The sequence below is a fragment of the Bradyrhizobium ivorense genome (assembly GCF_900696085.1).
Lineage (GTDB): Bacteria > Pseudomonadota > Alphaproteobacteria > Rhizobiales > Xanthobacteraceae > Bradyrhizobium > Bradyrhizobium ivorense.
On the sequence record NZ_CAADFC020000010.1, the window covers coordinates 1 to 57,671 of the forward strand.

Here is a 57,671-nt window from a genome sequence, read left to right on the forward strand (position 1 = left end):
CGTGCCAGATCACCTTCACAAGATCGCTGCGGCGACCGCGGAAGACGAACAGGTGACCGTTGAGCGGGTCTTTGTGCAGCACCTCCTGTACCTGGAGTGCCAACGACGGAAAGCCTCTGCGCATATCGGTGTAGCCTGTTGCGAGCCACACTCGCGCGCCTGTCGGAACCGGGATCATCGGCGCACCAGGGCGTCGAGAACGCGACGCAGCGCGTCTCCATCAACGTCGCCATCGACCCGGATGCGGTGTCCGCTACCAAGGTCGATCTCGATGATGCCCTGGCCCTTCCGTCGACGCGCCGACGCCGTCGTCGATCGTACTTCGGTCACATCCCGCGCCGGCACAGACGGCCCAATCTCGACCGGCACGAACGGCGCCACGCTCGTCTCACCGTGCTCGCAAAGCTCTTTACGCCACCGGAACAGCTGGCTCACATGAAGGCCGGCCATGCGAGCCACCTCGGAAACAGTGGCTCCTGGCTCGAGTGATGCTGCAACTAGCCGTTCCTTCTCATCTCGCGACCACCGCCGCCGCCGCTCTACCGATGTGATCACCTCTGCCCGCGATATCGTCATAGCGCTTCTCCTAGGACTACCCCTAGGACCTGCAGCGCTCGCCTCCGTCAAACAAGGCGGCCGTCAGCGGAGGCGTACGATCGGCCAGAGGGCGGCACTGCTTGCAATTGTCGTCGAAAAGTTGTTTGGTCCTTGGAAGGCGTGCTCGCGGCTATCTTCCGCACCACCTAAATCATGTGACGAAGTTGCGCGTGAGCTTGTGCTCCAGCCAAGCGAAAATACTGTCGTCGGAACTCACGAAGTTTTCAATTTCACCCGAGGGCGTCCGCATAATCCGAGCCATCGTCAACTCCAGATCGATACGTGCTGCCAAGCACTCAGCTTGCAGCTCGATCGCCTCCGACACGCTGACTGTGCCGCATCCGCCGACGACGACGAGCACCGGGCATCTTAACCGTCGCACAAAGTGCGAACGGCGCGCTAGGACGTTCGCCTCGTTCACTGTATTTGCATTGCTTGTTAACCAGCGGATATTTGCTAGCGTTCGCGCCCGCTTCCAAAGCCCCCCATCGCAAACCGCCGCCGCGATGCGCTCATCAGAGGCAGCAAAATCAGTAGCCAGGACAGCCGACAGTCCTTCCCCGTAGACGCCGATCCGCCTGCTATCAACCTCGGGCCGAAGCGACAGGTAGTCCAGGCAAGACGACAAGAATACTTGCGTCTGGTAGTGAGTTGATATGTCCTCGTGGCCGAGAACAAGGACCGAAACGCCTCGACCCATCACCACTGGCAAGAGCCTTCCGAGCATGGTCGAGGCCGATTCTCCCTCCCTGCTCATGCAAATAACTGTTGGACCGGATGAATTGGGACTACCACTGCGCAAGAAGTAGGCCGCGACGTAAGGTTGATCACAGCAAGCTATTTCAACGCGCTCAACCTTCTGATCGGAAGATGATGCGAACCTCTGAAGGACGGCGGCGATCTTGGCCGAAACGTCTTCAGCTTGTGTACCGTCTTGATCCAGCAACCTGCGGGCGACTTCAAGGGCGGTAAGCGCGCAAAGCCAAGCTTCGGCAGCCTCGTCCGCGACGCAATCTCTGATCTTCAGGTCGCCAAGACGATACTGGGAATCGCCGATATCTGTCCATCTTGCGACCCAGTCCTGCCGAGCCGCGGTCGCGTAGATGTCATCGAGATTGTCTAAGAACACTGCAGCGCGTTGCCGTGCGGACGCAAGTTGCCCCATCAAAAACGGCAAAGCAGTGATTTCCATCAATTCCCCCGTTGGTTTAGATCCCGAACTCTTTGCTGAGAGCCGGCCACATAATTAAATCCTCGAACGAAGACATCCTTATCAGCGAGCGTAGCGGATAGTTTTTTTTGCCAACAATAGTGGGGGTTAGGGTCAAAATGCCCTATTTTGGGCGCACGCAATTCTTAAATCCTGCGCCGAAGTATCGCAATGCGCAGCTTTTCACCCATTCGCGCGTGAGCCTGCGCGAGCGAGGCAAGCGCAAGATAATTCAGCCCGTGAACCGCGCGAGCCAGCCCGGATAAATATTGCGACAAGGTGTGCGAGCGAAATTCCGTGGCAGAGCGGAGAACACCTAGGTCCAGGTCTCGGCTGCCTTCGAGATCTGCTCGGCGAGGATTGACAAATTGCGACCTGGAGACCGCGCGGCAGCCTCCCTGCTATCCGGAGGCGCGCAGCCTGTTTGCCAAGGCGCTCACCTTGTCCGATATGACGGTTGCATTGTGCTGCCGGCTAACCTAGCCCGTCCATTAACAGTTTTGCATTGCTCACGGCATCATAGACCGGCAGCCCCGTCCGCTTACGTACCTCCTGAGCCACTACTGGAAATCCAGCGCATTCAAACAGAAGTACCTCGATGTCATCATGCCGCTTGCGTAATAGCGTGATGGCCGTCAACACATCTTCCGCCAGCTGGGAACCGACGTTGTCACTCTTGGTTGCTTTTGACAGGACGCGGTCATTCTCGGGCTCTGCCATAACGACTTGCCAAGTCTTGGATTTCTCAATGCCAGCAATCGCTATGCGATCATGCGATTGGACACCGGCGGATCTTAGAACATCGGTCGTCAGCGGCCTAGAATCGAAGGACAGGATTCCAATACGTCCCTTTGTCGTCGCGGCGAGGTACGGCAAGAGTAACAACGAAGACATCGAAACGCGCACTGATAGAGCACGCGTCATCGCTTCTTGATATTTGATCGTGAACCCGCAATTACTTGTTATCGCGACCGCGCCATCGCGCACGAGTTCTTTTGCCGCTGCTATGAACGCGGCCGCCATTTTGTCGTCCTCACCGCCAAACACAACATTACTGACCCAGGCGCCCGAAACGCGCCGGCAAATTGTTGGAAATGGAAAGGTCGAGGGATGGAACAGCGTTCCGGGCCGTGTCTGGGCGGAATCCTGCAACATCAATATGCCGAGCGCGCCGCTGTTCTTAATCATATCAGGATCTACCTTGATGGTGCATGCTTGGGAGACTACTCGAAAGACCAATCAGAAATTGAAAGGATGTATCAATAGCTCGCAGAAATTCTGCACAAAATTGCAATATTTGAAGGTTTCAGTTTCTGTCGAAGACGTCCTGCAAGTTCACGGTCATGCGAGTTCGCATCCTTTCTGAGCCCATGTAATACGCCCGTGCACTACGGTCGCACACGCGCCAACGGTTCTTGTGGTGCTGCAAGCTTTCCGCCTTCAGATCTCCAAAGCCCGCAATCCGCAACGCTCTCAGGAGACTCGAGCGTCGAAAACGTCACGATCGGAACGGCGTCCTAGATAGGACGTCCAATTCAAGCACCGGATTATTTGACGAACAGCTTGCGCGGCGTCGACGTCAGGGGCTCGTGCCCACGGTCGGTTACCGCGAACGATTGGGTGATCGTGATCCCCACATTGTCGAGCCACAAGCCGGGCATCATGTGGAACACCATGCCAGGCTGGAGGACCGTTTCATCTCCCTTGCGCAGGCTGGCAGTGCGCTCACCTACCGCGGGTGGAAACCCTACTCCGATCGAATAACCAAGCCTTGCCTCTTTCTCGAAGCCATGGCGGGCGAGTGCCTGCCGGAAGAAACCTTCGACGTCCGAACATGTCCGCCCCGGCCGAACGCTCTCTAGCCCAGCATTCAAAGCTTCGACTACGATTTCCGAGAGCTTCTGGTAGCTCGCGGACGGCTTACCGACAGAAATCGACCGGCTCAGATTGACTTGGTATCGATGCCGGTTTCCAAAGAGTTCGAGATTGATCGCCGTTGAAGCTGGCAGGGGCTCGTCGGTCCAGGCCGCATGTGGCGCGATCGCGCGCTCGCCAATGCAGAGATAGGGCGGTGAGCAGGTATAAGCTCCTCCGAATTCTGGTGTACCCGACATCATCTGGTGGTAGACCGCGGCCGCGATATCGCATTCACGCACGCCAGGCTCTATCGTATCGATAGCCCGCTGCATCATTGCATCGGCGATCCGGCCAGCTTGGCGCATAATAGAGATTTCCGCCGAGCTTTTCACAATTCGAATCCAGTTCACAAGGATATCGGCGTCAACAAATTCAGCGAGCGGCAATGCTCGAACAAGGTCGGCATGTGCACGCGCAGAATAGTAATAACTTCCCATCTCCACGCCGATTCTCGCCTTTTCACCGCCCAGTTCTATTGCGACCTCGGCCATAAAGTCACACGGCGATAAGCTCGATTGTACGTAGCGATCGGGATAGGCCCTGATGTTGTCGTCGGCCAAATAAGTCGTCATTACGGCCGAGATACGATCCATGAACCGCCCGATCCAAATTGGTTCATCGTGATTGAGCGCCACGATCACCGCCTGTGGCGTATAAAATGAGTATGCGTTATACCCGGTCAGGTAGTTTTGATTTGCTGGCTCCGAGAGGAGCAGGATGTCGATCCCGCGCTTAGCCATCTCTTTCTTTACGGCCGAGACACGTGCGGCGAACTCGGTTCGATCGAAATGCAATTCCTTTTTCATGTAGTTATATCTCCAGGTTTATTCGTTCCAGTTCGCTGGCGCGTACTTTGCGGCGAGGCACCGCCACCTACCGATCCGTGGTGTAGACTGAAAAGACGGTTCTCTTCATGGCGCCGGAAATTGAACCGGCAGAGCGCTCCAGCCAGGTAACTCGTGATCTTCGCGGTCCAAGTGCTCTCAAAGATCGATCTCTGCACGTGACAACGAATGGCCGAGCACGCCTTTGTAGATCGCGGGCGCGACAGATGAGGATCCGGCAACGCTTTTAGGTCTGGCAAAAGCGCCATTTTCTCGCAGTTGTTTAGTGACGCCCCTTACCCGCGAGTGAAGTGCGGTCCGGCCGGCTTGCCGCGAAGACCTTGAGTCGGACCAACCAGCCTCCTAACGATCTGACCACAGGCGACCGCCAGCAACGACTTCAGCCTATGGACGCCATCGTCATCCGGCAGAGACTTGCGATGTCAAAGACGGGCAGCTTCGCGATCCGCCGAATCGCGGGCGCGACCACGGGGAATGCCGCGCATTCAAATAGGATGACAGCGATGTCCGGGTGCGAGGCATGAAGCCGCGCGATGCAGGCGGCTACATCTGTCTCGATAGCAGCCACGTCAGTCGGCGGGGCAGGACGTTTCAGCTCGTCATGCCAGAATTTACCACCTTCGATGCCACCGATCACGACTTTTGCCCGGTCATCCGGATCATCGATCGCAAGCAGATCCTCGCCACAATGATTCGAGTCATAGGTTAGAACAGCGATCTTGCCTCGGGGCGAGAGCTGGCGGAGCAATGATGGCAACAAGAGCAGACTGGACATTACCACGGGCACATTCACCGAAGCAGCCACCGCCTGCTGATGGCGGATAGAGAAGCCGCAGGTTGAGCTGATCGCGACAGCGCCTCGTTCAACTAGCCGCCGAGCAGCCGCGATGAAGGCTGGCTCAAGCGCCGGATCACCGCGAACGACGTTTTCCACCCACGCTCCGGCGACCGTTTCCGAGATGGTCGGAAAGTCGAAAGTGGCCGAGCTCAGCATCGAGCCGGGCACCGGCGTCGGTGGCTTGGCGCCGGACGGGAGCCCGCGTTCAAGGTGAAGGATTCCAAGAGAGCGTGGAGCTTGTGATGTCATGGACAAAGCATATCCTCGCTTTGGGCCGAATTCCGCCGATATGGATACTGATACTGCCGAAATTCTGCGACTAACAGGAAGATGGCGAAGCCGTCTTCGACTGTCGATCGCCTTCGCGCGGCTTGTAAGCACGTAATGGATGCAGTCATTCTACGAGGGGCGTGACGCACGATCCACTCGTTGGCGCTTGTCGGCCCCACACCCATTCGAGCTCGTCGGCCCTCGAGTTCGATTGGCCACCAGCCCCCCCCGATGATGCTTCGTGCTCTTAGGCCGCAGGTCGAGCAGCCCGCCTCCTTTTAGCAGCACGAGAATTGTGCCACGATCTTATACTGATTGCCACGGTAAAGCGGCCTGACTGTGGATCAGTGAGGACGAAGGCTAGCTCGCATTTCCATCGGCCAGAAAGTCGAAATCGCAGCCATTTGGCGCTTGGAGCACTGAGCGCCGATAGAGCGACTTGTACCCGCGCACGGGCACTGGTGGCGGCCGGTGTTCGGTCAACCGCCGCTTGATCTCGAAATCTTCAACCAGCAAATTGATGCTCTTGTTGGTAATGGAGAGCCGGATGCGATCGCCATTGCGAACAGCTGCAAGTGGCCCTCCGATCGCCGCCTCGGGCGCGATGTGCAAAACGATCGATCCAAAAGCTGTCCCGGACATCCGCGCATCCGAGATGCGCACCATGTCCTTTACGCCTGCCTGGGCAAGTCTCTTTGGGATAGGCAAATAGCCAGCTTCCGGCATGCCAGCAGCGTACGGGCCGGCGTTCTGCAGGACCAGGATGTCATCCGGCCTGACATCGAGGTCCGGATCATCGATCCGCTTACTCAGGTCCTCAAGCCCGGTGAACACAACCGCTCTCCCTTCGGACTCGAACAATGAAGGCGTTGCCGCCGCTCGCTTAAAGATTGCGCCCTCGGGCGCTAGGTTCCCGTTTAGGGCGACTAGCCCGCCGACGTTCGAGATTGGATTATCGAAGGAGCGGATAATAGCCCGGTCGATCCACTCATTGGGCTCGGCGAGACGCTCGCCGAGACGGCGTCCCTCGACATCGATAGTATCCAGATAAAGAAGAGGGCGCAGTTCGCGCAGCAATGCTCCGACACCGCCAGCGGCGTGGAAGTCCTCCATGTAGCCCTCGCCGACTGGTTTCAGGTCGACAAGAACTGGAGTCTCATCTGAAAGTTCGTTGAAACGTGACAACGGGATCTTGATGCCCAAGCGGCCGGCGATGGCAGCAAGGTGCACGACGGCGTTGGTAGACCCGCCTACGGCCAGAAGAACGCGGAGCGCGTTTTCGACTGACTCGCGCGTGATGACGTCTCGAGGTGTGAGCTTGCTCGCGATGAGGCCGGCCGCCGCCTTGCCACTCTCTTCAGCGGCAACCAGGCGATCGGCATGAACGGCGGGAATAGCGGCGGTCCCCGGCAGCGTCATGCCAAGCGTTTCCGCGATGCAAGCCATGGTTGACGCCGTTCCCATAACAGCGCACGTACCGGCTGTCACAGCTAAACGTCCTTCCACAGCCTTGATCTCATCCAAGTCGACGGCGCCGGCTCGGTATTTCCCCCAGAAGGCGCGACAGTCGGTGCAGGCACCGAGTCTCTGCCCTTTGTGCCGCCCCGTTAACATCGGTCCGGTGACGAGTTGGACTGCCGGTAGGTTTGCCGAAGCTGCCCCCATCAACTGCGCCGGAACCGTCTTGTCACACCCCCCGATTAGGACGACTGCATCCATGGGCTGGGCACTGATCATTTCTTCTGTGTCCATGGCCATGAGGTTTCGATACATCATGCTCGTCGGATTGAGAAAGACCTCGCCGAGCGAGACTGTCGGGAATGGTCGAGGCAACGCGCCCGAAGCGAGCACGCCACGCGAGACTGCCTCTACTAGCTCTGGCATACAGCGATGACAGTTGTTGAAGCCGGAGGGAGTCATCGCGATGCCGACGATCGGCTTCTCGAGCATCTTTGACGAGATGCCCATCGACCGGGCGAAAGAGCGCCTGAGGAAGCGTGCAAAATCGAAATCGCCGTAATTTGTTAGGCCATGGTTCAGCCCGATCGGCTCGTCAGCCATCGTAGCGGCTCCCTAGTTTGCAAGAAGCAGTGCTAGCCGAGATCGAGTGGGTACGTCACTTCTTCAAGGCCAGTCGCTCACGGTGAGACACGGATCTGTCCAGTTTCTCTAGACGACTTGGGCGACGGAAGAGGCTATTGTACGGCCAAACTGGCCGGCGCCAGCCTCGGTACCCTGGAAGCTCTTAAACCTTGGCCCCTCGGAGTGCAGCAGCACGGTCGATCTGTTTATGAATCAAACGCGTAGGGGAATGGGAGAGTCGAACAGTCGGCCCTTCCAAGGGAGATTCACTGCGAAGGCATCATCAATAGCCACGCCTCAGATCGACAACGTTTTTCAGCGGCTGGCCATTGAGGAATCGTTCGATGTTATCTCCTACGACGGTGAATGCTCGCTCTGTATAGTTGCTCGGACTTCCCGCGACGTGAGGCGTTACAATTACGTTTGGAAGGTCCCACAGCGGGCTTTCCTTCGACAGTGGTTCTCGTTCAAACACGTCGAGCATCGCGCCCGCGATGGCGCTGCCCTGGAGAGCTTTGATCAGCTCGGCCTCCACAATGGCATTCCCACGCGCGATGTTGATCAGAAAGGCGTCGGGTCGCATGCACGCGATCTCGGTTGCACCGATTAGGCCCACCGTCTGCGCAGTTGCAGGTACGGCCAGCACCACGAAATCGCAAAGCGGGAGCAGGTCCCGAAGAGCGTCCGACGCAAAGAGCCTGTCGACCCCCTCGACGGGAGTGGATGCGTCACGCTTCGAGCCGAAGACCGTCATCCGCGCGCTCTTGGCCCGCCGGGCAATAGTTGTCCCGATAGAGCCGAGGCCAACGACGCCGAGCGTCTTTTCGGCCAACGGGGCCACGTAACTCGGTTTCCACTCGCGCTCAGCCTGCTCGCGCAGGAGCTTTCGGAAATTCCAGTGTAACATCGTGACACCGGCCATGACGTAATCCGCGATGATATCGCCGTGGATACCGCGCGCGTTCGTCACTGTGATGTGCTCCGCTTTATCGCGGATGGAGAAGATCGAGTCGACACCGGCGCCAGTGCACTGAAACCAACGCAGCTTCTTCGCCTTATCAAACACCTCAACAGGGAAGCGGAATGCAAGTAGCGCGTCTGCCTCGCCAATGTGCTGCTCAAGCCGAGCAGGATCCGGCGCTACAATCGCGCGAACGTGCGGGAAGCGTTCTCCTATGAGGCGAGCATAAGATTCCGCGGCAGGGTGGTTGAGGAGAATCGTAAGCGCAGGGCTCTTGGTCATGTTTAATCTCTATTGCTTTGCGTTTAGCGGCGCTGCGCATTTCAAACGGCGGCAGGCCTTAACAGTATTTGTTGGCAGGCTGCCAACCTATTCAGTCAGAATGGTTGCATCGTTGGTAGCCCAAGAGGCGGTACAGTTGTCGCCGACGCCTAGCATTGCGCCAGCCGATATGTTCAACACCTTGGAAGTGAGCTGCAAGCCTGAGTTGCTCCGGAATTCGACGATCGTCGCGTCCCCGACGAATGTCATGCCAGTGACGTGCCCTTGAATACCAGGGGCCGCCGCCTCGCCTGTGCCGAGATGCAAATGTTCCGGTCGCACGCAAAGCGTTGCATCCATGTCCCCATCAGACCATGCCGGTGCAGCCAACGTCTCGTCTGCAGGACCGTGAGCGACGCCGGACCTAAGCTTTGCGGGTATCAGGTTGACCTCACCCACGAAGCTTGCCACGAACAAGTCTGCAGGCCTGCGATAGATGTCCTGCGGTGCGGAGACCTGCCGAATCCGCCCCTCGTGCATCACTGCCACCCGATCGGACATGGCAAGCGCTTCTTCCTGATCGTGCGTGACGTAGATCATCGTCTTGCCGACGTCTCGGTGCAGCGTCTTAATCTCGTTCCGGAGATGCTGGCGCAGCTTCTTGTCTAGCGCGCCCAGTGGCTCGTCGAGGAGAAGAACGGGTGGATCGAACACCAATGCGCGGGCTATTGCGACTCTCTGCTGCTGACCACCGGACAGTTGGTGCGGGCGACGTGCAGCAAAAGCACCTAAGTGTACCTGATCGAGCACTCGATTGACGCGAGCTTCGAGCTGTGCCTTCGGGACACGCCTCATTCGAAGAGGATACGCCACGTTCTCCGCGACTGTCATATGTGGGAATAGAGCATAGTTCTGGAAGATCACGCCGAGTTCGCGACGGTGCGGCGGTAGGCGCGTGATGTCCTTGTCGTCCAGAAGCACCCGGCCGCTGTCCGGCATCTCGAAACCAGCGATCATCATGAGCGTCGTGGTTTTCCCCGATCCGCTAGGACCGAGCAAGGAGATGAATTCTCCTGGCGAGACGGAAAGACTGACGTCGTCGACCGCCATCGCTGCACCATAGCGCTTTTGCAGGCTATGCAGCGCTATGCCGCCGGTTTTCACGTCAGTGCTGCTCGGCATGGCCCTCATCAACATTTTAGCTCCCTAGAGTGATGACGTTTGATTCGTACACAACCTACTCCTTAGCTTTGCGCCTTTCGGCGACCGAGCAGCGTATTGACGAAAATCACGATCGTCGCGAATACCATCTGCAGCGTGGCTACGGCTGCAATGGTGGGATTTATGTCTTGCGTGATCCCTTCCCACATGCGCATCGGCAGAGTGGCTATTCTTCCGATCCCGAGAAACAGCACGTAGACGACGTCGTCGAACGAGATAAGGAATGCCAAGAACGCGGCGACGATGAGTGCCGGCATAACGAGTGGGGCGATGATCGTGCGGAACGTGGCTAGGGGCCCAGCGCCAAGGCTGCGCGCCGCACGCTCGTATGTTGGATTGAGGTCACGTAGATTGGCAACCACGATCACGACGACGTAAGGGATGGCATGCACAGCATGACCAAGTGCCAAGCCAAACTCTGTACCCTGCAGCCCCACCTGGACCAGCACGAAGTAGGTCGCAACCGCCACCACGACCGTTGGCATGATAATGGGCGAGAGCACGAGCGCGATCATCGCTCCACGGCCGCGGATACGGCCACGCGACAAGCCGAAGGCGAGCATGGCGCCAAGCATGGTTGCCATGGTGGTGGCCATTAATGCAATACGGATGCTAGTGACGGTTGCCCGCAACCACAAAGGGTCGGAAAAATAGCGTTCGTAGTTTTGCAACGAGTAGCCCGGTACGGGGAAAACAAAATAGGACGAAGCGCTGAACGACAGGTACGCAACGATCACTACCGGCAGAAGGAGAAGTACAGCCAAGAAGCTGGCGAAGATTGGGATACCCCGACCTCCCATGGAAGGGAGCCACCGATCGAGCGCGTTCGCGGCGGAGCCGATCCGCATTAGCCACTGCGTACCCATTTGACGCCGGGCGGTTTTATCCAAGCCGATTTTATCGTCGGAGAACCCCAATAATTGTTCAATGGGGAAGAACCGAGAGCCTAACCACAGCACGGCCATGACAGCCACCAACAGGACAGTGGACAAGGCGGCGCCAAAGTTCCAATTGAGCTGACCCACGACTTGCGCGCTGATCTCCATGGTGATGGTGACGTCCGACACGCCACCGAGCAATGCCGGAGTAATGTAGAAGCCGAGGCAGTTGATGAAGACGAGCAAAATACCTGCGATAAGGCCAGGCAAGCTGAGCGGCAGAAAAACGGTGAGGAAGGCTGCGAGCGGGCTCGCTCCGTTAGCTCGCGCGGCACGCAGCAGTCTCTGGTCGATGCTGGACATCACCGTGAGCATCGGCAGGATCATCAGCGGCATGACCACGTGAGTCATGCCGGCGATCACGCCGATTCGGTTGTAGAGCAGCGCAACCGGTTGGGACACCCAGCCGAGCTGGAGCAGGATTTCGTTGATAACGCCATTCCGTCCGAGAAGGACTACCCATGCAAAGGTCCGCGCCAGAACGCTCGTAAAGAAGGGCAGCACGACTGCGATTAGTAAAAACGTGCGCAGCTTTGTTCCACCCGTCGTAAGCGCGTAGGCGATTGGGTAGGATAGGACGAACGTAAGCGCAGTCACCACGCAGCTAATCTGTAACGTGGTGCGCAGTACACCGATATAGGCAGGATTTTGCGCGATGCGCACGAAATGCGCGATCGTCCAGTCAGGGGCCCCAAAGGACAGCAACAAGAGCCAGCCGAGCGGGACAACGAAGAGCACCGCGAGGAAGATACTTCCAGGCAGCATGAGCCAGGCCCATGGAGTGGGCCGGGCCGGTTGCAAGGCCCGAGTGGTTTTTTGAATTTCGGTAGAGCTTATCGTGTACGCCATGCCAGCCAACGTTCCTGCAGATAATCCACATTTGTCTTTCCGTCCGGCCGTTTGGCTGCGAGCCATCCGGTGTCCTCGATGACACACTTCCCGATATTCTCGGGATTGATGTTGAGCAGCGGGATCAACTCGGCCGGAAGATAGTCGAGCTGGTTTGTGTTCGGTCCAGGATAGCCCGTGCCCTGTGTCCACCCAGCTGCAATCCGCGCCCGGTTCAAGAAGGCGAAAAGCTTCTGCGCATTCGCCGTGTTCGGGCCACCTTTCAGGATGGTCGCGTAGTTGTATCTCAAGTACCCCCCGTTCCATACGAGCTTGATCGGCGCGCCTTGGCGGATAGCGGCCAACGCGCGGCCGTCATAGACGTTGCTCATCGCGTATTCCCGGTTGATCAAGAGCTGGATCGGCTCTCCGCCAGCGGCCCACCACTTCGTAATGTGCGGCTTAAGTCCGCTGAGCTTGTCGAACGCTTGACCAATTTTGTCATCGGTGAGCGGCCAGATATCTTTCGTTGCAACTCCGGCGGCGAGGAGTGCGGAAACGATGTTGCGGGTCGCCTCGGAAGCGAAAAGCCCGCGCGGCCCCGGGAACTTCTTGACGTCCCAAAAATCCGCCCAACTTTGCGGACCGCGCTCCGGATAGGCGCGCTGGTCATAAGCGAGCACCATGCCGACCCCGTATATGGCGACGGCGTCTTTTAGACGAGTCCGGGCGGGCGTGCCCGCGAGCGACTCCTCGTCCCAAAGGCTGTAGTCAATCGGCACGAACATTCCGGCCTCGTGCATTTCCGGATAGTTCTGCGCCACGACATAGGCGATGTCCCAATCGATCCGCCCGGCCTGGTGCATCGCCTTGACTTGAGGCTCGGCGAGGTCGGCCACGACATCCACCACCTTGATTCCCGTGGCCTTCGTGAACGGCTCGTACACCTGTCGCCGGACACCCTCAGTGAAAGAGCCGCCGTAGCTATAAACCACGACTTCACCGCTGCCAGTGAGTTTTTCCTGCGCAAAGGCCTCGGTCGCCCGAGCAAGTGCAGGAATCGTCATGCTCGCCGCCGCGCCTTGTAGCAGGGCCCTGCGGTTCCAGCCGAATTGTCGAGGCTTGATATCGACTGAATCAGTCATGGCAATCCCTCCTGAGTTCTCAGCCAGCGGTCGTGAGAGTAAGTCGGCCCTTGGCTGATATTTTCCGCCTTGAGCTCGCGACTTGCACGCCCTCATCCTGACACAGACGAGAGCGCTCCTGGATACCATCGTTAGGCTGCCGCTACCGGGCGCTGTCCTTGGGCGGTCGTGCGGTGCATCAGGCGAACCGACCGCGGATCGAACTGGTCCCGGCGATGAAGAAGACAGCGGTTGTCCCAGATTATCATATCACCCGGCCTCCACTCCTGATGCCAGACGTGGTCGGGACTAGTCGCGCACTGCCACAATTGGTCTAGCAGCTCACTCGCCTCGTCCTGCCTCATGCCGACGATCACCTGCCTCTCTCGGCCGGCACCGAGATAGAGGCAAGGCTTCCCAGAAGCTGGGTGTCGCATGACGATCGGGTGATCGACACCCGACCAAGCGGCAAAATCCTTGGACGCAGGCATTTCCTTACCCCGGCGTGGAGCACCGGAAATGTCGAGCACGTCCTGGTGGTGAATATACAGCCCACGCAAGCGCGCCTTCATCGAGTCAGGAAGTGCGGCATATGCGCTGTACATGTTCGCCCAATACGTGTTCCCGCCAGCTGGAGGCACCTCCAATGCACGGAGGAGGGCCGCCGAGGGCGGCTGCTTGATCCACCAGTGATCGGTGTGCCACTGTACCTCTCCATCACCGAGATCGCCTGCAGGCGTTCCGTCCGGATTCTTCTTGTTCGCAATTACAAATATTTCCGGCGAGTCCTCGCGTTTACCGTGCTGCACATTTGTCGTAAGAAAGATGGGGCCCAGTGCCTTCGTAATCGCAATCTGCTCGGCATCGCCGATCGGGACATTGCGAAACCGCAGTACCGGGTATTTTGTCCACGCATTCCGCAGGTCGATAGCGACCTGCTCGTCCATGTTATGGACGGGGAAATCCGTGATTTCCGCAACGAAGCCCGCAACAATTTCTTTAACCACCAAGCGCGTCATCCCTGATCTCCTCGTTAATTGCATCGAGCGCCTGGAGAGCTGCGCTCGTTTTCGCGACCGTAGCCCCCCGTCAAAACCGATTAAGTGCAATGTTTCGCGCGATTCTGCCGAAATTCGGCGCCCATGACGCAGTGTCCGCTTGCTTTCGGCATGCTGGTCCTACGCTACCGATATTACCAGGGCTGCGAGCATTCGTCTCGCCGACAAGCCCCCTTACGGAAACGTTGCATCAAGCGTACAACCGATGGAGGAGCGTCAATGAAAGCAGCGGCTTATCGTCGGGAGATAGCCTGCTCTGCTGTCGTTGGCACTCGCCGTTCGATGCCAGCAGCTTGATACGAGGAAAGATCAGAGCACAAGGTCTCGGGGCCACCTCAATGTCAGATCACGTCAGAGGCCTGACGCGCTCCAATGTCTCAAGGCAACCGCGCGAGCAGACAATCACGTTGCGCGGGCTTTTGATATGGACATCCCGATCGACCCGTTGGTCGCTTGATATGACCAGCCAGCTTTCCGCCGCAGCGCGTGAAGAAGTATAGCGACCCGCCAGAGATTCACTTTCCGAAATAGCAAGACGTTCGACGCAATGACAATAGTTGAATTTGTTACGGATCCTCTACCCCGCGGTTCTGCCGCGGGACTCTCGATGAGAGCGAGGTCCCGCCGGCATTCTAAAGGCGAAGATTAAACCGTGGTGGATTCCTTTGCTAGTTCGTCCATCACCTGCTTCGTCGCTCGATACGCAAGGTCCACGATCTCATCAATTTCAGCCTCGGACACGACTAGCGGCGGCGCGAAACCTAGAATGTCCCCATGTGGCATTGCTCGAGCGATAAGTCCCCGATCCCGGGCGGCCTTTGAGATGCGGGCGCCAACCTTGAGTTGCGGGTCAAATCGCTGTTTGGTGTGGCGGTCTGCGACGAACTCGACGGCGCCCAGCAATCCGACGCCGCGCACCTCGCCAACAATTTCTAGCTGTGCAAACCGCTCCTTTAGCCGCTTCTGGAAATGCGAGCCCACGATCCTGGCGCGATCGCTCAGTTGCTCCTTCTCAACAATATCGAGGACCGCGTTTGCTGCCGCGGCCGCGATCGGATGTCCAGAATAGGTATAGCCATGCGAGAAGGCCCCGACGCGCTCGGCAGCCCCCTCCATAACAGCATAAACCTTCTCACCTACGATAGCTCCCGAAAGAGGCACGTAGCCAGATGTCAGGCCCTTAGCAACTGTCACCAGGTCCGGCTCGATCTCGTAGAGGGTGCTGCCGAAATCAGCGCCGGTTCGGCCGAAGCCGCAAACGACCTCATCCGCGATCAGAAGAACGTCGTAGCGCCTGAGCACAGCTTGGACTTCGTGCCAGTAGCCCGCCGGCGGAGGTGTGATACCCCCGGTACCGAGTACCGGCTCCGCGATGAAGGCACCAACCGTTTCCGGCCCCTCTCGCAAGATGAGCTGTTCAAGCTCAGCCGCTCGCCGTCGAGAGAACGCCTCTTCCGTCTCGCCTGGCTCAGCGCCCCAGTAGTGGTGCGGCGTGCCGGTGTGCAAAATGCCCGGAAAGGGAAGATCCATATGATCATGGTAGAATGACATACCGGTCATCGATCCCGAAATCACCGAGCAGCCATGGTAACCGCGCTCACGCGAGATGATCTTTTTCTTCTTAGGCTGTCCACGCAGGTTGTTGTAATACCAAACGAGCTTCGCCTGCGTCTCGTTCGCGTCTGATCCGGACAACCCATAGAAGACCTTGCTCGGCTTTCCGGGTCCCATTCGCACAAGACGATCGGACAAGATAGCGAGCTCTTCAGTAGTATGGGCCGCATACGAATGGTAATATGCAAGCTTGTAAGCCTGCCGTGCGATGGCCTCGGCTACCTCCGTTCGACCGTAGCCGATGTTGACACAGTAGAGGCCGGCAAAGCCGTCGATGTAGCTATGCCCCTGCGCGTCTTCGATACGGATGCCCTTGCCTCCCGTGACGATCGTTGGATCGCCGATCTTGCCACTGGCGTATTCCTTAAGCTGGGTGAACGGGTGCAGGACACTCGAGCGATCCAGGTTAGCTATAGTTTTGATATGGTTCATTCTAATCTTCTCCCTAAGCCGCCAGATCGCCGAAGCAGACGTATTTCAGCTCCATGTATTCCGACAAGCCGTGCCGCGATCCTTCGCGGCCGAGCCCAGATTGCTTCCATCCGCCGAACGGGATCGGCGGCCCAGTGAATGATGGCGTATTGATGCCAAGCATCCCGCACTCAATTCGCTCAGATAGCCGGAGCGCTCGGCGAAGATCGTCCGTGTAGACGTACCCAGCGAGGCCCATCTCATTCGCATTGGCTCGAGCAACCACCTCTTCTTCAGAGGCGAATGGCAGCACGGCCGCCACCGGTCCGAACGTTTCCTCGTGCACAATGAGCATATCGTCAGTGACATCGCTTAGCAGCGTTGGAAGAACAAAGTTCGGCCCTAGCCGCTCACTTACTCTTGCGGAGCTGGTACGCGCGCCTTTTGCCACCGCATCATCGATCTGCATCCTGCACTTGTTGGCGACAGACAATTTCGTCATCGGGCCGATATTCGTCGTAGGTTCGAGGCCATGGCCGACGGTGAGGCGAGCAATGGCGGCAGCAAAGGCCGCAACGAAAGCATCATAGATCCCGCTTTGGACATAGATGCGGTTAGCTGCCAAGCAATCTTGCCCCGATGTAGCGAACTTCGCGGCCATCGCTCCCTTGACGGCCTTATCCAGGTCGACGTCGTCGAAGACGATGAAGGGGGCATGCCCACCGAGCTCGAGTGAGACCTTCTTTACCGTGTCGGCCGCCCCCCTCAACAGCAGGCGTCCCACCTCGGTTGACCCCGTGAACGAAAGAGCTCGCACCCTGGGATCGTGCAACAGGGGCTCCGAAAGTTCGATCGGATTGCCGACGAGCACCTGGAATACACCTCGGGGGACGCCAGCCCTCGCGGCCAACCTGGCCACCGCAAGCGCAGAGAGCGGGGTCTCGGGAGCAGGCTTCACGATCATCGGGCAACCAGCCGCCAAAGCAGCACCCGCCTTCCGCGTAATCATGGCGACCGGGAAATTCCAAGGCGTGATCGCCGCCGTGACACCGATCGGGTACATTCGCACCTGGAGCAGGCCTCCAAGCTTGTGGCTCGGGATTGTCTCGCCGTATGCGCGCTCCCCCTCTGCAGCAAACCACTCGAGAAATCCCGCACCATAGGCAACCTCGTGGCGCGACTCCTCGAGGGGCTTGCCCTGCTCACTCGTAAGCAAGATGGCAAGCTCTTCCGAGTTGTCGTACATCAAGGACGCCCACGACCTAAGGATTGCGCCGCGCCTAGTTGGTAACAATCCGCGCCAGGCAGCGGCCGCATGTTCGGCTGCCGCGATCGCAACATTCATGTCAGCGGCAGTGCAACGAGCGACGCTCGCTAGCTCATCTCCCGTGGCCGGGTCGATGACGACGTCTCTTTGCTCGCCGGCAACCCAGCAGCCGTCGACCAAGGCAGCTCCTGTGATAAAATCACGATCTCGGAGACTTCCCAGGTGCTTTGCTGCGAGTCCCACCGGATGTGCAGGTCGAAAGGTATGAAAACTCATTTGAAAGTTCCAGCAGTCGCTTGCTTTAACGCCCCTCGGCTTTCATCCTACTGGGATCGCAAACATTATTCGCGTCGCGTTTCCCTATGGGGCGTATGTTTTCCTGCGATACAGGGCCATTCGATGCCGACTTCCACACGGACAGCCTCTTTGCGCAGTCGATGCGGATCTTCGTCGCCGCCCGCCGCACTAACCGAGCCAATTTCGCGCGCCGACGAGCAAGCTGATCGTGAAAAGGCGCCCATTTAGGGCCGAGCGCCACAGCATTACCCACATGCGCACCAGCTCCAATTTTGTTGCGGAGGCGCCCGCGCCAACAGGTGGGCTGCAGCAAGGCGTTCGACATGGGAAGTAACGAGCGCATTTGCGCGCGCCGCTGAGCAGTTGTCCGATGCAGGCTCGGCAACGCCAGGAGACGACAAGGATTCCCAATGCCGGCATCGATCAAGGTTATGTGCCAAGACGCGAGAGACCCTTGCGGGGCTGTTGCGGGCGTTCACGTTAGACTGCGAACGGCACGGCTGACCTGTGAGGCTAAACCTTGCTGGATACCGAACGCAGGGCTACCCTCGAGCCCTCGCTAGGTGTGAGCTTGGAGCTGGTGATATTGGCCTCTGAAGTAGATCAGCGGCCTCCTATGCTCGTCCGAGTCAATTGGGCTCGCCTCGTTGACTTTCCCTACTACCAAGAGGTGGTCTCCGAGTTCATGCTCTGAATGCAGCGAGCAATCCAGCCACATCAACGTGTTTGCCAGTATCGCTCCGCAGCTTTGAGATGGTGCCCAGTCAACATGCTTCCACTTTTCTCCGCCTGATTTTGCAAAGACATCGGAAACAGCCCGCTGTTCCTCGGAAAGCACATTTACAACGAAGCGCCGAGATTCGCGGATCGCCGGCCAGCTTTTCGAGGTCTTCATCACGCAAAAAGATACCAACGGGGGTGTCAAAGAGACGCTGTAGAAGGACTGGCAGGTGAACCCCGATGGGACGTTGTCGACCATCCCTGTGATTACGGTGATGCCCGAAGCAAAGCGACCGAGCACGTAGCGCAGCGACTGGGGATCAATCGACGAAGTGGAGGACTCTTGCATAGTGATTGTACCTTGCTCAGTTACTCTCGTGAGAAGCTGGCCGGGAACACGCGCTTCAAGTTTCTGAAATTTCTGCTGACCAATATCGATAATCACGATGCGTTAAGGTTTTCTCGCAATGTGCGTCCGGCATATTCAGGTCGGAACAACCCCCGATCCTGGAGAATGGGTATCACTTGATCAATAAACTCGAAGAGACCGCCAGGTAGGTGCGATGGCGACACGTTGAAGCCATCACACGCGCCGACACTAAACCAATCTGCAAGATCTGCCGCCACCTCTTCAGGTGTACCCGCCACAATTCGTTGTTGGCCTATCGCCATCTCTTGGCACAGACGCCGCACCGTCCACCTATGTGCAACGGCCTTCTCAGCGATCGGCCTTGCCGAGCTTGTCGTGCAGGAATCAATGAAAGAAACTGGCAAAACATCGTCGAGATCGAATTTCGTGATATCCTTAAACTGGACGATCAACCTCCCCATCTCCTTGACGGGATCAGCTATCGAGCGCAGCAGTTCGAACTTTTCATCCACTTCCTTCCTTGTTGTGGCCACGATCGGCTGAATGCCTGGAATGACCTTCACCGAATGTTCGCTGCGCCCGTGTCGAGCTGCTGCTTGACGAACCAGCTTCCGTTGCTTGATCGACGCATCCTTATCCAGCGGTACTGTATAGACCGCGTCTGCGAATTTTCCAGCGAGCTCGATTCCCGCGCCCGATTCTCCAGCTTGAAATATCGCAGGGCTACCTTGAGGCGAATGGCTTGCCGTAAGTGGCCCCACCACCTCAAAGTATTTTCCGCGATGGTTCAGCGCTCGGACTTTGCCTGGGTCGAAAAAGATGCCCGACTTCTTGTCATAGACGAATGCATCGCGATCCCAGCTGCCCCACAGGCCTTTCACCACGGTGACGAATTCATCCGCTCGTTCGTACCGTTCGTTGTGCGAGAGTGGTTCCGCTAAACCAAAATTTGCGCCTTCGGTCTGCCGATAGGAAGGAACAACGTTCCACGCCGAACGACCTCCGCTAATGTGGTCCAGCGATGCAAATTGGCGGGCAACGTGGAATGGCTGTTGGTAGCTCGTTGAGCACGTTGCGACCAGCCCGATTCTTTTGGTCGAAACTGCGACAGCTGCCAAAGCAGTGAGCGGTTCAAGCGTGACGTTGTCATGGCCACGGCCGAGAGCGCCTTTTGGGCTATCACTCATGGAGGTGGCAGCCAGATTGTCTGCCAAGAATACAAAATCCAGCTTTGCGGCTTCGGCTTTTTGCGCCAACTCGATGTAGAACGATATGGACTCCTGGACGGCGGGGTCGACCTCGGGATGCCGCCAGGCGGACGCGTTGTAGCCAAGCCCTCGAATAGAGGCACCGATATTCATCATTCGTTTGGACATTGAAGCCTCCCTTCTAGGCTAATTGTCAATTAGTCCGCGGCTGTCCGCGGAGCTTACAGCGCAGGTTCGCCATTTTTACGAGGAGTCCCCTCCAGCGCGAATTCGCCTTCCGCGACTTGCGCCAGCCCCGAGAGGGCCTGACGCAAGACCTGCCGCCCACGAAACAGCACCGCCTCCTTCCAGGAGGGATCGTCTGGACAGAAGTGAGCACGCATGCAGCCGCGAACTTCGCGACCGAGCGCCCCACTTCGATCCCCGCCGCCGTGAACGTGCAACCATTGATCAGCAAGCAACACCCGTTGGGCCGCCTCCGTGTTGAATGTTCCATATTCTAAGCAGAGGTAGAGGTATCGACCATCGCCGAGCAGCCTCTCCCAGAAGAGCTGCAGGGAGCCATGGATGGGGATCGAGGTCGATGTCCCCAGGTCCGCAGACGTGACGCTGGGTCCAAACATTTGATCCGCGATAAGCTGGGACGCACTCGCCGCGACATGCTCGCTCTGCAGCTCACCATATCCATACGGGCCCAGTCCAGTATGCACATCCACCACTGCGACGAATTTGCGGCTGGCCAGCTTGTATTCTTGAGCGATCGATTCCAGCGTGCGACCCGACCAAGAACGATGAAATCCGCCAAAGAACATTCCACCAGGGTCGGTGTACTGGCCGGCCTTGCGCGCGATCTGAAAAGCGCGCTCGCCATGCGCTTGCTTGAACTTGCCGATAGCTTCGCGAGAAGCCTCAAATGAAGGCCCCTCCAGCGACGGCGGCACGAAATGGGCGCGCAACTCGTCGTAGCCGGGATTCGCCGGCGCGCCGGCTGCGAAATCAATGAAGTTCCGGTTGAGGTCACACCCCTCTTGGGTCACCCGCCGATCCCAAGCGAAGCCGTGAGGATTCAGCCCATGAACAAAGACCAAGGCCACGTTTTCGGGGAGCCTACTTGCCTCAAGCAACGCAAGCCAATCGAGCTGGATGCCCGATCCGCAGAAGCCTTCCGGGCCATGCGTGCCGGAAATGATCACCAGCACGCACGCGGCCTGCGGATCGCCGATCCAGCCAACATCGACCGATAACTCTTCGTCATCCGGACCAACAAGACCCGGCAGCACGAAGCTTCGCGCCTGCGGTAGGCGGGCAAGAACGTTCTGCCTTGCCTGCTTGTAGCTACCAGAGAACGAGGGCGAGACAGAGACCAGCAATTCGCCGCGCCTCAACCGCTCGCCCAGATAGGGCCGATTTCCGCCGTCACCAGCCGCTTGCTCACTCAATTTCGAGCTCCTTCTCCACAATCTCACCGCCGCACGGATTTCCGAGCTGGTCGCCAACTTGTCTACGTTGCAACCCGGAAGCCCCTCGCGCTCCCACCCGGTTGCTATCGACGAGCATGCAGAGCCAGCCTCAAACAATGAGCCGGCAACACTCGATACGCACGGCCATCACCTCGATGCCAGACTAACGCTGTCGCTCCTCGCGAATAGGCTGGTTATCATCAATCTGTGCCCGCTCTTTTGGTACCAAACAATCTTTGAGACAGCGCCGCGTGTTTTGTTGAATTTCCGTATGCATTCAGGATACTAATCTTCGCGACAGATTTGCATCGCATTTCACCGCAGTCGGGGGGCTTTCCGCACCGGAACGGTGTTTTGCGAGGAGATTCACCGGAGCCGGGTTATGCAGTACGACCGAACAGACGCGCGTATCCTCGAAATCGTACAGAAGAATAATCGCCTTACTTCCGAGGTGATTGGCGAAATGGCCGGCCTTTCTGCCACGGCCTGTCAGCGACGACTGAAGAGGCTCCGATCGGAGGGTATCATCGAAGCCGATGTCTCGATCGTTTCAGCGAAGGCCGTAGGAAGACCAATTCAAATGCTCGTACTCGTGAGTCTCGAGCGCGAACGCGCAGACATAATCGATAGGTTCAAGAGGGCAATCAAATCCTCGGCCGAAGTCGTCAACGGGTTCTATGTCACCGGGGACGCTGACTTCGTTCTGTATATTACGGCGCGAACGATGGAAGACTACGAGCAGTTCACCCGCCGCTTCTTCTACGAGAACCGTGACATCAAGGGGTTTAAGACAATGGTCGTGATGGACCGCGTAAAAGCGAGCTTTGCGGTTCCCGTCGAGATTCCGACCGAGGATTGACAGAAGCTCCGCGTGGTGCCTCAAACCACGTAATCGCGCTCTCACGCTTTTTTTCATCACTTATTTCGTTAGAACGCGAGAAACCCATGCCGTTGGTCCTCTATTCTCCGATCTGCACCAGAGCGGAGGAGAGTGTCCTTGCCGATTGGACATCGCGCGAACTCATCGGCAACCAACACATGGTCCGTCAAGCGGCCTATCGGGCGGCAGCATCGACAACGATGCGGTAGATGGCTCAATCCGAAGCATTGTGTGTCGCAACCACCGCGCGGCCAGAGAAACAAGAATGGATAAGACACGCATCGAGGTTGACAGTATGGGAGAAGTTGAAGTCCCAAGCAGCGCCTATTATGGCGCTCAGACAGTGCGAGCGATCAGAAATTTCTCGATCTCGGGACTTCCGATCAGTCAGCTTTCGCAACTTATCAACGCGCTGGCTTTGGTTAAAAAGGCAGCTGTCCTAGCGAATGCCAAGCTAGGCGACATTTCAGATAGCAAGGCAAGAGTGATTGCAGCGGCCTGTGATGACATTGCTGCTGGCAAATTAAGCGCCGAGTTTCCAATCGATGTTTTCCAAGGTGGCGCTGGAACGTCGACCAACATGAACATGAACGAGGTGATTGCAAATCGAGCGCTCGAGCATTTGGGATTGCCTCGCGGCCGCTACGACGTTCTGCACCCGAACGATGACGTAAACCTCTCCCAGTCGACAAATGACGTCTATCCGACTGCCATCCGGCTTGCCATTCTGTTGGCTCACCGGTCCCTGGACCAAGAACTCCGCCTGATTGCGGATGAGTTCGATCGAAAAGGGACGGAGTTCGCAAGCGTTGTGAAGTTGGGCCGCACACAATTGCAGGACGCAGTTCCAATGACTCTCGGTCAGGAGTTTAGCGCCTTCGGAACGACAATAAGGGAGGACGTGGCTCGCCTCGAGGAGCTGGTATCGCTCTTTAAAGAGGTGAATCTCGGTGGCACCGCGATCGGCACTGGGATCAACACGAAGTCGGGCTATGCGGACATCGTTGTGGCGGAGCTCTCTCGACTGACACAGCTTCCGTTGATCGTAGCGAACAATTTGATCGAGGCATGCTGGGACACGGGCGCGTTTGTCCTGTTCTCCGGGATGTTGAAGAGAACGGCGACGAAGCTCTCCAAGATCTCGAACGACCTGAGACTGCTCTCGAGTGGTCCCAGAGGTGGCCTAGCTGAAATCAATTTGCCGGCCCTCCAGCCAGGTTCTTCCATAATGCCGGGAAAAGTTAACCCGGTTATTCCAGAAGTAGTAAACCAAGTCGCCTTCCAGGTCATCGGTGCGGACCTCACCGTGACGATGGCTGCCGAGGCAGGCCAGTTGCAACTCAACGTGATGGAGCCAGTGATCGCCTTTAGCATTCTGCACTCCATGGCTCTTCTGGCTAATGCAGCGCGAGTTTTTCGCGAAAAGTGCATTATCGGAATAACGGCCAATGTCGAACGGTGTCGCGAGCATCTTGAAGCAAGCACAGCGCTTGTGACAGCATTGACCCCTCTTATCGGGTACGAGCGCGCCTCCGAAGTTGCGAAAGCAACGCTAAAGAGTGGCGAGAGGATCTGGAAAGTTCTCCAAACAGAGCTTCATCTGCCATCAGAGGTGATCGAGCAGTTGAGGGACCCCACCACGCTGACCAAGCCCTGGAAGGCCCAGGAGCTCCGTGTGTCAACGGGCGTAAGTGGAGATCAGCTGAACGACAGCGCCTCTGCCCAGGCAACCTGAATCTCAGCCGTGTTACTGGTGACGCATGCGGCAGCAGATTCGGAACCGGGAGCTACGTTTGTTGCGAGCGTGCCATACTTTATCGCGGTGAACTCGACCAGGACGTGGGAAAGCATCGCGCCTAGCTGGCGAGCGGCTTTGTCCCGATGAGAAGCCGGCGCGACGTGCGAACTGCTTCGCGATCATTGCTCTAGGAAGTAGAAAGTTTTCGACGGCCGAGACGGCTCCGGACCTTGGGATACTGCAGGAGTTCTTCGTACGCAAACCGCGCAAGTGTTGCTCGCCAAGGCAGTGGCTGGCCGCGAATCTTCCGGAGAGGCCTGGGAAGCAGGTGATATGATTGAGCCGTCCAAGTTCGACCTGTTCAGCGCCGAGGACATCGCTGCACCGCTGCGCTATCCCACGTTTCGACGAATCTGGTTAGCGAGCCTGTTATCCAATCTCGGTATCCTGATCCAAGGCGTCGGCGCGGCCTGGGCCATGACGGAGATGGCGTCGTCTGCCGACAAGGTGGCGCTGGTCCAGACGGCGATGATGCTCCCGGTGATGCTGATTGCGATGCCCGCGGGCGCCATCGCAGATATGTATGACCGTCGAATCGTGATGCTTATCTCGCTCGCAGTTGCGTTTTGTGGCGCGACCGCAATGACCGCACTCGATTGGCTCGGGCTGACCACGCCGGATCTACTGCTGGTGCTTTGCTTTGTAGTCGGAAGCGGCATGGCGCTGATGGGGCCGGCTTGGGCCTCCTCTGTGGGCGAGCAGGTACCAAGCGAGGTGTTGCCATCAGCGGTCGCGCTCAACGGCATTAGTTATAACATCGCACGCAGCTTTGGGCCCGCGGTCGGCGGAGTCGTGGTTGCGCTTGTGGGCGCGGTGGCGGCCTTCGCGCTCAACGCTGTGCTTTACCTGCCGCTGATGGTGGCCTTGTTTTTCTGGAGACGTGTGCCTAGCCCGTCGCGGCTCCCGCGCGAGCAACTAAGCCGAGCCATCGTCTCAGGCGTCCGCTACATTACCAATTCCCCATCGATAAAGATCGTGCTCACCCGCACGATGGTAACCTCCCTTGTCGGCGGCTCCATCCAAGCGCTGATGCCGCTTGTTGCCCGCGACCTGGTAGATGGCGGAGCGCAAACGTACGGCATCTTGCTAGGCGCGTTCGGGTTGGGATCGGTAATAGGAGCACTGAACCTCGGCGAGATGCGCAAGCGCATGACCGGCGAGGAGGCGGTCCGTGCCTGCACGATCTCGATGAGCGGGGCGATCGCGGCGGCCGCGCTCAGCCACTCCACCGTGTTGACTGCCGCCGCCCTGGTCTTGGCCGGTGCCGTGTGGACGGTCGTGTGGACGCTGTTCAACATCGGCGTGCAGCTCTCCGCACCTCGCTGGGTTGCTGGTCGTTCGCTTGCGGCTTGGCAGGCTGCATTCTCTGGCGGAATGGCCATCTCTGGTTGGGGCTGGGGACGGCTGGCCGACGTCGCTGGCGTCGAAAATACCCTGCTCATCTCGGCGACACTATTGCTGGCCTTGCCGCTACTTGGGCTCGCGCTACCCATGCCGCGCATCAACGCGCGCGGTGAAGATGCTGAGCTACTCGCCGATCCCGAAGTGCGGCTTCCACTCACCGATCGTAGCGGGCCGCTCGTGGTGGAAATCGAGTATCGTGTTGCGCTGGAGAACGCGCGCCCCTTTCACAACCTGATGCAGGGCATACAGCTCTACCGCCAGCGAAACGGGGCCTATGGTTGGTCCATCGCGCGAGACATCGCCGATCCCGAGCTGTGGACGGAGAGGTATCACTGCCCGACGTGGTTGGATTATTTGCGTCAGCGCAACCGCTGGACGAAATCAGAACGCGCACTGGATGATCAAGCGACAGCTTTCCACATTGGACCAAGTCCACTCCGCGTTCGACGCATGCTAGAGCGCCCCTTCGGATCCGTGCGGTGGAAGGAAAACGTCCCTGACCTCGACCCGAATGAGGTTGCTCCGGTTGCAACTTCCGAGCAAAGCAAGCTGCAGTCGCGAGTGCAGACCTGAGATCTCGATCGAAGCGGTCGGCCTGTAACGATCAATCGAATGTATGTAAAGCACAAAAAGGCGGCTGCTTCGGAACATCGCGTCTGACCACCCATCGTCCACGATCACAGAGCCTTTGCGCATCACGCTCAGCATACCGCGCTGATCTGTTTCGGCGGGTTCGCGCTAGGACGAGTCGTATATGTATCTCTATGCATCGCTCCCCTTTTCGACGCATTCGCCTCGAGTTCTGAGAATCCACTTACGCTGGGACCGTCGGGCACTGACGATGAGCTCTTAGCGTTTGTCGATTAGCTAACTAAGAGCACAGACCAACTTGCCCTCCGGAAGAGCATGGCCGATCTCGCCATGGCGCTGAACCGATCTTCCTTTGCCTACCTTGGCCTGCCCGAGAAGCCGGGCAACAGTCCCGACCTTATCTCGATGTATCGTAAGCGCCGTTCATCGGCCACCTACCGGATGACTGGGCGATTCGAGTCTGCGGCTTATTTGAACCGTTAGGCTCAGAATGGACACAGTACATAGTGCTATCACGGAGCCAGTTCGGCGGCTTGACGTCTTCGCCGGAGCTGGCCGTCAGCGGAAGTGGAGCGACGAGGACAAGGCGCCGATTGTTGCGGAGATCGTGGCGAGCGGCGACTCGGTTTGCTCGGTAGCGCGACGGCGTGGATTGTCGCCAAAGCAGTTGTTTGGCCGGCGACATCAGTTGCGAGAAGCAGCGCGCTGTCATTCCGAAGCAGAAGACAGTTTGTGCGGGCGGTCGTGGATGCGGGATGCCAGCGCCCGCTCTTAGCCATGAGCGCAAAGCGGTGCGTAAGGAAAAGCAGATTCCGGGGTCATCGAGATCGAAGGTGACGGCAACACTATCCGGGCCCGTCGTCGTGCGGGCCCAAGGATTATAGCGTCGATCGGTAAGCGGCAAAGAGGCCCATCTGGCGAAGTGGTGAGCGATAGGCTATCGGCGCAGAGTTTGTGAGCCGATGTGAGCTTCTATGTCTGCGCCTAGTTCTGGAACTAGAATCTTTCATATGATCGAAATGGTCGCCGACCGTCTTGAGGGAACGCCGCGGCAGCTTCGCCGACGCTACGCTGGAGCGGCGCATCAACGCCTGGCGGGCGCTCAATGGCCCCGAACAGGACGTGATCTTCCGCCAGCAGCACGAGCCCGGCCGCCTGGGTCTGTCCGACTTCACCGACGTGAGCGCGCTCGGTATTACCATCGCAGGTGAGCCGCTCAATCACCGGCTCTATCACTTCCGGTTGGCGTTCTCCGGCTTCGAGCATGCCCATGTCGTGCTCGGCGGCGAAAGCTTCGTCGCCCTGGCGGAGGGCTTGCAGAACGCGCTGTGGGCGCTTGGTGGCGTGCCGCGGGAGCATCGCAGCGACAGCCTGTCGGCAGCGTTCCGCAATCTGGCCGCCGACGCACGGGAGGATCTGACGCAGCGCTACGCCGGGCTGATGGGCCACTATGGCATGGCGCCAACGCGCAACAATGCGGGCATCGCACATGAGAACGGCTCGATCGAGAGCGCGCACGGCCATCTCAAGCGTAAGCGTAGCTCTGCAGCCCTTTTGAATGACGTTCTAAGTCGCAAATCTGAGAGATTTCCATAGGCGACCGCAAACGCTTGGGACGCGCTCGCTTTTAACTCATCGGGTCTTCAGATTGGACCCCTCATGTGTGGTAGGGAGCGCTCGCCGTTGCGAGGTCCTTCCGGACCTATTCCACGCGCAAACTACGCGCCATGTAAGTCATCCAATGATTTGATGAATTGAGCGTCACCGATCGTCGCCAGATCGGCACAAATTGTCAGTTAGCGAGTTCAGTGAAGCATCTTCGAAAGATATTATTGGCATCGCGTTCGGAGCGCGGTTTGTGAAGAAGTGATCATACGTGTTGTATCAACGATCCGGTACTCTAAATCGGAGTTGTAAAGTGAAATCCCGATTGTTCATCCATCAATCGCGACATCATGCGGATAATGGGACAACCATCACGGCGTGGCCGCATGGATTTCACGATCCATCTGTCCACCAGTTGGAATTGCGAGCATCTCTGTGTTTAGCTCTTCCTTGAAACGCAACATCACGATCGAACTCGCTCTGATCGGGGTCTGCCAAATACAAAATAGCGACTAATCGCGTAAGAGAGCAGGACGAGAAGGGGAAGGGAAAAGAGTTGCCCGGCGAGCGGCGATATCGCCAGAGCGGTCAATTTGTCCAGCAGCAGGATATTGACGAGCCAAACGGCTGCTTGGCCAACCACAAAGGGCAGGAGAGTGGAAAGTCTCCGATTGCGAAACACCAGCCTTCCCGTGGAATGGAAACTAACACCAACGCCGCACGCGGTCGCGACCGTTACGGCAAGTTGATGAGAGTCGAACAGTAGGTAAACAAGGGCGAACAGAGCGTAGCCGAAGGCGGTGTTGACGGCACCGACGAGAACAAATCGGACCAACGTGACCAGTGTGCGCCCGTCCCCATAGCCTGGGGCACCATCTCCCTGAACTTCACTAGCCATGGCCGTCTCTCGCGCCGCCCGCAGCCATTTCAAGAGCAGGCAACACGATTTCAAGGGGAGGCCAGGAGCGGTACACGAGCGAAACGACCTTTCCTAAGTACGAGGCGCGATTTGAACGAAGCGAGTGGCGGCAAGGTCGAGGAGTCTATGCTTGCTGATGAGTCCCTCGGTATAAGGAACGACCCCTACACATGCGCGCGCCCACCAGCCGCGTGCAAGCAAATGATGGCCTCCAGCTCAAGTGCTCTGGCACAGTCTCGTTATATCGGACCTGGTAAGGTGACAAAGACCCGTGGCATTAATCGACGCGGTGAGTCGGCTCTGCGCAGTTCATGAAATTCGCGGTCTCCCGTTACGTCGCTGCCTCTGCACGGTCCCGATCTTTCGTCTCCGAATCATCATTTCCGTTCGCGGTTCGGCGTTTTCCGATGGAAGAGTACAGGAAAGAGAAAAGGAGTCTCCCTACCAAATTCTGGAGGGAAGGGCTGGGCGGCAAGCGTATTATTTGCCCTGAGAGCGAGCCGGCGTGAACAAAATGGAAGTCACGATGACGATTGTATCGCTAAGATATCCCGCTGCCAGCCAAGTTTTGCGTCCCCTAGGGGCAATAATCCTGCCGACCGCGCAATCGGTTTTCTACGAAGTAGCCCTAAATAGCGATACAATTTCTTAAGCAGGATTTTCCTTCGTGTGAAGGTACAGGGAAAATAGCACGATGGCACGTGCCGACTGCAGGTCGAAGGAGGCATATCCTTACGCCAAGGAAGCAGAACCGTGGACATAGCCTCGGAGTACCTTCGCCGCGACCGGAGTACCACACAGACTATCGAATCCTGGAAAGCACATCATCTGCGCAGCGGACCATTCGCCTGGTCCATGTCGGACTGCTCGCTTGCGCGGTGGCTATTGCGCATTCTTCAGTCGCAAGCACAGAGAGAAGTCGGACTCATTCTGAGTGCTCGGCCGATCCGCAAGGCGTTGCGAAAACTTGCGACATGCACTGCAGCAATAACAACTGAATATGCCGGGTATTCCGTTGAAACAAACGTCAGCAACATCTGCTTACATTTGGGCAGGAGAACCACCGGCACCATAACCGGCCGCCATCAGCCGTGCACACCCCTAACTACGGTGGTAGCGCTAATTAGCATACCTTGAGCCGCCGTTACAGCCTGAACAGCATTGCACCGCAGTCCTGGAAGGCTCGCCTCGCACATCCACGTCTTTGCAGGCAGGATGTGGTGTCCCGCAGCCGTTTTTGTAGTCCTTTCTGAAGCGTTACGTGAGCGAACAAGGCTGGCCATCACGATCATTGCGTCGCTATTGGCTCGTCCAACAGATCACACCAGCACGCCGCTCTCACTGACGCGACGGAGGTGATAACGCGTATCCCCAAATGTGTTCTCGATCATGGCCAGCCGTTTGAAATAGTGGCCGATCTTGGCCTCCATAGTCATACCGATCCCGCCGTGTAGTTGAATCGATTGCTGGCCGATAAATTTTCCGCTCATGCCGATCTGCATCTTTGCCGCCGCGACGGTCTTCGCACGCTCGGCCCCGTCGCCGAAATCGACCGCCATGGTTGCGAACATCGACATCGAGCGCGCCTGTTCCAGTGCAACGAACATATCCGCAACCCGATGCTGGAGGCTCTGAAAGCTGCCGATCGGCACGCCGAACTGATTTCGCGTTTTGAGATATTCGACAGTGATCTTCAGCGATTCATCCATAGCGCCGACCGCTTCCGCGCAGAGCGCGGTGCGGGCCTCATCGACCACGCGCTCGATCAGGAGCAAAGCGTTATTGGGATCGCCGATTGCCGCGTGAGCTCCGACTTCCACGCCGGTGAAGGTGATGTCTGCGGCACGCAGGCCGTCCTGCGTGGGATAGGTTTCCTTAGTGATACCCTTGACGTTACTAGGCACGAGGAAGACGCCGATACCGGCCGTGTCGCGCTGCGCACCCTCGGTGCGCGCGGTGACGACAAGCGTGTCGGCGCTCTCACCATTGATGACGACGAATTTCTTGCCCTCGATCACCCAGCTCTGCCCCCTCTTCCTCGCCGACGTCGTGACGTCGTGAAGGTCATACCGCGAATCCTTCTCGAGCTGTGCGAAGGCAAAAGTCTTCCTGCCGTCGATGATCGGGGGGATGTGCTCCGCTCTCTGCGCGGCCGAGCCGCCATGACGCAGGAAGCCGCCGCTGATCACTACCGTTGCGAGATACGGCTCCAGCACCAACGCCTTTCCAAGCGCGTCCATCACGATCATGGCTTCCACCGCGCCGAGACCAAAGCCGCCATCCACTTCCGCGAAGGGAAGGCCCAAGAGACCCTGCTCGGCGAGCCGGCGCCAGATGTCTTGGCTCCAACCGCCCGTCTCCTTCATGTACTTCTTGCGCTGCGTGAACTGATAGCCGTCGCTGAGTAATCCATCGACAGCTTCCTTAAGCAGCCGCTGCTCCTCGGATAACTCGAAATCCATTTTTCTCGGCATCCCGTAACTGACAGGTGTTTACCCACGCGCGGGAAGGACGGGTTGTCCGATGCGCAGAGAGGGGCGCCCCACCCCGTCCCTTCCCACTAGAGGGCCGGAAAGGACGAAATTAGAGCCCCAGCACCGCCTTCGTGATGATGTTGCGCTGGATCTCATTCGAGCCCCCGTAGATCGAGACCTTGCGGTTGTTAAAGTAGCTCTGCGCGATCCAATCCGTCGCTTCGTATGACGAATCGGGATGCTCGCCGTAAGGCGCTGCGAACGGCCCGATCACCTCCATCAATAGCTCCGTTGTGGTCTGCTGGATTTCCGAACCCTTGATCTTGAGCACGGAAGAGGCTGGATTGGGCTTGCCCTTTTCATGCTTGGTTTCATCCGCGACGACCCGCAGCTGCGTCAGCTCCAGAGCCTTCAGCTCGACTTCACAGGCCGCCAGCCTCTCGCGGAAGGCAGGATCTTCAAGCACTGGACGGCCGCCCGACTTGAACTTCGAGGCGAGTTCCTTGATGCGGCGGAGGCGCTCCTTGGAGACGCCGACGCGCGCAATGCCGGTGCGTTCATTGCCGAGCAGGAATTTCGCGTAGTCCCAGCCCTTGTTCTCCTCGCCGACGAGATTTTCCACGGGCACCTCGACGTCGTCTAAGAACACCTCGTTGATCTCATGACCACCGTCGATGGTCTGGATCGGGCGCACCGTGATGCCCCTGCTCTTCATATTTACTAGGATGAAGGAGATGCCCGCCTGTTTCTTGGCGGTCGGATCGGTGCGGCAAAGGCAGAAGATCATGTCGGCATATTGGGCCAGGGTTGTCCACGTCTTCTGGCCGTTAATGACGTACTTGTCGCCCTTTCGTTCCGCCTTGGTCTTTAGCGAAGCTAGGTCCGAGCCGGATCCTGGCTCGGAAAAACCTTGGCACCACCAATCGTCCATGTTAGCGATCCGCGGCAGATAATGTTTCTTCTGTGTCTCGCTTCCGAAAGTATAGATGACTGGCCCGACCATGGCGACGCCGAAGGCAAGTGGCACTGGCGCCGGATACATCTGCAGCTCTTCTTTGAATATGTACTGTTGCACCGAGGTCCAGCCGGTCCCGCCATACTCCTTCGGCCATTGGCTCACGCACCAACCTTTCTTGTTCAGGATGCGCCACCAAGCTACCATCTCGTCTTTGGACAGTTGCGCCCCTTCGACCAGCTTGCGTCGCATCTCCGGCGGCACGGTTTCGCGCAGGAACTGCCGAACCTCTTCTCGGAAAGCACGCTCCTCATTGGTGAATGCGAGATCCATAGCCTCCTCCTGTGGGCAGTTCAATATTGAGCGACGTGAATCCCGAAGAGCGGGAGTTCCGAAACGGTTACCGGCCCCTTCTTGAAGTTGAAGCTGGGTCCTCTCCCAGGGCGTCGTTTGCTTCACTCGAGACATGCTCCGGATCAGCCGGCTGCTGGTCGCTCGCGCGTTTTGGCTCATGATGCGGCTCAGGATACACTCGATCCTTTCCGGAAGAACTTCTTGCCGATAGGCATAAGCAACCATTGTGCCACAGACACTGAAGCGGATTGCGCATCGATCCTTTGAGCCTGCGTGGCAAATGATCGTAATGGCGACAGCTCTTGTGGCATTGTCAAAAACGAGACAAAGTCACAACAAACAACGGCACGAATCACGCCTCCGATAGGCGGTGGTAGCAACATATGTTCTTCGAAGATCCGAGCCGAGCGATGCCAGTGGGTGAGGATGGACAACGGCAGCTTTCTCGAATTGGCTGCTCACGGCAGTCTTCCCGACGGCCACTCCACCACGCTATTATGAGTCTTCTGGAAGCAGCAGTGCTCTCGCGTTCTTGGGTGCGGCGCCCTCTCAAAGCTGGAACCATTCCATTGCAATCCGGTGCAGTTGCTCATGATCATGAAGGAACAAGGATTTGCAGTGACCGCGATAGATGACTCGCGAGTTCGTCGAATGCGGGATTCGTCCCGCCCGCGTGGGAGTATTTGCTTGCGCATGCGCTGCTTGTGCCTCCGGCCTATCTGGATTACCAAGCGCGATCGACGTGATCTCCTAGTCAATAAGCTGCAACAAGACATCGAGAGTCACTGTGGCGCAGTCGCACCAAGATGGGTGACGACGTTATTTGACGCCGATTGGGAATAGTCTTAGCAATTCCCACTTCTATCGGTGAATCTGCAGGGGCTATCAAGGACTGGCGATCAGACGTATCGACATGCCATCGGCGATCACGCAGCAAGGCCGGCAGGGCTGATAACTCCGGCAACGGCATCGTGCCAATCTTCCCCAAAACGCGCTGGCTCGGGCGCAGCGTAGCCGCGTCACACTCGGTGTTGGGGTTACTAGATTTCGCTTCACGCCGGCGAGCAGCTATTCTTTGTCGCGCACACTACTCGTGGCCGCGGACCCAAGGCTACCTAATACCAATCCGCTGAGGTGGTGACTCACGGCGGGCATTCCCAAATCAGAGGATCGATGATTCAACATGGCAACTGGAGGGAGTTGCCATGGGCCAGCCGATTGCGGTTCGAACGGATTTTGCAGCGGTTGAGGTGCGCCGGCTGGCGCGGCGGGCGAAGGACAGCGATCAGGTCCGGCGGCTTCTGGCGATCGCTGCGGTGCTCGATGGCGCATCGCGGGCGGAGGCCGCCAAGGTCGGCGGGATGGACCGGCAGACGCTTCGCGACTGGGTGATCAGATTCAACGAGCAAGGGCCTGATGGTCTGATCAATGTTCCCGCGCCAGGTGCGCCGGCGAAGCTCAACACGGAGCACCGGGCGTTTCTGGCGCGGATCGTGGACGAAGGGCCGACCCCGCCCATCCATGGCGTGGTGCGCTGGCGGGCCTGTGACCTGATCATGCGGCTGCATGAGGAGTTCGGCATCTCGGTGTCAGACGATACGGTCTATCGAGCCCTCAAGGACCTCGGCTTCTCACACGTCAGCGCCCGGCCGAGAGCATACAAGCAGGATCCCGAGGCGATCGAGGCATTTAAAAAAAATTCCACGCTCGCGTGGAGGAAATCCGCAGCAGCCTTGCGCCGGACACGCCGGTAGAGGTGTGGTTCCAGGATGAGATGCGGGTGGGGCAGAAGAACAAGCTCACCTATCGCTGGGCTAGAAAGGGATCGCGGCCGCGGGCCACTCACGACCAGCGCACGCAATCGACCTACCTGTTCGGTGCCGTGTGCCCGGAGCTCGGAACCGGCGCGGCACTGGTTCTGCCCTTCTGTAACAGCGAGGCCATGCAGCTTCATCTCAACGAGATCGCAAGCAAGGTCAGCCCTGGCGCCCACGCCATCGTCATCCTCGATCAGGCTGGGTGGCACGGAGCGAAGGAGCTGAAGATCCCGCACAACATCTCGCTGATGCCGTTGCCGCCGCGTTCGCCCGAGCTGAACAGCCAGGAGAATATCTGGCAGTTCATGCGCCAAAACTGGCTGTCAAACCGCGTCTTCAAATCCTATGACAACATCGTCGATCACTGCTGTTTCGCCTGGAACACTCTCATCGATCAGCCGTGGAAGATCATGTCAATCGCGCTCCGCGATTGGGCCTACATCGGTCGATCAATTTGAGGATTGGTATAAGCCCTGAGCTGAGAAGTGGCGTGACGCTGGCGCCGTCACGGCGGATGTGGGCAACCGCGCCGATCGCGCGAAGTTTTTACCGTAGGAACTGTCCGCAAGCACTCGGAATCTAGCGACCACGATTCCTGCGTCGTTAGAAAGACGACTTCCCACGTGCAGAGGACGATTGCCACGGTGATCGTGCATCCGTTCGAAGCCGCTGATCATAAATCCAGTCTGACAGCATGTGAACCTCAGCGTCGCTCCCGCACCGAGCCCTCCTGGGCGACGGACGCAATCAGCGCACCGTCGGATCTAAAGATCAGGCCTCGCGTGAGGCCGCGGCCGGCTTGCGCGCTTGGTGAATCATGCGCATAAAGTAGCCAATCGTCGACGCGGAACCGCCGATGAAACCACATTGCGTGGTCGAGGCTCACGGCCATTATCCGCCTATCGAAGGGCGCACGGCCGTGGCGCGCGGTTACCGCATCGAGCAGCGAGTAATCGGAGGCATAGGCCAGCGCGCACATATGCAGCGCCGGCTCGTCCGGTAGCTTCTCGGCAATTCTAATCCACATATGAACGCGGCCGTCATCGACCTTCTGGCCCAGATACCGGCCAGTCTCGACCGGGCTCAGGTCGATCGCATAGTATCGGCGAATGAACTCAGGCCTTTCGACAAATGTAGGCGGCTCGAATACTTCCTTGACTGTGCATTTTTCTCGCGGCGGAACCACGGGCATTTTGGCTTGGTGGTCGAAAGCGCCCTTCTCCTCGGCATGGAAGGACATCACGATCGACAAAATTTCATTGCTACGCTGCATCGCGGTCACGCGCCTGATTGAATAGCTGTTGTCGTCGCGCAAATGCTCGACTTGAAAAATGATTGGAAAATGCGTTTCGCCAGCTTGGATAAAACAGCAGTGAAGCGAATGTGGCAGCCGGCGTTCCGCTGTTCGGCATGCCGCGACCATTGCCTGGGCGATCACTTGGCCGCCGAATAATACTCGGGCACCGCTGCCCGCGGCATTGCCGCGAAATAGGTTTCTCTCGATCGGTTCTAGATCGAGAAGGGCACGCAGGTCGAGCAGGATCTCGGACATTGATGTGCCTCCAGCTCTTCAGCGACGATTACGGGCTCGACGCAGCCATAATCTACAGTATGTCCACGTGCTCATCGAGCCGTCATGGAATGCACGGCGCTTTGTCTCGGGCTCCGTTCCGCCGTTGCCCCGTGCAGTCAGAAAGCGCGGCCTGAAGGCGCTCGTGTAACGACGAATTCATTTGAACTCTGCGGTATACCTAGCGTGCGAACGACACTATCCGTGACAATCCCCAGCAATTCGCGTGCCGCCAGGATTGTGTGCATTGCTTGACGAGTCAGAATGCCCATGGGTCTTGTTCTCTCGCAGCGAACTGCTCACTGTTTTGGTCCCGACATGTGCGTCTCCAGCTCGACACTGGCAAGACGACAGTCCCGCGTGAAGTCACGACGGTTGCATCTCATACCGGAGTTGGCCACAGCCGCATCGAAACAATCCCGCAGACGCTCACATGAGTAAATCGAAGCGGGGCGTTGATCGTAAAACGATTAGGACTTTCAGCCGTTTGGAATTGATCCGCTGTGGACTGGAGGAGAAGACGTGTTGTATACCAGCCATGACTTCCCGCGAACAAACGGGCTGAGGCGTCCGAAGAGCTTGCCAACAAAACTCGATTTGATTTCTGACCGCGCAAGCAGCTTGAACGTTCTGGACAGGAGTGGAGCAGCCGCCTAACTGTGCGCACAGTACAAGCTGATTAGGATACGCACGGGTCAGATCGCAGATCACTGCGGCACTACCGCGCTACAAATCTAGCCAGTGCCTTGCGGTCAATTTCAATGCCGAGGCCCGGTCCGTCTGGCACTTGAACGACGCCACGGACGTGCTCGACGGGCTCAAGTAGAATTGCCTGCCGAATCGGGTGCTCTGTGCGGTCGAATTCCAGTATAGGCTCGACGGGCATCAGCGAAGGCGGTGTATGCGGCGGCAGAACAGCTAGCAGCTGGAGGGACGCTGCGATCGCGATCCCGGTGCCCCAGACGTGGGGGTTATAGCGGATGCCGAAGGCTTCCGCCATATCGGCGATTTTCTTGCATTCGGATAGACCGCCTGCAGCGCAGGTATCGGGCTGCGCAATGTCGAGCGCGTGCGTGACGAACAGCTCTCGAAAGCCGAATCGGGTAAACTCACATTCGCCGCCCGCTATCGGGATCGACAGCACCGACTTTACCGCACGATAACCGGCAATATCTTCCGGCGGAACCGGTTCCTCGAACCAGCCGATATCGTGCTGCTCAATCATTCGCCCGAGCCGGATGGCTGCAATGCTGTCATAGGCGTGATTTGCATCTATCATGATCGCCACGGTCGGCCCGATCGCTTCGCGAACAGCGCGCGTCACGGCGGCATCTTCTTGTACGCCGAAGCCGACCCGAAGCTTTAGCGCAGCAAACCCTTCGGCGACGTAGTCTGAGGCCTCTTCGGCAAGATAGTGGATTGGATCTGCTGCTGTGCGCCGATAAAGGCCGGTAGCATACGCGGTGATCTGGGTACGCTGCGCGCCGCCCAGTAGCTGATGCACCGGAGCGTCAAAATACTTGCCCTTGATGTCCCACAATGCGATATCGATGCCCCCGAGCGCCTGAATCACAACGCCTTTCTGGCCGTGATCGCGGAGCCGCGCATAGACCATGCGCCAAAGATAGTCCGTGCGTACCGGATTTTCGCCGATCAACCATGGAGCGACGCAATCAACGACCGCGGCCGTTACCCGCGCAGGGCCATAACATTCGCCCCAGCCCACGATACCTTGATCTGTCTGAATTTCGACCAACATGGCCGTGCGGGTGTCATACCAACCTCGCGAACACGCAAGCGCTTCTGAGAGCTCTGCTTGAAGAATGTGGGTGCGAACCGCCATTATCTTCATCGGCTTTCTCTCTTAGTCGCGCGGCTCTAGTGCCATTACAAATCAAATGTCTCTGGACCATGATTCAGCCCAGCGGCAACGTAGGAATGCGCAACCTGCCAACATATGGCGTGTAGGCAATGATATCCTTGCTCGCAGGAGGACCGGCGTTTTGGTGCGAGCGCGTTGTTGGCCTCGACCTTTCCGTTCGTCGTAAGCATCGAGGCGGCGAAGCGCGCCATGTCTCTGGAAGCGCGGACTTACGGACTTCATGGATGAGCCCACCTTTGGCGACCCTATTCTTGCCCAGACCTATCTCCAGTGGGGATCCGCTGCTCTGCCTGTGCCGTTTGTCTAGACTGCATGGCGAGTACCGTCGCGCCTCTCTCGGCCCTTTTCCGGAGGGACTACTGGTCCCTCGCTACCGATTTCGTAGCATCAGACACGCAGTGGCTGTTCAAGCGCGCCGTGCGAGCGGTACGACCGTCACAGCAAGCATCAGCGGCCATTGCTCGCGGGCCTTCAGGCTTTTCGCAGAGAATACTGAAGTTCACCAACATCGCCAGGAGATGCGAGATCACTAAGATGTCACATTTATCTCAGTCTGCATGACACTCGCAAAGCCGACAGCCATTCACTTCAGATGCTACCGGGCTCTCATCAGCTGTATGACCCTAAATTGGTAAGCAGCCTAGGAGGCCTGCGCCTGCTTGGTGACCTTGATTCGCGTTACGCTGTGTCGACCTTCCACGCTCACTGGCACCTCGCCATCGATCACAGCACGACGTACCACGCGATGCTGATCGCCGTAGTCATTGACCGCATAATGTTGGGTCGCGCGATTGTCCCACATGACGACGTCACCCTGCTTCCAGTTCCAGCGCACGGTATTCTCGGGCGCGGTGATGTGAGACTGGAATAGATCGAACAATTTCTGACCATCGTACTTGGAAATGCCGACAAAGCGCCGCACCAAATCGCCGAGCACGAGTGTGCGTTCGCCGGTTTCGGGGTGGACGCGCACGACTGGATGCTCAGTCTCATAAACCGTTCTGGTGTAGATCTCGTCGAAATGTTGTCTGTCCGCCTGGCTCGCATTCCCCATTACGGTATAGTCATAAGCATTGCTATGAACGGCCCATAGCTCGTCTGCAAGGCGTTGAAGCGGCTTTGGCAGCCAGAGATAAGCTGCCGCGGTGTTCGACCATACCGTATCACCACCAAATGGGGGGATCACGACGCCTCTCAGGACGGCAATCTTGGGATAGGCATCAACGAACGTCACATCGGTGTGCCAGAAGTCGGCCCGACTACCGCCGCGCGCCGAATCCAGCTCAATCATTGACGTCGTCCCTTTGGTAACCGCCATTGTCGGATGAGCCACAAGCCTACCAAAGCGAAGAGCAAACCGCTCGTGATCGGCGTCATCCAGATGACTCTGATCGCGAAAAAACACAACCTTGTGCTCAAGCAGGGCATCATTGATCGCCCCGATTGTCTCCTCCGACAAATCTCCCGAGATCTTTATATTGGCCACTTCAGCGCCTATGCGCGCAGCGCGCTGGATGACCTTAACACCCGTGACATTGTTGTTCAACTTTGTCTTGCTCATCGTGGATTCTCCCGGTGTTGTGGTTCTTCGCTAGACGACGCCGGTCAGCAGCAACGCAGTCCTGCAATAACGATCACCCCCCATCGCACGCCCGTACTAATGCCCCCATCATCGGCCGCCCGAATCGTCCGCTTTATGGTGCTGCGCGGGCAACTCTCGGGTCTGTTTTTGTTTCGGTTCGCAGAACGCGTTTGGGAGTTCCTAGCAGGAGGCGTCCGGGTGCGCGCGGATGTCACGTTCATAGAAACGCCTCCTGTCACTGCAGCATGCCCAGCAAGTGCTGTGCCAGCTGCTGCAGGGGCTAAAGGACACACGCCGTCCATGCAAGAGCCACAGCATGTAGTCCGAAGTTGGACAACCTGAGCGGAAGCGGCCTTGTAGGTTTGTGCCGAATGCGACAGCGAAGATTAGAACACCGAGCGGCGGCGCTCGACAGGGCGAGAGCAGGATCGCAAGCTATAGCCTAAATCGACCTGGATCCGCGTAGCACTGGGTAAGCGTGGTTCTCGTAACCAAGCTGGTTCGGGATTCGCAATGTGAAAAGGTCCGACGTGCTACAAAGAGCAGCGTAAGCTGGTTAGGTCCAGCCGGCGCGATTAGAGAAAGCGATAAGTCATTGCGACGAGAACGTCTGGCAAAACCGACCATCAGGACCGGCTCTGCGGGGGGCATGCTAGCAGCTGCCGCCTGATATTGTGCGTGGGAGCCGGAACTTGGATGATCATCATACTTTTAGCCGATGCGGCCTCCAACGAACTCACACGACTTGGTTGAGGATTGCATCCGAACCATACACCCAGGCCAGCCGCTTCGACTTATGTCGAAGCAGACCGCATGCCGAACGGGCTATGCCATCCACCCGACATGAGCACGCTCGTCTTCAGCTTCATGTATTGCTCGATCGCCTCCACTCCGTGCTCGACACCAACACCGCTCGCCTTATGCCCACCAATTGGCGTGCCAGTGGAGAGAGTATGGGCACAATTGATCCAAACAATGCCGCTTACCAGCAAGCGGCGGGCCCGTTCGGCACGATGGAGCGACGAGGTCCAGACCGAGGCGGCCAAACCATATTCCGTATCGTTGGCAAGCTGCCAAGCTTCTTCATCGGTATCAAAAGGACGCAGCGCCATTACTGGACCGAAAATTTCCTGTCGCGCAAAATCGCTGTCGAGCGCGTACTTCGTCACGATCATAGGCTGGAAGAAATGTCCACCAGCCACGGGCCGATAGTGTTTTTGGCAAACATGCCCCGCATCCACATCCGCGGTAAGCCGCCGAACACGCGCAAGCTGCTCAGCGGAAATGAGAGGGCCGATCTGAGTTTCCGAGTCGAACGGATCGCCTATGCGCAGATCTGCTGCGATAGAGCTGCAGAGTGTAGCAAACTGATCCATTAATGGCCGTGCGACGAGAACGCGTGCGCAGCTCGTGCAGGTTTGACCGGCATTCTTGAAGGTGCTAAAGACCGCAGCGGATGCTGCGCGTGGCAGATCAGCGTCATCGAACACGATCAGCGGCGATTTTCCGCCAAGCTCAAGGATGACGCCCTTGAGCGTCTCGCCGGCTACGGCCGCAACGCGTCGGCCGGTCGCCATGGATCCAGTAAAGCTGATCTTCGATACCATCGGATGCGTGATCAGCGGCGCGCCTGCTTCCGCTCCAAATCCAGTAATAATGTTGACGACACCGTCTGGCAGGCCCGCTTGCTGCATTAGCGCGGCCAATAGAAGCGTAACCAGCGGACTCTGCTCCGCCGGCTTAAGAACAATCGTATTTCCACAAGCGATGATTGGCGCGATCTTCGTAGCTGCATTCAACAAGGGATAATTCCACGCCGAAATCGCGCCTATGACCCCGAATGGCTCTCGCTCGACGAGTGCCGTCGCGTCATTTCCCATCGGCACAGTGCTGCCGTGCAGCTTGTCGGCTAGGCCAGCGTAATAATCGAAAAGCGCAGCCGCATGCTGCACGGAATCGGTTGTGGTCTCGCTGATCGGTCTTCCGCTGTCGAGCGTCTCAATCGTGCCAAGCTCCTGGGCGTGTTTCCGGACCTCCTGCGCAATGCGGAGCATCAGCCCGCTACGCTTGCCGCTATCGCTGGCCCACGACGCTGCGACTGCGTCAGCGGCCCGCACGGCCCGATCCGCATCTGCGGCCTGTGCCCGCGACGCGACCATCAGATGCCGGGCATCAATCGGGCTCGTGACGGCGAACGTACCAGCGTCAGCCGCGCAGCACCATTGCCCACCAATCCAGAGCGTGCCTCGGCGAAAGCATTCCACTGGAAGCAGATCTCGAATGTGTTGGTGCATATCCCGCCTCTCTTCTCAAACGATGTATTACTACGAGCTATCGAGGAACTAACGCTTCTGGTTTGCCCCGCGGAGTTCTGACGAAGCTGACTCTCTACGAATAGCGTAGCTATAGAAGCAGCCGCGGAACCGAGCTCAGTGCATGGCGTTTCTTCCACTATCGTGCTCAGTTCGCTGTTCCAGGAGTACTGGTCTCGCAGCTCATCCGCCAGTATTCGCAAATGTTTCGCGAGACTAGTCGACTCGAGCGGGCCCTCGGCCCTGGCGGAAGCCAGCAAGGTCGGCGCGCTTAACACGCTTGGCGTCGCCAGTGACGCCATCCAATCAGGTGTCGACCGGGGTCTGATGGCTGATACAAAGTGTCGCCTTCGCCAACGTCGCTCACTCGAGTAGCCGACCGGGCACTTGTAACACTGATTGGCTCAAGCGCGGGGTCGGCGCACACAAGTCGCGAAGGCATTTGTATGCTCGGTGGCTTGTAATTTTCGTACTTGTCGGAGCGAAGAGTGAGCGGCAATCGCAGCGACCCGCGGTTCAAGATTTGCAATGAGCGGAGGGCTACTGCTGCCATCCGAGACACCAAGCAGTTCTATCGTAACTATACGCACGGCTTAGATGTGGACAGGTGGCGTTGCGGTCGCCGCTACACATCAGAGTGCCAGCACCGTCTCTACGACGTTCGCCCAATAGCCGATCCCATAAGGCAAGGCGTCATCATTGAAGTCATACCCCGGGTGGTGTAAGCTAGACGTCGATCCGTTGCCAAGAAAGATGATCGCGCCCGGCCTTGCTTCAAGCATGTAGGCGAAATCCTCCGAGCCCATCCGCGGGCTTATCTTCTCATCGACGCAAGCGGGTCCAACCAGATTGCGTGCTGCCTTGACCGCCAGATTAGTTTCTTCCGGATGATTGATCGTGACCGGGGCGGACCTGCAGTACTTAAATTCGACATCTGCGCCAAATCCCCGCGCTATGCCTCGCGCAGCCGCAAAAATCTGCCCTTGTGCGAAGTCCCGCAGGCCGGGCACAAGAGTTCTGACACTGCCCGCCAGCTCTACCTGATCCGGAATGACATTGTAGGCCTGAGCCCCGTTGAGTTTCGTGACGGAGATCACGAGCGCCTCCATCGGGCTTGTGTGACGAGAAACTAAAGTTTGCACGCCGACGATGATCTGCGCGGCGATGACTACCGGATCGATGGCCTCATGAGGCTTTGCGGCATGGCCGCCCCTACCCTTCACGATGAGGTCGAACTCGTCGAGAGCGGCCATGATCGGACCTTGGCAGATGCCGAAATGGCCAACTTCTATTCCTGGCACATTGTGCAGGCCGAACACCTTGGTTATTGAGAAACGGTCCATGATTCCTGCCTGAACCATCCTTTGGCCGCCCTCTCCACTCTCTTCAGCAGGCTGGAAGATCAAGGCCACCGATCCCTTGAAGCGCCGAGTCGTCGCAAGGTATTTCGCGGCGCCTAATAGCATGGCCATGTGACCATCATGTCCACAGGCGTGCATCTTTCCCGATACTTTCGACGACCAGAGCTTCTCGGACTGTTCAAGTATCGGCAGCGCGTCCATATCCGCCCGCAGCGCGATCGTCGGCCCGCTTCCACATTTGCCGTCAATCAAGCCGACGATTCCAGTTTCAGCTATCCCCGTTTCGATATGATCAACGCCGAAAGAAGCGAGCTTCTCGGCTACAAATCTAGCCGTGTTGCAAAGCCGATATTCCAGCTCGGGATTTTCATGAAGATGGCGACGCCAAGCGGTTGCCTCCGCCCGCAGATGTTGAAACGCTTCAATGCCATTCATGTGGAACCTACAGCATGAAATAGGTTGTGATCTGTACGGCTGAGCACTTCCGCACCAGAGTCTGTGACGACCACGTGCTCGCTGCAGCCAAACAGATGACCGTTTTCCCCAAACAGAATAATGGGAAGATGAAAGGTCATTCCCGCCTGTAAAATCTCCTCTGCGGCAGGCTCCAGGCTGAGGTTCCCGCGTTCTGTCCAGTGGATGCCACTTTGGTACCCGGTACGATGGCGAAAGGCGCCCGGGCGTCCAGATTGCTCAATCACTCTGCGCGCGGCGGCGTCCACGGTCTTCGCGCTTACCCCCGGCTTAATCGCGGCGATGGCAGATTCGAGCGCTTCAACCGAAAGAGCGTACAAGGATTCGGCCTCACGATGCCGACCAAGCACCGCGCTGCGGACCAGCCCTGCGGCATAGCCGTGCTTCACGCCGCCGATCTCAATCATGGCGGGTTCATTGTTTCGGATTGCGTGTGGGGTCGGGACACCGTGCGGCATCTTCGTCCGATCACCGAACACGAGAGTAACAGATCGCCATATTTCGCCGCCAGCTTTGCTGACTTCTCCAGCTATCGCTGCATACGTTTCCGTTTCGCTCACGCCTTCGCAAACCGAGTTCCGAAACACGCGCACTGCGAGATCGGTTATCGCCATTGCTTGACGCATCACGTCGAGCTCAAGCGGGCTTTTGACTGCCGCCACTGACGCAACTAGTTGGGAGCCGTCGGCGACTTTCATGCCTGGACAAAGTCCTTGCACTGCACGCAAATCGGCCGGTGCCAGATTCCAACATCCGAGTTCGAAACCCACTCTCTGAGCCTGCAGCCGACGCTGGCGAAGAACCTCGACACAGGTCTGAGCAACATCGCCAGGGTGCCTATAACAAACGACCTGATCGATGCATCCTTCGGCACGGACAGCCTCTGCATCGTACTCTCTTACGACGAGAACCGGCGCATATCCCGGCGCTAGAATCAACGGGAACGGAGCGAAGTACCCGCCAAATCCATGATAGCCAGTCAGATATCTGAGGTGGCCGATAGCGGTAACCACAATTGCATCAAGTTCGGCGCGCGCTACCGCTTCAAGCACCTTCCGCTGTCGGCAATCATACTCCGACTTTGGGAATGGAGGCCCCGCCCAAGGGATTTCCGAACCTGTCGCTGTGAGCATAGAAAATCTCCATCTTCGGCGATACCGTGTCTGCGCCTTTCCTCTCTCGAGCGCCTTTTCGTCAAAACTCTGCGATCGGATAAGACCCCGGTCTGATTCGCGCCCGGCGGCCCCAGCCCTCAGCAGCAAACACTGAAGCGCTCCGAGACGGACGTCACAACTGCTGAGTTTAGTAGTTTCAGAGCTGACGAGCTAAGCATTCGGGCAACAGTCAGCCGACCGAGGATCATGGCCCAGCCAAGCACCAGGCCAATTGCGATAAGGTAGCGAAGGTCCGCCTTGTTTACGGCGCATCCAAACCGAAAGCATTGTGACACCTCACAGTGCGCGGCTTCAGTTGGCGCGATGAACACGGCGGTTTCGACCGGGCCTCAATACCATGGTCCACTACACGGACGCATGGTCAGGCATTGCCCTGCCGAACGTAGATTGACCAACGGCACGACCGCATATGTCGATGAATGGATTAAAAACCTAACACCGCAGACTTTATCGCAGAATGAAAGGTCACGAGCGTCGGAAAGGTCGCACTGACACTCTCTTGTTGCAATCGAAGCAATGTGATTTGCCAGGGGCAGATGGTTGTTGATCCACTCCTTTGTTTCTCGGGAAGGCACGCTTGAAAGCAGCATGGACGGGCCGCTGGCGCTCGCTCAAGCCAGACTTTCCCCGCACTGCGCAAGCTCAGCGTCGCTCGCGCACCGAGCCCTCCTGGGCGACCGAAGCGACCAGCGTACCGTCGCGCCTAAAGATCAGCCCACGGGCGAGGCCACGTCCGCTCTGCGCGCTTGGTGAATCCTTGGCATAGAGCAGCCAATCATCGGCACGGAAAGGACGATGAAACCACATTGCGTGGTCAAGACTTCCGGACAGAATGTGACCATCAAATAGCGTACGCCCATAGCGTGCCATCACGGCATCCAGCAGCGACAAATCCGACGCGTAAGCCAGTGCGCAAATGTGCAGCGCCGGATCATCGGGCAGCTTTGTCGCGGCCTTCATCCACATATGAACTCTTCCGTCCTCGATCTTTTGGCCAACATACCGCCCGATCTCGACGGGACGAAGCTCGACCGGACGATCAGGCTCATAGTAGCGGCGGACAATTTCTGGTAGATTCGGATATAGTGACTTCTTCGACAACTCTTCGCCTGCGAAATGTTCAGGCCCTGGCACCTCCGGTATTTTATCCTGGTGTTCGAACGCACCTTCCTCACCCTTATGAAAGGAGACCATGACCGATACGATTGCGCTACCGCGCTGCATCGCCGTGACGCGCCGGGTCGAATAACTTTTACCGTCGCGCAGACGCTCGACCTTATAGATCAAGGGTACCTTAGGATCGCCGGTCTGGATAAAGTAGCAATGTAGTGAATGCGGCAGCCGGGTTTTGACTGTGCGACACGCTGCAAGCATCGCTTGTCCAATAACTAGGCCGCCGAATACCCGTTCCTTGCTCGCGTCCGGGATGTTGCCACGAAATAGGTCGATCCCGACCGAATCCAGGTCGATAATGGCAGCAAGGTCGATCGGACTTTTTTGCATTCAAGGGCTCTTAGCTTGTTCAGTGTCACCGCTGGAGCAGTACGATCCATGAGCCCCAGTGTCTTGAGGCTTCGAGAGATGAAATATCCTTGGAACGAAAGTCGCGTTTGGGGTCCGGTGTTATGCTTCTCCGGTAGCAGCTTCTGCGCCGCCCCGTCTTTCGCTGGGCTCAGCGCTTGTCACCATCGTTTAAATTCTAAAGCAATCGGCATGCCGCCCCGCAGATCAGCTGGATCTAGCAAAGATGCACAATGAGGGCTTCTTGTGCCGTCGAAGCCGGTCGCACTGTAGCGAATGGTTCCAGACACGTCGTGAACCACACATCTGGGATACGATTGGTGTATGTAAGATACGACGCGACAGCTTATTTGAGCTGCTTCCGAAAATCGCAGGTCGTACCCGCTGCAGCTGAAGGGGATGCTTCACCGCGGGAGGCATAGCCGGTACGTAGAAGACGACCATTTTCGGCCGACTTGAAGGCGCCCCGGCCCTGCAGCATGGATCGCTTATTGTCGCTCTTCCACTCGATGCCGGCGCCTACGACTACGGCACGCCTGTTGCTAGGGCATGATGAGCAATCCGCTTCGAGCATAGTCGTCGCGTAAGAGAGCAGACGGCATTGTTCTGCTCGATGCGAATAAAGTCGACAGGAACGTTTTTGCTATTGGCATGATGCGTAGGTTCGTACCAGCCTTCAATGTACGGTGGACGAATTATGATGTCATCGAACTACAGGAATGCCGCGCCTCTAAGACAAGCAAAAAGGCGATTATCAGGTCGATCGACCTGGATTGCACAATCGTGCATCGTGAGATGGCCGACATCTATCCCGTCAAGACTAATTGTCTTCGCTGTGGCATCCACCGCGATGCCTCTTCATCTCGCCTATCCGAAAACGCGCGCCCCGGTCGTTGAAGCCGGTTGCTTGCATGTCGCCAATTGCCCTCAAGGCATCTTCTCCCGGATGACATCCTTGTCCTCCCAGATGGCGGCGATGCGATATCGCGATCACCCGTGAACTGCCTTCTTCATTGATGATTCTTGGATAGGTGGGGACCCGAAGCAGGTCACGGGTTCATGCATCGCTTTTGCGCAATGCTGAAATTTCCAAAAACCCTTTTGCGGCACGTGCCGTCGTCTATCTAACGCGCAAGTCCCAGATCAAAAATCCGCCGGGGCTCATCACAAGGACGCCATTCCAATGTTCGCCAGTCTCATGCAGCAGTCGATTGAAGTCTCCCCTCATTGCGAACGCGCCACCCCAACAGCCAAGGGCCGAGATTCAAATCGTTGAGTTAACTGCTGTAATCTGGACAAGACGGGTCTTCGCCCGTGGATGCTGCTAAACAATTAAATTGCTCCATGCGGACGATTCAGAAACCCTATTCTGACAAGTGGTAACAACATTCGGCAGACTGCTCAACGAGATCGGTCTATTTCTTCGTCGCTTGTCGATTGCCTCTCGTTGAGGAACGCATTTGAGATCGCATGCTCTTGCCGTTCTGCACGCTTGCGCCACTTCTCTAGAGAGTTCGCGCGCTTCGGCGTGGCCTCACGCGTTTACCTCCTTCGATGACGACAAAAACACGCACCGCCCTCGGTTGAGGTCCACGCGCGCGATCAGCCGAAATGGGCCGCCCCTGAGGGCCGCAGTTGAAGTGCTCCGAACGCCTCAGGTTCGTTGCGAGGCCCGTCTATGCAGACGTTGCCGCGCACCTTTCATGCATGTCGGAAAGAACCGCTAAAAGAGCGCGACGAACTCGGCGCCGGATAGGAACAAGAAACGGCCCGCCCCCTGCTCAGTGTAGCACCGTCTGCCCATTCTTGACGACCGTAGCCCGACGCTCTCTTACGCAAGCTTCGAATGAGATCGAATTACCGTCTTTCCAAAGGTTGACGGTAACAACTTCTCCCGGGAATACGGGCGCCGAAAAACGGGCGCGATGACGATGAAAAGCAGACGGGTCGTAGTCGGCATAGCTCTGCAGGACGGCTCTGCAGGTGAGCCCATACGTGCACATTCCGTGCAGAATGGGGCGTGAAAAACCGGCTCGACAGGCGAACTCCGGATCACTGTGCAGAGGGTTTCGGTCGCCGGAAAGACGATAGATCAGGGCTTGGTCAGGTCGGGTCGGGATATCGAGTGATCTATCCGGTGCTCGGCCGGGCACTTGGTGCGGCTCGGGCATCCCCTCCGATGGCCCGCCAAAGCCGCCATCACCTCTCGCGAAGGTCGACGAAAGGATTGTGACGATCTTGTCGCCGTCCCGCTCTCTGACCACCACCTCGTTCTGAATGATCGCGCCTTTCTCCTTACCCTTGTCATAAATTCCTCTCACACGGGCGTCCGCCATCACGTTCGCTGCGGCGGGCATCGGCTTGTGAAACGTAATGTCACGTTCGCCGTCAACAACCATGACGCGGTTGAGGTTAATGGCTCCGGGGCGTGCGCCCCAAACGCACACCGAAGCAAAGGTCGGGATCACCTTTAATGGCTTCGACGTTGCAAACGCTTCGTTGACAAATTGTAGCTCCTCCTCCTTCAAGGGATCTGACCCCATGCCCACTCCAAGCGCATAGAGCATTACCTCCCTGTCAGTCCAGGAATAGCGAGCCCCACAGGTCCGTAAGTTTAGTGCAGCGGGATAGTCGAGCGGCATCCGAGCCTTTCTACAGTTGAGACCAGGGCGCCGCCCGCGGCTCACCTTGAATGCGCTTCGTGGGGCGGCGGGCGTACCGCACTCGCTCCGAGCCCGTGGGCTGAAGCGCGTGCGTTAGATTCATTGTTCGGGCAGATCATCAAGCCAGCAGGCTGTCGCGACGTGCGGTCGTGAAAATATCTTCCCGATCTTCTCGGTAACTTTATTCTGGTGGTAGCGCATATACACCCGGCTATCCTGGCCTAAGTCCAGAATCTCTATTTTTCCTGTGTAATGGGACATGATGTACTTAAATGTCTTCTCGATCCCGCTCAGACGTTGGTTGATGCCGCGTACAATCTCTATTCCCCGCCTAAGTGGGACTTGGAAGTGCGACGCACCTTTCACGGGCCTCCCCTGAAATAAGTAGTAAGGTCGCACTCCGATTTCGTGGCATTTGGCGAAGGTCGCGGCCAATATCTCGGGATCGTCGTTGACTTTGGCGAGAAGCACGGACTGATTAAGGAATTGCACGCCCTGTGCGCGCAAGGCGAGAATTTTGTCTTCCGCGTCCGATGAGATCTCACCTACGTGATCGAAATGCGCGACGATGATTGGGGTTTTACCCGCCTTGTGGATACGCTGGAATAAGGCCGGTAGAGCGAGATCCGCAAACCGCCTTGGCTCATAGGCCAGCATTTTTGTGCCAAATCTGATGGAATTCAAATGGTTGATTGGCAGCAGGTGGTCAACGATCTTGTTCAGTTTGGCAGTGCTGAGCACGAACGGGTCACCTCCGGAAAGAAGGACGTTCGTCATCTCAGGATGGCGCGCAATATATTGCGCGGCCTGACCGAACTCCGGTGCGATTTCATCCGAAACCTTGCCCACAATGCGCTTGCGAAAACAGTAACGGCAATATGAGCCGCAGCGTTCCGTCACCAGCAATAAACCGGTTTGGGCGTACTTGTGCTGGAGTCCCGGCACGACCGTGTTGTCGTGCTCGCCGCTCGTATCCAAAGTGCCCGGACTCTCGAACTCCTCGACTGAGGGCTCGACAACGTATTTCAGCTGATCGTAGTAACCGCTTTTGATAATTTGTTCGCGATAAAACTTTGTGACATGATAAGGCGTGATGTTGTTGGCCTGCAGTTCATTCTCGCTAACCACGCGCGTTTCTTCAATCAACTTCAACACGTGTGCTCTGCAATCCAGCGGATTAGCTGTGGTTTCCATTGCCGCACCTCGTGTGCCCTATCATCGCGTTTGATTCAATCGATCTTTCTCGTCTACAATACAGCATCAACAGTGGATCGATACCTACCTGGTGTGGTGAGGGCTATCGGGCTCGAGAGTTGATGAAGGCGCACCGGTACTCGCCTGATGTCGGCGCGCCGAGGTTAGCGGCGCGACCGCGAACCTAAGTCGCAGCCATGAGAGCGTGTTGAGATCGACTTGCATCCCAAGGGATAGCCAAATCAGGCGAACCGTGACTCGCCCTCAAGGCGCGGAGGAGGCTGGTGGGGTGACGCATCGGCGGCTCCTCCGATTTGGGTGAGCGAGGCCGTGGTTCAGGGCGGTTTTTCAGGCGGCACGAATGTTCCGGGATCGGTATCGCGAGCGCGATCTATTGGGGGCGAGGTTCGCGGAAACGCGCCGCACAGCAGCTTTGCCGACCGGCACGGACCGACGTTCCGCGCTGAAGCGGCACCGGGATTGTCTCCTGGAACCGCGGGGTAGCTGACGGGTCGTTAAGCCTGGGCCGGTGTCAGCCCACGCGCCATCGGCGATGCGCCGAACGGTCAGCCACATTCCTTGCGCCTCACCTGCAAAGGGCTGACCGCATCTTTCGTGCGCGACGGGCGATCAACGGTATCGTTTCGGCGAAGAGGGCGCCTGCCTCGTCGCAGGCGCGGGCCTACTCTCGTGCCGCCCTACAGCCCCGATCTCAAGCCAGAGATGGCATTCGCCAACCCAAAGAACTGTTGCAGCAGACCCGGGCAGAACCGCGGCGCCCTCTGGATCTCATACTCCTGAAGAATGTGCCAGCTACGTCCGTCATTGCGGATACAATCCGCTTTGATCGGACAGGCTCCAGCGAACCGCGCAGCATGCCTAAGGTATGCGACCAGCGCGCCAAAAGAAGCAGATTGCCCGCGCCGGTTAGCCGGTCCTGCCGGGATAAGCTCGAAGGCGCGGTTCCGCTCGACATTGCAGGGCCACAACTTAGTCTTGGACCGTCGGCGTCTTACGAAAACCGGACGTGCGCACACCGTTAGGCAGCCTCAGCGGCTCGTGATTTCAGCCTCTTGATGTGCGGTACGCCAGCGCCAATGGCAAGCTGGTCCATGGCCCAATGAGGACTGCCAATCTTCTTGACGGGATACGTCTCAATCGCGCGATTGTCCCAGATTGCGACGTCGCCTGATTTCCAATTCCAGCACAGGGTGTTCTGGGAGGCGGTGAGATAGGATTGCAGAAGTTCGAACAGCCTTTGGCTGGGATAGCGCTGCAGGCCGACAAAGTTCTGCACGGAACGACCGAGCGAGAGCATGCGTTCGCCAGTCTCGGGATGAACACGAACGATCGGATAGGCCGTTTCGTAGACCGTTCCGGTGGATACGTCCTCCAATGCCCTCCTGTCGGCTTCGGCGGCGCCGTCCGTCGCAGTGTGATCGAATGCAGAGAAGCGCACAGCCCAAAGGTTATCGGCAAGCATCCGCAGCGGATCGGGAAGGTCAAGATAAGCGGCCACCGAGCTTGACCAAGCAATCTCCCCGCCAAAGGGCGGAATCGCTGCACCTCGCAGCACTGAAATTGCTCGGCGGGCAGCACTGAAGACGTCGGAGCTGAAGAGGTCATCACCGTTCATCTGATCAACATGATCGCAGGCGCCATCATGGAGCGTCTCCCGGCTTGTTAAGCCTCCCCTTGTGTCCAGCATTGTGGGATTGCGTATCAGCGAGCCAAGCCGGAGCACAAAGCGCTGTTGCTGGGCATCATCCAGATGTCCCTGATCACGGAAGAAGATGATCTTGTGCTCAAGCAGCAGCCGGTTAATGGCTATGATGGCCTCGTCAGACAAATCGTCTGACAGCGTAATGTTCTTGATTTCGGTCCCGAGCCGGTCCGCATGCTTGACGATGTCTGCCCCCGGAATGACGGTTTCAACGGTCATTGTGCCACTCATGACGGCGCCTTTCTCTGTGGATGTCTAAACAAACTCCGTGTTTGTTGGTCACGTCTGGCGATAAACGCGACAAAGCCCTCTTGATGACACACATGCGAGTTGTCTAAGGGACGGGTGACCCACACCGCGCAAGTAGCCGGGTGAATCTTGTTACAGACCACCATCATCTTAGAATCTGACTCCTTCTGCGTGCGGACACAGCCAGTGCCGCTCCATGGAAGGGCACTCGCATATAGCGCCACCAGATCGATTTTGCAGCCTCGTCGGCGTTCCAAATCATAGACGCAATCCATGTCCAGTCCATGAAACGAAACCAGCTTTCTTTTCGATCTTGAGTAACGTTCGCCTCGTCTCCGAACTCGTCCTTGGAAAATCCTCGAAAAACGATTGCGTCGTCACCTCACGCGACCGGCACGGCCTCATCCGCACGACAAGAATCGAAACTCGTTCGCGGCCGGCGCTCGCGTAGCGGATATGACAGGACGCCCGGCTTCAGCAAACTTACTCTATCTCCGAGAGTATTTTCCATATACAACTACTTACGAGAGCTTTCAATCACTTCCTCGCGACTTGGAGTTGTCCAATGGCCTTCGTCTTTCGTCGGCTGGTTTTTGGGTTGCTCTTCTTGCCGAGCAGGAAAGCCGCGTAAAAGTTGAACGCTGCAACTCCCATTGTAGCTAAACAACGGACTCAATCCCTCGATTTGCGAAATCTGCGCGCGTCACGGAATGCAGGTCGTCCGCGCTGTGACGTGCGCTTTTGCTCTGTCCAGAGGCGGAGATATTCCTCACGGAACGCAGATTGCTTTGGCTTCCTGGCAGTTGACCGCACAGAATAGAGACAGAGCGCGGACCGCGCAGAAATACCGTCACGCACCGAGACAATGCAGCGACTTCGCGCTCTCACATTGCAAGCCGAACTTTTTGGGCAGGCTATTTTATCCCTATTGGCAGCACGACGCCGAGGGCCGCGTCGGATCTAAGATCATAAGCAGGGATCCATCTTCCTAATGATCGCCCTGTCTTCGTCTCCTCCAGCAACTGTAAGGCGCGTAAGGATGATCACACACGCACCAAAACTGCGCGATTTCAGAGAAAGACGATGAAAGAATGCACTAGCTGCATAACAACGCGCCCACGCGGCCGAGCGGTCGTGTAAGATCCGCACCATCGCAACAAAGCCGCTTTCAAAAAGCTGACGTTCGTCACAGGCCGCAGGCGACTCCGTTCAGGCTTACTTGCATGAAAGCTGCTTGTAAGCGGCTCGCGCCGGACGAAGTTTGGGGTCTTGCTGGTCCGCCTGGCAGACCGTTCTCGCTGCCGCTTAAGACAAGGGCTTCTAACGGCGTTGCTGCTCGCAGCTTGGCTCTGACGATGAGGAAAAGACGCGGGCCAAAGCAGCGTTCAATTTGGGCGCTCTCATAAACTTGAACGACGCCCGTAATCTGCGGATGGCTGGCTCCTGCTGAAGCTCGGCGGAGTGGACGATGTCGCAGGAGGCCTGGGAATGACCTGGTGGGTGCTTCGGAGTGGGACTACTGACTTCGGTGAAGACGCAACCTATCTGGGACCTGGAAACCAATATGGCTCAACACTAAGCGGCAACAAGTTTTACCAGAATATAGGCGCGATCTCCGGCAGTTAACGGCGGGCTGTTCGCGTCTGGTCCGCTCCGAGTGTTGCTGTGGCAATGACCTGGCCCTCGGTCGTTGACCGAAAAATGGAGGGAAGGTTGGATGCGATCTAGAGTTCTTCTTTTGGTAGCCGCAACAATTTGCGCGCGTCGCGATGCAACCAAAGCGGCAGACCTCGAGCTGAGCCAGGAGTGACACCGCCAACGGCGTTGTGAGAGGGTTGGCGGGCACGTCGGTGATGGGGGCGGTCGAACCTCCTTCATCCATCCCAGCGGTCAGTCGATCTGTGGCAATGCCGACAGGTTCGATGTCACCCGGCGGCACAATCCGCGCCTGTCGTTCGGCCGGGGACAGCATGTCTGTCTGGGCGCTGCGCTGGCGCGCCTGGAATTGCGAAGCGGCTTCCCGCGCTGTTCGGGCGGCTGGAGGATCTGGCGTTGACCATCGCCGCGGCGGACTTCGTCGACATGCCGTCTTGCGTCATCGGATACCCGCAGCGCGTGCCGGTCACCTTCCGCCCTCCATCGCTAGAGAGTGAAGCGCCACCATGCCCGAACAACATTTGCTGACGGTGCCGATGTGGCGCGTCGATCAAATCGAGCCCTCGCCCGAGACGTTGACGCTACGCGGCAACGGTCCGATCCACCGCGTGCGCTTACCCGTCCGGGCACGCTGGTGGGTGATAGGCTACGACGAGGCCAAGGCGGTGCTGTCCGACGCGGCGTTCCGGCCCGCGGGAATGCCGCCGGCGGCATTCACCCCGGATTCGGTGATGCTCGGTTCGCCGGGCGCGCGTATTCGTATCGTGATAGATATCGGTTACGGTGATGCGACGGAGCCAGTCCTCAACAAGATTGAGTTGGCGTCCCTGCTCGATAAGCCTGCTCCTAAGTTGCGAGCCTACCCACCTGAAGCCGTTATCGCCGAGAAGTAAGCGATGATCCATCTTGGCCTGGCCAACTCACGCTCAAGGATTTTTACGATATTTGGGTGCTAGCCCGCACCTATGAGTTCAAAGGTGACGTCTTGCTCGCGCGATTAAAGCAACCTTCGAACGCAGGAAGACCGAGATTCCCGAAGAGCGGCCAGACGCCCTAACCAAGGCCTTGGCTCGGCGAGCAGATCCACGGACCGAGCTCATCACTGCCGGCGCCGTACCACATTTCGCAGGCCGGTCCCTCGCAGCAGCGTCCCTTAATTCCAGCCTCGCCCAGCGGTGCTCCGTGGGATTGGACGAGCGAGCAGGCACGCGGACCAGCCTCATCGGCGCCTCGCTGGGCTCCACAGCCGAATCTACCGCTCGGGCTTCCTGCAACTCCAGCCAGCTTGAGCCAAGGCGCTTGGGATTGGCTCGGGCAACATATGCAAGAAGGTGGGTCACCGTCGTCCGTCAGGCCACGGTCGTCAAACATCTACAGCGGTCTCGATCCCCTGATTGATCTGGATCCACCCACACCGCAAGACTTGCGTGACGATGCACGTTCAGTGCCGGCGCCTGGATTTGGCGGAACGCCCTCGTTCGCTGGACCCTCAGGCGCCGTGCAGGGGCTGCGGGACATAGGGGCCATCGTTGGGCCGGACTGGCGCCACGGCTCCCAAGCGGCTGAAGACGTCTTGGTTGACGTCCTGGGCAACATCAATCTGCTGCCAACCCAGTTCGGGCCAAGTCAGTTTATGATCAACGATGAGCGCTACTCGGCCACGTTCGGACCAGGAGGGCGCGGGGATGTCCGCCTGATTCATCACCCGCGCGCAAGCCAGCTAAACCAACCTGGGCCATCGGAACCGCTCCATCAGCCCCCGCAGATGGTCGGAGCCAGTCAGCCTCGTGAAGGTGCGGTGGACCTTGGGTATCTGATCCGCGGCGGATGGGAGCACCGCGAACGGTTCCTTCCGCCCTACCTTGTGCGCGTCCTCGAGGGCCAGCGCATCATGCCGGAGGCCGGACGCCCGACCTATTTCGACATCCGCGGCGTGCCTTACAGGGGCGAGTTGATCGAAAGCGAGGGGCGCCGGCGCGTTCGCATTCATCCTGAGCTTGGTTGAGGGACGTAGGTTGGCTGCGGTCTCGGGCCTGGGCGGCTCCGCACGCGCGTTCAAGAGTCCGGCCCTGCAGGATGTATCCATTCGAAGTGGGGGAAGGTGCATGGCCAGAGTTAGTCCGGCTGCCTCTTGCAGAACCAATCAAGCTCAGTGGATTTTGTGCTTCACCTCTCAAGCTTTCACAAATCGCCCGCCAATGATGCCGTTGCTCAACAAGCGCAACAGTTCGAACCTATTCGTGCTCGAGCGCCCAACGCCCGGAGTGCAGACGATTGCAAGCGCGAAAAAACTGTGGGGGAGCTCGCCAGCAATACCGGTTCGCCGACGCCGGCTATCCGTGATGGCAAGGCCGAACTTCGCTGAGAGAAATTGACATCCTTCACGCTCGACTCGGGCGTTGCGGCAATTGAGGGTGTCCTTGCAGTACGCTACAATCACCCGTTTCGCTCGCCCACCCCGGGGGGTGACCGCTCGATCCGGCGAGCCGATAGAAGCGAGGTGGACTTGAATCGGCAAACTCTTGTATAGCTCGCTCCCTCTTTCTATACCGATCACCCGCCTGCATATAATTGAACATTGGCATCCAGCCAGCTATCCGAGCGCAGCCTCTAGGTGGCAATAGCCTCCATGATCATCGCTTGGATCGAAATCCCTGGAGCAAAGCCGCAGCAGCCAATGATTGATGCCTCGCTAAATGTAACCCGATCGGGCTATAGGAACTTCACCCCGACCCCCTCGCGAGCCAGCCCGGGCGTAAGTAAATCTAGCCGAAATCTCGTCACGAGGCTCTTTAGTCATTGGAGAGCCGACCTCCGGGTCGCTCCTCGCAACCTGCAGCCGTGCGCTGACAGAAACAGCGCGTAATTTTGACGAATCAGGTCGGGAAGCCGAATGATGGCTTCCTCGACGAACTAGTGTACTCGGACTTGCGGAGCTCGCCGTCTCTGCGCACCAAATCGCCCAGCTACCTTGCGGGATGCTTGGTGAGTCACCGGATGCATATAATCCCGCTTCGCGGGACCCGCTGGCCAGTTCCTGAATTGATTCCATTTTCGGCAAATGCGTCTCGCGCCACTTAGCCGTTCCGGATCAGCTTCCACGACGGCGCGCTCCCTGAATGGTTCCAGTTCGCGGGCGCTTTGCTGATGGATTCGGATCGGCCTGCTTTAATCCTGCTTGGTTGACCCGTTAGGTTCGCCGGCGCCCCTACTTTCGGATGAAGATCGACGAGAACTTTGCTGAGGCCACATCGAGGGAGCACTGCTCAACGCGGTCTGCCCAACTTGCCTGAGAACTTCGACGGACGTCTCGCCGCGATAGGCGGCTTCTAGAATTTTGGACGCGACATGCGCTCGGATGCCGGTCTCGTGCCGCGACAGATCCTTGCACACTTCATCCAGAATTCGACGGAGACGGGCGGCGGTTTCGGAGTTGAGCATAGAAGGTCTCCTCCAATGGAACTGTACAATGACTGCACTGCACGGCGAATTTCACGACATAAATATTAGCAATTGCCAATGTGAGCGGCGATGGGAATGGCGCTTGAACCTCTTCACTTAAGGTTGCACGATCATACAATGAAGAAGGTCGCGCGTCATCAAGTCTAATGTCTTTAGCGAAGATACCCACATACTCGGGCAAGTCGTTCGATAGTCTGATGGTGTTGTCCGCGCCAAGCTGGACCTCAGGGTTGAACATCTCCGCGCGTGCGCATCATCAATGATCGATTTATTCGATGTCGTGAATCCGACAAGCTCTGTCGACGACGCAGATAGTCCGCCCGCCATCCAGTTCACGTTCCGAGTAGATGTCTGCACAATCTGCATACGCAGCTCGCGCGCGGGAGTACCTCCTGAGTTAGCGGCTCTACGCCTGATCAAGCCTCTAATCCTGGCCAGAGTTCGGCCTTTTGATCGAATTGATCAGCCAAGCCCGGCGCGCCCCGGCATGATCGGCAATCGGAGCGCCAGCATCATCTTATCCTCGGAACGAACTCCGGCGCTCCCTTTCAAG

38 protein-coding genes and 1 pseudogene are annotated in these 57,671 nt (G+C 57.8%); 9 read left to right on the forward strand and 30 right to left on the reverse strand.

Going from position 1 to position 57,671, the window contains the following annotated elements:
* The 17 genes from tnpB to CI41S_RS14725 all read right to left on the reverse strand — a co-directional run.
* Positions 1–178: IS66 family insertion sequence element accessory protein TnpB (gene tnpB, locus CI41S_RS14645; protein ID WP_139859945.1), on the reverse strand; the 178-nt coding region annotated here is incomplete at its 3' end.
* A complete protein-coding gene (gene tnpA, locus CI41S_RS14650) occupies positions 175–576 on the reverse strand; it encodes an IS66-like element accessory protein TnpA (RefSeq protein ID WP_139859349.1) in 402 nt (133 codons plus the stop codon). The genes tnpB and tnpA, both read right to left, overlap by 4 nt.
* Positions 577–748: 172 nt before the next feature.
* The gene (locus CI41S_RS14655; RefSeq protein ID WP_139859947.1) at positions 749–1,789 is read right to left on the reverse strand and encodes an alpha/beta hydrolase family protein; all 1,041 of its coding nucleotides are present in this window, start codon (positions 1,787–1,789) and stop codon (positions 749–751) included.
* A gap of 492 nt (positions 1,790–2,281) precedes the next feature.
* Positions 2,282–2,995, reverse strand: coding sequence for an aspartate/glutamate racemase family protein (locus CI41S_RS14660; RefSeq protein WP_139859949.1), 714 nt, complete (start codon positions 2,993–2,995; stop codon positions 2,282–2,284).
* Between the two features lie 359 nt (positions 2,996–3,354).
* Positions 3,355–4,530 carry a M24 family metallopeptidase gene (locus CI41S_RS14665; RefSeq protein ID WP_139859952.1) on the reverse strand — a complete coding sequence of 392 codons (1,176 nt, stop codon included), beginning with the start codon at positions 4,528–4,530 and terminating at the stop codon, positions 3,355–3,357.
* 418 nt (positions 4,531–4,948) lie between these two features.
* On the reverse strand, positions 4,949–5,563 hold the full coding sequence (locus CI41S_RS43475; RefSeq protein ID WP_347339247.1) for an aspartate/glutamate racemase family protein: 615 nt from the start codon (positions 5,561–5,563) through the stop codon (positions 4,949–4,951).
* A 474-nt stretch (positions 5,564–6,037) separates the two neighbouring features.
* On the reverse strand, positions 6,038–7,738 hold the full coding sequence (locus CI41S_RS14675; protein ID WP_139859954.1) for a dihydroxy-acid dehydratase: 1,701 nt from the start codon (positions 7,736–7,738) through the stop codon (positions 6,038–6,040).
* Positions 7,739–8,042: 304 nt separating this feature from the next.
* Positions 8,043–9,002 (reverse strand): D-2-hydroxyacid dehydrogenase, encoded by a 960-nt coding sequence (locus CI41S_RS14680; RefSeq protein WP_139859956.1) that lies wholly within the window; start codon positions 9,000–9,002, stop codon positions 8,043–8,045.
* Positions 9,003–9,089: 87 nt separating this feature from the next.
* Positions 9,090–10,178, reverse strand: coding sequence for an ABC transporter ATP-binding protein (locus tag CI41S_RS14685; protein WP_244626516.1), 1,089 nt, complete (start codon positions 10,176–10,178; stop codon positions 9,090–9,092).
* A gap of 47 nt (positions 10,179–10,225) precedes the next feature.
* Positions 10,226–11,989 (reverse strand): ABC transporter permease subunit, encoded by a 1,764-nt coding sequence (locus tag CI41S_RS14690; protein ID WP_172628046.1) that lies wholly within the window; start codon positions 11,987–11,989, stop codon positions 10,226–10,228.
* Positions 11,974–13,113, reverse strand: coding sequence for an ABC transporter substrate-binding protein (locus CI41S_RS14695; RefSeq protein ID WP_172628047.1), 1,140 nt, complete (start codon positions 13,111–13,113; stop codon positions 11,974–11,976). Before CI41S_RS14695 ends, CI41S_RS14690 begins: the two co-directional genes overlap by 16 nt.
* Before the next feature lie 131 nt (positions 13,114–13,244).
* Positions 13,245–14,111 (reverse strand): TauD/TfdA dioxygenase family protein, encoded by an 867-nt coding sequence (locus CI41S_RS14700; RefSeq protein WP_139859963.1) that lies wholly within the window; start codon positions 14,109–14,111, stop codon positions 13,245–13,247.
* Positions 14,112–14,795: 684 nt separating this feature from the next.
* Positions 14,796–16,196 carry an aminotransferase gene (locus CI41S_RS14705; RefSeq protein WP_139859964.1) on the reverse strand — a complete coding sequence of 467 codons (1,401 nt, stop codon included), beginning with the start codon at positions 16,194–16,196 and terminating at the stop codon, positions 14,796–14,798.
* Between the two features lie 13 nt (positions 16,197–16,209).
* Entirely contained in the window at positions 16,210–17,718 is a 1,509-nt protein-coding gene (locus CI41S_RS14710) for an NAD-dependent succinate-semialdehyde dehydrogenase (protein WP_139859966.1), read from the reverse strand.
* 580 nt (positions 17,719–18,298) lie between these two features.
* Entirely contained in the window at positions 18,299–18,904 is a 606-nt protein-coding gene (locus CI41S_RS14715) for a flavin reductase family protein (protein ID WP_210242653.1), read from the reverse strand.
* The gene (locus CI41S_RS14720) at positions 18,901–20,205 is read right to left on the reverse strand and encodes an LLM class flavin-dependent oxidoreductase (protein ID WP_139859968.1); all 1,305 of its coding nucleotides are present in this window, start codon (positions 20,203–20,205) and stop codon (positions 18,901–18,903) included. Before CI41S_RS14720 ends, CI41S_RS14715 begins: the two co-directional genes overlap by 4 nt.
* A 53-nt stretch (positions 20,206–20,258) precedes the next feature.
* Entirely contained in the window at positions 20,259–21,476 is a 1,218-nt protein-coding gene (locus CI41S_RS14725) for a DUF2817 domain-containing protein (RefSeq protein ID WP_172628048.1), read from the reverse strand.
* A gap of 403 nt (positions 21,477–21,879) precedes the next feature.
* Here CI41S_RS14725 and CI41S_RS14730 point away from each other — a divergent pair, with 403 nt between their 5' ends.
* The 6 genes and pseudogenes from CI41S_RS14730 to CI41S_RS14750 all read left to right on the forward strand — a co-directional run.
* Positions 21,880–22,356: an Lrp/AsnC family transcriptional regulator gene (locus CI41S_RS14730; protein ID WP_139859972.1), complete on the forward strand. Its 477-nt coding sequence runs from the start codon at positions 21,880–21,882 to the stop codon at positions 22,354–22,356.
* 286 nt (positions 22,357–22,642) lie between these two features.
* Complete coding sequence (locus tag CI41S_RS14735) at positions 22,643–24,112, forward strand: aspartate ammonia-lyase (protein ID WP_139859975.1); 1,470 nt, start codon at positions 22,643–22,645, stop codon at positions 24,110–24,112.
* Between the two features lie 336 nt (positions 24,113–24,448).
* A complete protein-coding gene (locus CI41S_RS14740) occupies positions 24,449–26,152 on the forward strand; it encodes an MFS transporter (protein ID WP_139859977.1) in 1,704 nt (567 codons plus the stop codon).
* 333 nt (positions 26,153–26,485) lie between these two features.
* Positions 26,486–26,653, forward strand: a complete 168-nt coding sequence (locus CI41S_RS43480) for a hypothetical protein (RefSeq protein WP_172628049.1) — start codon at positions 26,486–26,488, stop codon at positions 26,651–26,653.
* 7 nt (positions 26,654–26,660) lie between these two features.
* The gene (locus CI41S_RS44330) at positions 26,661–26,945 is read left to right on the forward strand and encodes a transposase (RefSeq protein ID WP_244626517.1); all 285 of its coding nucleotides are present in this window, start codon (positions 26,661–26,663) and stop codon (positions 26,943–26,945) included.
* Between the two features lie 275 nt (positions 26,946–27,220).
* Positions 27,221–27,727: pseudogene (locus CI41S_RS14750) on the forward strand (IS21 family transposase); the annotation flags it as partial.
* Positions 27,728–28,238: 511 nt separating this feature from the next.
* Here CI41S_RS14750 and CI41S_RS14755 read toward each other — a convergent pair.
* The 3 genes from CI41S_RS14755 to pimC all read right to left on the reverse strand — a co-directional run bounded on the left by CI41S_RS14755 (position 28,239) and on the right by pimC (position 32,456).
* Positions 28,239–28,673 (reverse strand): GtrA family protein, encoded by a 435-nt coding sequence (locus tag CI41S_RS14755; RefSeq protein WP_139859979.1) that lies wholly within the window; start codon positions 28,671–28,673, stop codon positions 28,239–28,241.
* Positions 28,674–30,013: 1,340 nt separating this feature from the next.
* Entirely contained in the window at positions 30,014–31,156 is a 1,143-nt protein-coding gene (pimD, locus tag CI41S_RS14760; protein ID WP_139859981.1) for a pimeloyl-CoA dehydrogenase small subunit, read from the reverse strand.
* A gap of 121 nt (positions 31,157–31,277) precedes the next feature.
* Positions 31,278–32,456 (reverse strand): pimeloyl-CoA dehydrogenase large subunit, encoded by a 1,179-nt coding sequence (pimC, locus tag CI41S_RS14765; protein ID WP_139859983.1) that lies wholly within the window; start codon positions 32,454–32,456, stop codon positions 31,278–31,280.
* Positions 32,457–33,682: 1,226 nt separating this feature from the next.
* Here pimC and CI41S_RS14770 point away from each other — a divergent pair.
* Positions 33,683–34,752, forward strand: a protein-coding gene (locus CI41S_RS14770; RefSeq protein WP_430650021.1) for an IS630 family transposase whose coding sequence is annotated in 2 segments (ribosomal slippage) — positions 33,683–34,175 and positions 34,175–34,752 — 1,071 coding nt in all. Because the reading frame shifts where the segments join, the coding sequence is not laid out codon by codon here.
* A 245-nt stretch (positions 34,753–34,997) separates the two neighbouring features.
* On the opposite strand, the gene CI41S_RS14775 is transcribed toward CI41S_RS14770, so the two are convergent.
* The 10 genes from CI41S_RS14775 to CI41S_RS14820 form a co-directional block, all read right to left on the reverse strand.
* Positions 34,998–35,846, reverse strand: a complete 849-nt coding sequence (locus CI41S_RS14775; protein WP_139859985.1) for an acyl-CoA thioesterase — start codon at positions 35,844–35,846, stop codon at positions 34,998–35,000.
* A gap of 736 nt (positions 35,847–36,582) precedes the next feature.
* Positions 36,583–37,716 carry a mandelate racemase/muconate lactonizing enzyme family protein gene (locus tag CI41S_RS14780; RefSeq protein ID WP_139859987.1) on the reverse strand — a complete coding sequence of 378 codons (1,134 nt, stop codon included), beginning with the start codon at positions 37,714–37,716 and terminating at the stop codon, positions 36,583–36,585.
* A 670-nt stretch (positions 37,717–38,386) separates the two neighbouring features.
* The gene (locus CI41S_RS14785) at positions 38,387–39,307 is read right to left on the reverse strand and encodes a TauD/TfdA dioxygenase family protein (RefSeq protein WP_139859989.1); all 921 of its coding nucleotides are present in this window, start codon (positions 39,305–39,307) and stop codon (positions 38,387–38,389) included.
* Positions 39,308–40,122: 815 nt separating this feature from the next.
* Positions 40,123–41,622 carry an aldehyde dehydrogenase family protein gene (locus CI41S_RS14790; protein WP_139859992.1) on the reverse strand — a complete coding sequence of 500 codons (1,500 nt, stop codon included), beginning with the start codon at positions 41,620–41,622 and terminating at the stop codon, positions 40,123–40,125.
* 650 nt (positions 41,623–42,272) lie between these two features.
* On the reverse strand, positions 42,273–43,436 hold the full coding sequence (locus tag CI41S_RS14795) for a M20 aminoacylase family protein (RefSeq protein WP_139859994.1): 1,164 nt from the start codon (positions 43,434–43,436) through the stop codon (positions 42,273–42,275).
* Positions 43,433–44,608 (reverse strand): M24 family metallopeptidase, encoded by a 1,176-nt coding sequence (locus tag CI41S_RS44975; protein WP_139859996.1) that lies wholly within the window; start codon positions 44,606–44,608, stop codon positions 43,433–43,435. Before CI41S_RS44975 ends, CI41S_RS14795 begins: the two co-directional genes overlap by 4 nt.
* Positions 44,609–45,292: 684 nt before the next feature.
* A complete protein-coding gene (locus CI41S_RS14805) occupies positions 45,293–46,153 on the reverse strand; it encodes an acyl-CoA thioesterase (protein WP_139859998.1) in 861 nt (286 codons plus the stop codon).
* 1,799 nt (positions 46,154–47,952) lie between these two features.
* Positions 47,953–48,813 carry a MaoC/PaaZ C-terminal domain-containing protein gene (locus tag CI41S_RS14810; protein WP_139860000.1) on the reverse strand — a complete coding sequence of 287 codons (861 nt, stop codon included), beginning with the start codon at positions 48,811–48,813 and terminating at the stop codon, positions 47,953–47,955.
* A gap of 120 nt (positions 48,814–48,933) precedes the next feature.
* Complete coding sequence (locus CI41S_RS14815) at positions 48,934–50,028, reverse strand: KamA family radical SAM protein (protein WP_139860002.1); 1,095 nt, start codon at positions 50,026–50,028, stop codon at positions 48,934–48,936.
* Between the two features lie 1,039 nt (positions 50,029–51,067).
* A complete protein-coding gene (locus CI41S_RS14820) occupies positions 51,068–51,970 on the reverse strand; it encodes a TauD/TfdA dioxygenase family protein (protein ID WP_244626518.1) in 903 nt (300 codons plus the stop codon).
* A 2,192-nt stretch (positions 51,971–54,162) separates the two neighbouring features.
* Between CI41S_RS14820 and CI41S_RS45320 the strand changes: the two genes are divergently transcribed.
* Both CI41S_RS45320 and CI41S_RS14840 read left to right on the forward strand, forming a co-directional pair.
* Complete coding sequence (locus CI41S_RS45320) at positions 54,163–54,549, forward strand: nucleotidyl transferase AbiEii/AbiGii toxin family protein (RefSeq protein WP_139860007.1); 387 nt, start codon at positions 54,163–54,165, stop codon at positions 54,547–54,549.
* A gap of 680 nt (positions 54,550–55,229) precedes the next feature.
* Positions 55,230–55,661: a hypothetical protein gene (locus CI41S_RS14840; RefSeq protein WP_139860010.1), complete on the forward strand. Its 432-nt coding sequence runs from the start codon at positions 55,230–55,232 to the stop codon at positions 55,659–55,661.
* Positions 55,662–57,671 lie beyond the last annotated feature (2,010 nt).

Bases quoted from the DNA above. Each gene is read 5' to 3' on its own strand.
- tnpA (WP_139859349.1), bottom strand. From the start codon at position 576: ATGACGATATCGCGGGCAGAGGTGATCACATCGGTAGAGCGGCGGCGG.
- CI41S_RS14655 (WP_139859947.1), bottom strand. From the start codon at position 1,789: ATGGAAATCACTGCTTTGCCGTTTTTGATGGGGCAACTTGCGTCCGCA.
- CI41S_RS14660 (WP_139859949.1), bottom strand. From the start codon at position 2,995: ATGATTAAGAACAGCGGCGCGCTCGGCATATTGATGTTGCAGGATTCC.
- CI41S_RS14665 (WP_139859952.1), bottom strand. From the start codon at position 4,530: ATGAAAAAGGAATTGCATTTCGATCGAACCGAGTTCGCCGCACGTGTC.
- CI41S_RS43475 (WP_347339247.1), bottom strand. From the start codon at position 5,563: ATGCTGAGCTCGGCCACTTTCGACTTTCCGACCATCTCGGAAACGGTC.
- CI41S_RS14675 (WP_139859954.1), bottom strand. From the start codon at position 7,738: ATGGCTGACGAGCCGATCGGGCTGAACCATGGCCTAACAAATTACGGC.
- CI41S_RS14680 (WP_139859956.1), bottom strand. From the start codon at position 9,002: ATGACCAAGAGCCCTGCGCTTACGATTCTCCTCAACCACCCTGCCGCG.
- CI41S_RS14685 (WP_244626516.1), bottom strand. From the start codon at position 10,178: ATGTTGATGAGGGCCATGCCGAGCAGCACTGACGTGAAAACCGGCGGC.
- CI41S_RS14690 (WP_172628046.1), bottom strand. From the start codon at position 11,989: ATGGCGTACACGATAAGCTCTACCGAAATTCAAAAAACCACTCGGGCC.
- CI41S_RS14695 (WP_172628047.1), bottom strand. From the start codon at position 13,113: ATGACTGATTCAGTCGATATCAAGCCTCGACAATTCGGCTGGAACCGC.
- CI41S_RS14700 (WP_139859963.1), bottom strand. From the start codon at position 14,111: ATGACGCGCTTGGTGGTTAAAGAAATTGTTGCGGGCTTCGTTGCGGAA.
- CI41S_RS14705 (WP_139859964.1), bottom strand. From the start codon at position 16,196: ATGAACCATATCAAAACTATAGCTAACCTGGATCGCTCGAGTGTCCTG.
- CI41S_RS14710 (WP_139859966.1), bottom strand. From the start codon at position 17,718: ATGAGTTTTCATACCTTTCGACCTGCACATCCGGTGGGACTCGCAGCA.
- CI41S_RS14720 (WP_139859968.1), bottom strand. From the start codon at position 20,205: ATGTCCAAACGAATGATGAATATCGGTGCCTCTATTCGAGGGCTTGGC.
- CI41S_RS14730 (WP_139859972.1), top strand. From the start codon at position 21,880: ATGCAGTACGACCGAACAGACGCGCGTATCCTCGAAATCGTACAGAAG.
- CI41S_RS14735 (WP_139859975.1), top strand. From the start codon at position 22,643: ATGGATAAGACACGCATCGAGGTTGACAGTATGGGAGAAGTTGAAGTC.
- CI41S_RS14740 (WP_139859977.1), top strand. From the start codon at position 24,449: ATGATTGAGCCGTCCAAGTTCGACCTGTTCAGCGCCGAGGACATCGCT.
- CI41S_RS43480 (WP_172628049.1), top strand. From the start codon at position 26,486: ATGGCCGATCTCGCCATGGCGCTGAACCGATCTTCCTTTGCCTACCTT.
- CI41S_RS44330 (WP_244626517.1), top strand. From the start codon at position 26,661: ATGGACACAGTACATAGTGCTATCACGGAGCCAGTTCGGCGGCTTGAC.
- CI41S_RS14755 (WP_139859979.1), bottom strand. From the start codon at position 28,673: ATGGCTAGTGAAGTTCAGGGAGATGGTGCCCCAGGCTATGGGGACGGG.
- pimD (WP_139859981.1), bottom strand. From the start codon at position 31,156: ATGGATTTCGAGTTATCCGAGGAGCAGCGGCTGCTTAAGGAAGCTGTC.
- pimC (WP_139859983.1), bottom strand. From the start codon at position 32,456: ATGGATCTCGCATTCACCAATGAGGAGCGTGCTTTCCGAGAAGAGGTT.
- CI41S_RS14775 (WP_139859985.1), bottom strand. From the start codon at position 35,846: ATGTCCGAGATCCTGCTCGACCTGCGTGCCCTTCTCGATCTAGAACCG.
- CI41S_RS14780 (WP_139859987.1), bottom strand. From the start codon at position 37,716: ATGAAGATAATGGCGGTTCGCACCCACATTCTTCAAGCAGAGCTCTCA.
- CI41S_RS14785 (WP_139859989.1), bottom strand. From the start codon at position 39,307: ATGAGCAAGACAAAGTTGAACAACAATGTCACGGGTGTTAAGGTCATC.
- CI41S_RS14790 (WP_139859992.1), bottom strand. From the start codon at position 41,622: ATGCACCAACACATTCGAGATCTGCTTCCAGTGGAATGCTTTCGCCGA.
- CI41S_RS14795 (WP_139859994.1), bottom strand. From the start codon at position 43,436: ATGAATGGCATTGAAGCGTTTCAACATCTGCGGGCGGAGGCAACCGCT.
- CI41S_RS44975 (WP_139859996.1), bottom strand. From the start codon at position 44,608: ATGCTCACAGCGACAGGTTCGGAAATCCCTTGGGCGGGGCCTCCATTC.
- CI41S_RS14805 (WP_139859998.1), bottom strand. From the start codon at position 46,153: ATGCAAAAAAGTCCGATCGACCTTGCTGCCATTATCGACCTGGATTCG.
- CI41S_RS14810 (WP_139860000.1), bottom strand. From the start codon at position 48,813: ATGCCGCTCGACTATCCCGCTGCACTAAACTTACGGACCTGTGGGGCT.
- CI41S_RS14815 (WP_139860002.1), bottom strand. From the start codon at position 50,028: ATGGAAACCACAGCTAATCCGCTGGATTGCAGAGCACACGTGTTGAAG.
- CI41S_RS14820 (WP_244626518.1), bottom strand. From the start codon at position 51,970: ATGACCGTTGAAACCGTCATTCCGGGGGCAGACATCGTCAAGCATGCG.
- CI41S_RS45320 (WP_139860007.1), top strand. From the start codon at position 54,163: ATGCCCGAACAACATTTGCTGACGGTGCCGATGTGGCGCGTCGATCAA.